This window comes from Microbacterium sp. NPDC055988, assembly GCF_042269505.1.
Lineage (GTDB): Bacteria > Actinomycetota > Actinomycetes > Actinomycetales > Microbacteriaceae > Microbacterium.
In genome coordinates, this window is the sequence record NZ_JBHJXY010000001.1 from 2151486 (window position 1) to 2209156 (window position 57671).

52 protein-coding genes (2 of these 52 cut by a window edge) are annotated in these 57671 nt (G+C 69.0%); 39 read left to right on the forward strand and 13 right to left on the reverse strand.

All coding sequences use genetic code 11. The features are described from left to right. The 6 genes in view from tsaB to ACFC14_RS10380 are tightly spaced (at most 4 nt apart) and all read left to right on the forward strand, a layout consistent with a single transcriptional unit that may run on beyond the window. A protein-coding gene (gene tsaB, locus ACFC14_RS10355; RefSeq protein ID WP_136042780.1) for a tRNA (adenosine(37)-N6)-threonylcarbamoyltransferase complex dimerization subunit type 1 TsaB crosses the window boundary here: on the forward strand, positions 1-403 show its 3' portion. Its footprint begins 215 nt before the window's first position; 403 of the gene's 618 nt are visible here — the last part of the coding sequence; its start codon lies off the left edge, out of view; the stop codon is at positions 401-403. Next, on the forward strand, positions 400-888 hold the full coding sequence (rimI, locus tag ACFC14_RS10360; protein ID WP_376103833.1) for a ribosomal protein S18-alanine N-acetyltransferase: 489 nt from the start codon (positions 400-402) through the stop codon (positions 886-888). Before tsaB ends, rimI begins: the two co-directional genes overlap by 4 nt. Next, positions 885-1952, forward strand: a complete 1068-nt coding sequence (gene tsaD, locus ACFC14_RS10365) for a tRNA (adenosine(37)-N6)-threonylcarbamoyltransferase complex transferase subunit TsaD (RefSeq protein WP_136042778.1) — start codon at positions 885-887, stop codon at positions 1950-1952. Before rimI ends, tsaD begins: the two co-directional genes overlap by 4 nt. Beyond that, a complete protein-coding gene (locus tag ACFC14_RS10370) occupies positions 1949-2437 on the forward strand; it encodes a hypothetical protein (protein ID WP_376103836.1) in 489 nt (162 codons plus the stop codon). Before tsaD ends, ACFC14_RS10370 begins: the two co-directional genes overlap by 4 nt. A 4-nt stretch (positions 2438-2441) precedes the next feature. Then, the gene (locus ACFC14_RS10375) at positions 2442-3569 is read left to right on the forward strand and encodes a hypothetical protein (protein ID WP_376103839.1); all 1128 of its coding nucleotides are present in this window, start codon (positions 2442-2444) and stop codon (positions 3567-3569) included. Beyond that, positions 3553-4683, forward strand: a complete 1131-nt coding sequence (locus ACFC14_RS10380; RefSeq protein WP_376103842.1) for a hypothetical protein — start codon at positions 3553-3555, stop codon at positions 4681-4683. The genes ACFC14_RS10375 and ACFC14_RS10380 overlap by 17 nt, the downstream gene beginning before the upstream one ends. A 20-nt stretch (positions 4684-4703) precedes the next feature. On the opposite strand, the gene ACFC14_RS10385 is transcribed toward ACFC14_RS10380, so the two are convergent. Further along, on the reverse strand, positions 4704-5903 hold the full coding sequence (locus ACFC14_RS10385; protein ID WP_376107157.1) for an SAM-dependent methyltransferase: 1200 nt from the start codon (positions 5901-5903) through the stop codon (positions 4704-4706). Positions 5904-6066: 163 nt separating this feature from the next. Here ACFC14_RS10385 and groES point away from each other — a divergent pair, with 163 nt between their 5' ends. From groES to ACFC14_RS10400, 3 genes are all read left to right on the forward strand, one after another. Then, positions 6067-6363 (forward strand): co-chaperone GroES, encoded by a 297-nt coding sequence (gene groES, locus ACFC14_RS10390; RefSeq protein ID WP_028502311.1) that lies wholly within the window; start codon positions 6067-6069, stop codon positions 6361-6363. A gap of 177 nt (positions 6364-6540) precedes the next feature. Next, positions 6541-7473: an EamA family transporter RarD gene (gene rarD, locus ACFC14_RS10395; protein WP_376103845.1), complete on the forward strand. Its 933-nt coding sequence runs from the start codon at positions 6541-6543 to the stop codon at positions 7471-7473. Between the two features lie 144 nt (positions 7474-7617). Beyond that, entirely contained in the window at positions 7618-8871 is a 1254-nt protein-coding gene (locus ACFC14_RS10400; RefSeq protein ID WP_136042772.1) for an ABC transporter substrate-binding protein, read from the forward strand. A gap of 219 nt (positions 8872-9090) precedes the next feature. Here ACFC14_RS10400 and ACFC14_RS10405 read toward each other — a convergent pair whose 3' ends face one another. Genes ACFC14_RS10405 through ACFC14_RS10420 form a run of 4 tightly spaced genes read right to left on the reverse strand, consistent with a single transcriptional unit; the run spans position 9091 to position 13197 of the window. After that, the gene (locus ACFC14_RS10405) at positions 9091-9882 is read right to left on the reverse strand and encodes an ABC transporter ATP-binding protein (protein WP_240745119.1); all 792 of its coding nucleotides are present in this window, start codon (positions 9880-9882) and stop codon (positions 9091-9093) included. Next, complete coding sequence (locus ACFC14_RS10410) at positions 9879-10853, reverse strand: ABC transporter ATP-binding protein (RefSeq protein WP_376103849.1); 975 nt, start codon at positions 10851-10853, stop codon at positions 9879-9881. The genes ACFC14_RS10405 and ACFC14_RS10410 overlap by 4 nt, the downstream gene beginning before the upstream one ends. Before the next feature lie 10 nt (positions 10854-10863). Then, positions 10864-11841 carry a branched-chain amino acid ABC transporter permease gene (locus ACFC14_RS10415; protein ID WP_029262245.1) on the reverse strand — a complete coding sequence of 326 codons (978 nt, stop codon included), beginning with the start codon at positions 11839-11841 and terminating at the stop codon, positions 10864-10866. A gap of 3 nt (positions 11842-11844) precedes the next feature. After that, entirely contained in the window at positions 11845-13197 is a 1353-nt protein-coding gene (locus tag ACFC14_RS10420) for a branched-chain amino acid ABC transporter permease (protein WP_376103852.1), read from the reverse strand. A 249-nt stretch (positions 13198-13446) separates the two neighbouring features. Between ACFC14_RS10420 and guaB the strand changes: the two genes are divergently transcribed. Beyond that, positions 13447-14949, forward strand: coding sequence for an IMP dehydrogenase (gene guaB / locus ACFC14_RS10425; protein WP_376103855.1), 1503 nt, complete (start codon positions 13447-13449; stop codon positions 14947-14949). Positions 14950-15017: 68 nt separating this feature from the next. On the opposite strand, the gene ACFC14_RS10430 is transcribed toward guaB, so the two are convergent. Further along, positions 15018-15572, reverse strand: coding sequence for a DUF4190 domain-containing protein (locus ACFC14_RS10430; RefSeq protein ID WP_376103857.1), 555 nt, complete (start codon positions 15570-15572; stop codon positions 15018-15020). 150 nt (positions 15573-15722) lie between these two features. On the opposite strand from ACFC14_RS10430, the gene ACFC14_RS10435 reads away from it, so the two are divergent. The 12 genes from ACFC14_RS10435 to ACFC14_RS10490 all read left to right on the forward strand — a co-directional run bounded on the left by ACFC14_RS10435 (position 15723) and on the right by ACFC14_RS10490 (position 27691). Continuing rightward, positions 15723-16037: a DUF2277 domain-containing protein gene (locus ACFC14_RS10435; protein WP_376103860.1), complete on the forward strand. Its 315-nt coding sequence runs from the start codon at positions 15723-15725 to the stop codon at positions 16035-16037. Positions 16038-16253: 216 nt separating this feature from the next. Then, positions 16254-17297 (forward strand): response regulator, encoded by a 1044-nt coding sequence (locus ACFC14_RS10440; RefSeq protein WP_376103863.1) that lies wholly within the window; start codon positions 16254-16256, stop codon positions 17295-17297. After that, positions 17297-18286 (forward strand): ATP-grasp domain-containing protein, encoded by a 990-nt coding sequence (locus ACFC14_RS10445; RefSeq protein WP_376103866.1) that lies wholly within the window; start codon positions 17297-17299, stop codon positions 18284-18286. The genes ACFC14_RS10440 and ACFC14_RS10445 overlap by 1 nt, the downstream gene beginning before the upstream one ends. Then, positions 18283-18996 carry a PHP domain-containing protein gene (locus ACFC14_RS10450; protein WP_376103869.1) on the forward strand — a complete coding sequence of 238 codons (714 nt, stop codon included), beginning with the start codon at positions 18283-18285 and terminating at the stop codon, positions 18994-18996. The genes ACFC14_RS10445 and ACFC14_RS10450 overlap by 4 nt, the downstream gene beginning before the upstream one ends. Then, positions 18996-20483 (forward strand): glycosyltransferase, encoded by a 1488-nt coding sequence (locus ACFC14_RS10455; protein ID WP_376103871.1) that lies wholly within the window; start codon positions 18996-18998, stop codon positions 20481-20483. The genes ACFC14_RS10450 and ACFC14_RS10455 overlap by 1 nt, the downstream gene beginning before the upstream one ends. Next, positions 20480-20623: a hypothetical protein gene (locus tag ACFC14_RS10460; protein WP_376103874.1), complete on the forward strand. Its 144-nt coding sequence runs from the start codon at positions 20480-20482 to the stop codon at positions 20621-20623. Before ACFC14_RS10455 ends, ACFC14_RS10460 begins: the two co-directional genes overlap by 4 nt. Then, a complete protein-coding gene (locus ACFC14_RS10465) occupies positions 20620-20967 on the forward strand; it encodes a response regulator (protein WP_376103877.1) in 348 nt (115 codons plus the stop codon). Before ACFC14_RS10460 ends, ACFC14_RS10465 begins: the two co-directional genes overlap by 4 nt. Further along, entirely contained in the window at positions 20964-22769 is a 1806-nt protein-coding gene (locus tag ACFC14_RS10470) for a sensor histidine kinase (RefSeq protein ID WP_376103880.1), read from the forward strand. Before ACFC14_RS10465 ends, ACFC14_RS10470 begins: the two co-directional genes overlap by 4 nt. A gap of 37 nt (positions 22770-22806) precedes the next feature. Next, positions 22807-23055 (forward strand): AbrB/MazE/SpoVT family DNA-binding domain-containing protein, encoded by a 249-nt coding sequence (locus ACFC14_RS10475; RefSeq protein ID WP_136042760.1) that lies wholly within the window; start codon positions 22807-22809, stop codon positions 23053-23055. Further along, entirely contained in the window at positions 23052-23417 is a 366-nt protein-coding gene (locus tag ACFC14_RS10480; protein ID WP_376103884.1) for a type II toxin-antitoxin system VapC family toxin, read from the forward strand. Before ACFC14_RS10475 ends, ACFC14_RS10480 begins: the two co-directional genes overlap by 4 nt. Before the next feature lie 71 nt (positions 23418-23488). Continuing rightward, positions 23489-25177 carry an ABC-F family ATP-binding cassette domain-containing protein gene (locus ACFC14_RS10485; RefSeq protein WP_376103887.1) on the forward strand — a complete coding sequence of 563 codons (1689 nt, stop codon included), beginning with the start codon at positions 23489-23491 and terminating at the stop codon, positions 25175-25177. A 54-nt stretch (positions 25178-25231) separates the two neighbouring features. Continuing rightward, complete coding sequence (locus ACFC14_RS10490) at positions 25232-27691, forward strand: LuxR C-terminal-related transcriptional regulator (protein ID WP_376103890.1); 2460 nt, start codon at positions 25232-25234, stop codon at positions 27689-27691. Positions 27692-27753: 62 nt separating this feature from the next. On the opposite strand, the gene ACFC14_RS10495 is transcribed toward ACFC14_RS10490, so the two are convergent. Beyond that, the gene (locus tag ACFC14_RS10495) at positions 27754-28143 is read right to left on the reverse strand and encodes a PLDc N-terminal domain-containing protein (RefSeq protein WP_376103893.1); all 390 of its coding nucleotides are present in this window, start codon (positions 28141-28143) and stop codon (positions 27754-27756) included. Positions 28144-28345: 202 nt separating this feature from the next. On the opposite strand from ACFC14_RS10495, the gene ACFC14_RS10500 reads away from it, so the two are divergent. From ACFC14_RS10500 to ACFC14_RS10535, 8 genes are all read left to right on the forward strand, one after another. Continuing rightward, positions 28346-29461 (forward strand): GuaB3 family IMP dehydrogenase-related protein, encoded by a 1116-nt coding sequence (locus tag ACFC14_RS10500; protein ID WP_136042865.1) that lies wholly within the window; start codon positions 28346-28348, stop codon positions 29459-29461. Between the two features lie 58 nt (positions 29462-29519). After that, complete coding sequence (locus ACFC14_RS10505; RefSeq protein ID WP_376107160.1) at positions 29520-30278, forward strand: SURF1 family protein; 759 nt, start codon at positions 29520-29522, stop codon at positions 30276-30278. Between the two features lie 237 nt (positions 30279-30515). Further along, on the forward strand, positions 30516-35138 hold the full coding sequence (locus tag ACFC14_RS10510) for an ExeM/NucH family extracellular endonuclease (protein WP_376103896.1): 4623 nt from the start codon (positions 30516-30518) through the stop codon (positions 35136-35138). Between the two features lie 261 nt (positions 35139-35399). After that, entirely contained in the window at positions 35400-35912 is a 513-nt protein-coding gene (locus tag ACFC14_RS10515) for a DUF3817 domain-containing protein (protein WP_376103899.1), read from the forward strand. Further along, complete coding sequence (gene guaA, locus ACFC14_RS10520) at positions 35909-37495, forward strand: glutamine-hydrolyzing GMP synthase (RefSeq protein WP_376103902.1); 1587 nt, start codon at positions 35909-35911, stop codon at positions 37493-37495. Before ACFC14_RS10515 ends, guaA begins: the two co-directional genes overlap by 4 nt. An 8-nt stretch (positions 37496-37503) precedes the next feature. After that, positions 37504-38889, forward strand: a complete 1386-nt coding sequence (locus ACFC14_RS10525; protein WP_376103905.1) for a glycosyltransferase — start codon at positions 37504-37506, stop codon at positions 38887-38889. Positions 38890-39098: 209 nt separating this feature from the next. Next, the gene (locus ACFC14_RS10530; protein ID WP_376103908.1) at positions 39099-39524 is read left to right on the forward strand and encodes a YciI family protein; all 426 of its coding nucleotides are present in this window, start codon (positions 39099-39101) and stop codon (positions 39522-39524) included. Continuing rightward, positions 39524-40819, forward strand: a complete 1296-nt coding sequence (locus ACFC14_RS10535) for an RNA polymerase sigma factor (protein WP_376103911.1) — start codon at positions 39524-39526, stop codon at positions 40817-40819. The genes ACFC14_RS10530 and ACFC14_RS10535 overlap by 1 nt, the downstream gene beginning before the upstream one ends. Before the next feature lie 63 nt (positions 40820-40882). Here ACFC14_RS10535 and ACFC14_RS10540 read toward each other — a convergent pair whose 3' ends face one another. Next, the gene (locus ACFC14_RS10540) at positions 40883-41155 is read right to left on the reverse strand and encodes a GlsB/YeaQ/YmgE family stress response membrane protein (RefSeq protein ID WP_376103914.1); all 273 of its coding nucleotides are present in this window, start codon (positions 41153-41155) and stop codon (positions 40883-40885) included. A 162-nt stretch (positions 41156-41317) separates the two neighbouring features. Next, positions 41318-42244: a Bax inhibitor-1/YccA family protein gene (locus tag ACFC14_RS10545; RefSeq protein ID WP_376103917.1), complete on the reverse strand. Its 927-nt coding sequence runs from the start codon at positions 42242-42244 to the stop codon at positions 41318-41320. Positions 42245-42333: 89 nt separating this feature from the next. Between ACFC14_RS10545 and ACFC14_RS10550 the strand changes: the two genes are divergently transcribed. After that, a complete protein-coding gene (locus ACFC14_RS10550; RefSeq protein WP_376103920.1) occupies positions 42334-43320 on the forward strand; it encodes a glycerophosphodiester phosphodiesterase family protein in 987 nt (328 codons plus the stop codon). Between the two features lie 27 nt (positions 43321-43347). On the opposite strand, the gene ACFC14_RS10555 is transcribed toward ACFC14_RS10550, so the two are convergent. Continuing rightward, the gene (locus ACFC14_RS10555; RefSeq protein ID WP_376103922.1) at positions 43348-43809 is read right to left on the reverse strand and encodes a hemerythrin domain-containing protein; all 462 of its coding nucleotides are present in this window, start codon (positions 43807-43809) and stop codon (positions 43348-43350) included. Between the two features lie 25 nt (positions 43810-43834). Beyond that, entirely contained in the window at positions 43835-44233 is a 399-nt protein-coding gene (locus ACFC14_RS10560; RefSeq protein WP_136042745.1) for a YccF domain-containing protein, read from the reverse strand. An 89-nt stretch (positions 44234-44322) separates the two neighbouring features. Between ACFC14_RS10560 and ACFC14_RS10565 the strand changes: the two genes are divergently transcribed. The 8 genes from ACFC14_RS10565 (at position 44323) to ACFC14_RS10600 (ending at position 55192) form a co-directional block, all read left to right on the forward strand. Further along, entirely contained in the window at positions 44323-45369 is a 1047-nt protein-coding gene (locus ACFC14_RS10565; RefSeq protein ID WP_376103926.1) for an ABC transporter ATP-binding protein, read from the forward strand. Next, positions 45366-46385, forward strand: coding sequence for an ABC transporter permease (locus tag ACFC14_RS10570; RefSeq protein WP_376103929.1), 1020 nt, complete (start codon positions 45366-45368; stop codon positions 46383-46385). Before ACFC14_RS10565 ends, ACFC14_RS10570 begins: the two co-directional genes overlap by 4 nt. Positions 46386-46624: 239 nt before the next feature. Continuing rightward, complete coding sequence (locus tag ACFC14_RS10575; protein ID WP_376103932.1) at positions 46625-49723, forward strand: lamin tail domain-containing protein; 3099 nt, start codon at positions 46625-46627, stop codon at positions 49721-49723. Positions 49724-49827: 104 nt separating this feature from the next. Beyond that, positions 49828-52302, forward strand: a complete 2475-nt coding sequence (locus ACFC14_RS10580; RefSeq protein ID WP_376103935.1) for an ATP-dependent helicase — start codon at positions 49828-49830, stop codon at positions 52300-52302. 62 nt (positions 52303-52364) lie between these two features. Further along, entirely contained in the window at positions 52365-53519 is a 1155-nt protein-coding gene (locus ACFC14_RS10585; RefSeq protein WP_376103938.1) for an SseB family protein, read from the forward strand. Positions 53520-53581: 62 nt separating this feature from the next. Further along, complete coding sequence (gene ligD / locus ACFC14_RS10590) at positions 53582-54655, forward strand: non-homologous end-joining DNA ligase (RefSeq protein WP_376103941.1); 1074 nt, start codon at positions 53582-53584, stop codon at positions 54653-54655. Positions 54656-54692: 37 nt separating this feature from the next. Beyond that, the gene (locus ACFC14_RS10595; RefSeq protein WP_136042738.1) at positions 54693-54956 is read left to right on the forward strand and encodes a ribbon-helix-helix protein, CopG family; all 264 of its coding nucleotides are present in this window, start codon (positions 54693-54695) and stop codon (positions 54954-54956) included. Beyond that, a complete protein-coding gene (locus ACFC14_RS10600; RefSeq protein ID WP_136042737.1) occupies positions 54953-55192 on the forward strand; it encodes a toxin in 240 nt (79 codons plus the stop codon). Before ACFC14_RS10595 ends, ACFC14_RS10600 begins: the two co-directional genes overlap by 4 nt. Before the next feature lie 46 nt (positions 55193-55238). Here ACFC14_RS10600 and ACFC14_RS10605 read toward each other — a convergent pair whose 3' ends face one another. Then, a complete protein-coding gene (locus tag ACFC14_RS10605; RefSeq protein WP_376103944.1) occupies positions 55239-56282 on the reverse strand; it encodes an ATP-dependent DNA ligase in 1044 nt (347 codons plus the stop codon). Positions 56283-56338: 56 nt separating this feature from the next. Beyond that, positions 56339-57671: the 3' portion of a phytoene desaturase family protein gene (locus tag ACFC14_RS10610; RefSeq protein ID WP_376103946.1), read on the reverse strand. It continues 119 nt past the right edge of the window; only the last 1333 of its 1452 coding nucleotides appear in the window; its start codon lies off the right edge, out of view — the gene reads right to left on this strand; its stop codon occupies positions 56339-56341.

Here is a 57671-nt window from a genome sequence, read left to right on the forward strand (position 1 = left end):
CATCGCCGCGGCCCGCGCCTTCGCGCTCGGACGCGACATCCCGGTCGTCCCGGTTCCCAGCCACCTGGCTGCCGCGCTCACCGCGCTCGAGACCGAGACACAGCCGTTCGCGATCGTCACCGACGCCCGCCGTCGCGAGGTCGCGATCACGGTCTTCGACGGGCTGGATGCCGATGGGATCCCGCACGTGGTCGCCGAGACCGTCCTCGTGCGGGCGGCGGACGCCGACGCCCACCTCGAGGGTGTTCGCCGCGTCGACGTCGCGACGCTGTCGGCGGTGGACCTGGCGCGCGTCGGAGCACGCGCCCTCGCCGCCGGCCGAGTGCTCACGGGCGACGAGCCGCTGTACATGCGCCACCCGGACGTGACGGTGCCCGGCGCGCCGAAGAAGGTCGGCTCATGACCCTCCGCGACGCCACCGTGGACGACCTCGACGCGATCATGACGATCGAGGAGCGGTCCTTCCCGACCGACGCGTGGAGCCGCGAGACGATGGCCGCCGAACTCGCGAGCGTCCACGGCCGCTACCTGGTCGACGAGCACGACGACGCGATCATCGGCTACGGCGGCGTGCGCGCCTTGCGCGGCAGTGTCGACGCCGACATCCAGACCATCGCGCTCCTCGCCGAGCACCGCGGGCAGGGTCGGGGCCGTGCACTCCTGCGTGCCCTCCTCGCCGCCGCGGCCGAGCGCGGTGCTCGCGAGGTGTTCCTCGAGGTCAGGGCCGACAACCCCGCCGCAGAGGGTCTGTACCTCGCGGAGGGCTTCGAAGAGATCGGCCGCCGTCCCCGCTACTATCAGCCGGACGACGTGGACGCGATCGTGATGCGTCTGGAACTGCGCCGCCACCGGGCGTCGCACGACACTGCCGAGGAGGCGAAGGCATGAGCGAGCCGCTGGTCCTCGGCATCGAGACGAGCTGCGACGAGACGGGCATCGGCATCGTCCGCGGTCGCACCCTGCTCTCCAACACCATCGCGTCGAGCATGGACGAGCACGCCCGTTACGGCGGCGTCGTGCCCGAAGTCGCCGCCCGAGCCCACTTGGAGGCACTGCAGCCCGCAATCGATGCGGCGCTCGCCGAGGCGGGCGTGCGCCTCGATGACCTCGATGCCGTCGCCGTCACGAGCGGTCCCGGTCTCGCCGGCGCCCTGATGGTCGGAGTGGGAGCGGCGAAGGGCCTGGCCGTCTCGATCGACAAGCCGCTGTACGCCGTCAACCATCTCGTGGGACACATCGCCGCCGACATCCTCACGGCCGATTCCGCGCCGCTCGAGTACCCGACCATCGCGCTGCTGGTCTCCGGCGGCCACACGTCCCTGCTGCACGTCCGCGACCTCACCACCGACGTCGAACTGCTCGGGGAGACGATGGACGACGCTGCCGGCGAAGCCTTCGACAAGGTCGCCCGCCTGCTGTCGCTGCCGTACCCCGGCGGCCCCGAGATCGACCGAGCGGCGGCCGACGGCGACCCGGATGCGATCCGGTTCCCGCGCGGTCTCTCCCGCGCCTCCGATCTGGCGAAGCATCGGTACGACTTCTCGTTCTCGGGGCTGAAGACCGCCGTCGCGCGGTGGGTCGAGCGCTGCGAAGCCGACGGGGTCGAGGTGCCGGTGGCCGATGTGGCGGCGAGCTTCCGCGAGGCGGTCGTCGACGTGCTGGTGACCAAAGCACTCGCGGCCTGCGCCGACCTCGGCGTGCCGCGCCTGCTCCTGGGCGGCGGGGTGATCGCGAACCGTCGGCTGCGTGAGGTCGCGCTCCGACGCGCCGCGGAGGCCGGCGTCACGGTACGGATCCCCCCGTTGTCGCTGTGCACCGACAACGGCGCGATGATCGCCGCGCTGGCCGCCGAGCTGATCTCTTCGGGCCGCCGACCGTCGACACTGGCGTTCGGGGCGGACTCGACCCTCCCGGTCACCGAGATCCAGATCGCTGAAGCGGTGCCCGCATGAGCGATGTCTCGGGCTCGCCCGACGCGAAGACGCCCCAGGCGCCGCCGGCGCGCGTCGAACGCGCCAGTCACGAGGTCGAGCAGCATCCCGGGGCAGCGCCCCGGCTGCCGGGCGCCCGGCGCGACGGCTACACGAAACTCCCCACCGGGCCCGTCGGCATCGAGCCGGTGGTGGTGAGCGGACCCGACATCGATGCCCCGGGCGAGGCGGAGTGGGAGCCGACGACCGGTGCCATCCCCGTCGACGACACCCGGCTCGCGCCCTGGGCACTGCTCGCCGCGATCGTGGCCCTCGGGGCGTCGTTCTTCGTCGGCTGGGGTATCCCCGTCGCGGTGGTGGCTGTGATCGCAGCGATCATGTCGCTGCGTCGTCCGCTCGAGAGTCGTGCGATCGCGCTGTGGGCGCTCGTGCTCGGCCTCTGCGCGACGGTGTACAGCCTGGGCTGGTTGGTCTGGGCAGGCATGCAGTTCGAGAAGCTCGGCTGAGCGGATGCTCGAGCCGGAGGAGTCGGAGGAGCTGCGTTCCCTGCAGGCGCGGGCGTACGGGCGCGATTCCTCGCTGACGGCGGCCGAAGCCGAACGTCTTCGGAAGCTGGAGGACCGTCGACGCGCACCGGCAGCCGTGGCCGGACCGAATGCCGAGCACGTCGTCTCCGGGCAGCGCGAGTCGGATGAGGCGCCGGCCGTCGCCGACGCCGATGTCTCCGTCGGCGAGAGCGAGGCGGAGGACGCGGCTGTGGCGGCGTCCGCCGATGCAGCGAGCGACGACGCGGTCGAGGCATCCACGGCCGCATCGTCGTCCTGGCGCTCGCTGTTCTCCCTGCTGCGCACGCGCTGGCGGCCGGTCGCCCTCGCAGCCGTCGTGGTGCTCGCGATCGGGGTGGGTGTCGGCTGGCTCGCGTTCGGCCGATCCGGCGCCGCAGCGGTGGAGCTGACCACCGAGCAGCAGGCATGGCAGAACGAGCTCGTCGCGGCCGGTGTGTACGATCCCGGCTCGATCCGCGCGCTCGGCGTCGAGGAGGACGTGGTCATCTGGACGGCGACGAAGGACGCGAGGGAGCGCACCTGCCTGATCCTGGGCACGGGTGAGGCGACGGTTCCGTCCTGCGACCGTACCGAGATTCTCGCCGAGACCGGCATCTACGGTTCGATCTCGGTCAAGGGCGACGGTGCTCTGCAGCGAGAGGTCAGTGCGCAGATGCTGTTCACCGCGTCGGGCGAACCCGCAGTCGCGGTGAGCGCCTACGACTTCAACCCGAGCGACAGCGGCATCACCTACGCGAACGAGGCCGAATCGGAGACGGCGGCTCGACTCGCGGAGAACGGGTTCCAGGCCGGTTCGCTCTGGGTGGTCGGCTACGACGGCGACGTGCCGATCTGGACGGCGGTGCAGATCGAGTCGCAGAACCAGTGCCTCATCTACGACGGATCCACCGATGAGGCTCCGGTCACCTGCGCCGACCCGCAGACCATGCAGGAGCAGGCCTCGAGTCTCGTGCTCAACGTCGTCGACGCCGAGACCGGTGGCGTGACGAACTTCGAGATGAAGTCGAATCAGGGGCCCGGGTATCTGGTGATCACCCGGGAGGGAGGCACCTCCGGTGCCGGGGGAGACTGACACCGCGGAGCTCCGGGCGCTGCAGCGGAAGGCCTATGGGCGAGGCGGGCAGCTGACAGAGGCGGAATCCGAGCGCCTGCGCGCGCTCGAGGACGGGGTCACCGCGCAGCCGACCGCGGATGTGGCGGATGCTCCCGATCTGAGACAGCCCCACGGCGCACCGGAGGCGAAGGCGCAGGAGACGCAGGCGCAGGATGCGCAGGAGACGCAGGAGCCGCCGGCCCGCGGCGTCACGCGCCAGCGGGCGATCATGACGCTGATCGCCGCGACCGCCGCTGTCCTCGCCGTCGGGGTCGGCATCGGCGGGGCGCTCTTCGCGCCGCGAGACGCGAGCATCCCGCTGACGCCGGAGCAGCAGCAGCGCCGCGGAGAGCTGGCGACCGAGGCGTTCGACCCCGGTTCCGTCCGTGCGGTGGCGCAGAACGCCGACGCCCTGGTCTGGTACGCGACGCAGGATGGCGGATCGGTGGCCTGCCTGATCCTCGATGTCGATGAGCTGTCGCAGACGAACTGTCTCGCCGTGGAGGAGACGGAGCGCGGATTGTCGGCGGCGCTGTCGCTGCCCTCCGAAGCTTCGGGCGAGGCGGCAGTCTCCGACACCGTCTACGCCACGATGCTGATGTCGACGGCGGGGGAGCCGTTGGTCGCGATCCAACGGTGGGGCGGGGTGGATTCGCTCACGGCCCAGTTCCCCGAAGAGGTGCGCGACCGCGCGGAGTCGCTGCTCACGGATGGTTTCGAACTCGGTCTCTCGCTCGTCGGGACGTTCCGCAGCGCGCCGGTGTGGCTGGCGGATCGGCTCTCGGATGCGGGAGCGACGGAGCGATGCCTGATCGTGGATGCCGCCGGTCCCGTGGTGTGCAAGGGCTTCGAAACCGCGGTCGCGGAAGGGCTCGGCATGGAGCTCGTATCGGTCGACCAGGCGACGGGCGGCACGAAAGCGGTCACCGCGCTCGACCTGCGGTTCACGGGCCAGCAGACGCCGTATCTGACGGTTTCGGTCGAGGCTGAGGAACCCGAGGCTGTGGAGCTCGAGGCTGTGGACGACCCCTACATGATTCAGGTGTCGCCGGGTGAGCGGGTCGAGATCCCGAACCCGGGCGACGACGGCTGACCGCGTCCGAGCGCGGGCGGTCAGCTTGCGGCAGGGACCCGATCGGCGAGGATCGCCCGCCGCTGATCGCCGATGCGCGCGAGGATCAGCGTGGCCTCCTGATCGCCGCGCAGCACGAGCTTCTTCCGGAACGTCGCAGGGTCGATGTCGACGCCGCGCTTCTTGATCTCGATGCGACCGATGCCGTGCGCCTTGAGAGCGGCGCTGATCGCCTTGGGGTTGGCGGGCAGGGTCTCGCGTACGCGGAACGATTGCACGAACGGGCTCGTCAGGGCGGCATCCGAGGTGAGGTACGCGATGTGCTCGTCGAGCATCCCGGCGTCGAGGCTCCGGGCGACATCGCCGATCAGGCGGGCGCGGATCACCGCGCCGTCGGGCTCGTGCAGGAAGGCGCCGAGCTCGCGCACCGGTTCGTCGGCGACGTCCGCCGGTGCGGTCATCTCGTGCGAGCGGTCGCCCCGGATCACGAGTGCTGAGCGCCGCACGCCGTCGCGGGCGAGGGCGCCGCTCCATACGACCAGCTCGACGACGCTGCCGTCGGCGCTCACCCACTGCGCCTCGGCGTCGGCGGGAAGCGCGTCGCGGTCGTGCGCGGGGCCGAGCTTGATGCCCGTCGGCACGCGCGCGGCGACGTCGAACGCCCAGTCCAGCGAGGGAGAGTAGTCGTCGGCGGACACGCGACGGGTCTCGCTGTGCCCGGAGGTGCGCCGCGCGGGATCCATCCAGACCGCGCGCTCGGCCTCCGACCCCTCGAACGCGTCCTCCGCCGTGCTGTGCCGCACCACCGCGCCCTCTCCGAAGGGTGCGAGGTTGTAGGCCGCGATGGCGGCGGTGACCTCGTCGGCATCGACGGCGAGCACATCGAGCCCGGCTCCGGCGAAAGCGAGCGCGTCGCCGCCGATCCCGCACCCGAGGTCGGCCACGGCCGTGAAACCCGCGCTGCGGATCCGCTGTGCATGCCGTGCGGCCACACCGAGTCGCGTGGCCTGTTCGAGCCCGGCTCTGGTGAAGAGCATCCGCGCGGCGAAGGGGCCGAACTTCGCCGACGCCTTGGATCGCAGGTGCGCCTGGCCGACGACCGCCGAGACCAGCTCGGGGGAGTGCCCGGCGGCACGCAGCCGCGAGACGGCGCGCGCGACGTCGGCCGTCGACTCGACGGCCCCGGCCGCGTCGAGCAGTTCGAGACCGGCGGGGGTCAGCAGGGCACGCAGCTCGGACATCTCCACGCCCTCAGCCTAATTCCCGCCCGTGCCCGCGAATCCCGGGGTGCGCTGGCACTCGCATTGCATGAGTGCCAGCCCAGCGCATAGACTGGATTAGCACTCTCGGGTTGAGAGTGCGAACAAGTCTTTCGTGTCAGTGTCAAGAAAGAAGAGGTAGACCGTGTCGGTTTCCATCAAGCCGCTCGAAGACCGCATCGTCATCCAGCAGGTCGAGGCCGAGCAGACCACCGCGAGTGGCCTGGTCATCCCCGACACCGCCAAGGAGAAGCCCCAGGAGGGCGAGGTCGTGGCTGTCGGCCCCGGCCGCATCGACGACAACGGCAACCGCGTTCCGATCGACGTCGCCGTCGGCGACCGTGTCCTGTACAGCAAGTACGGTGGCACCGAGGTGAAGTTCGGCGCAGACGAGTACCTCGTCCTGTCCGCTCGCGACGTCCTGGCGGTCGTCGTCCGCTGATCTGCTGAACCCGGTTCCGTCCCTCTCGAAGGGGGCGGGCCAGGTCCCGAAGGGGCTCGGATGCGTGTGCGTCCGAGCCCCTTCTGCATCCGCCATCGGTCATCCGATTCCTGCCGATCTCTGCGGGGCGGCCGACCGGCGCTCTCGGAGCCTCCACCGCGGGAATAGGGTTGTGCGGTGACCCCCGAGACGACCCGCGCCACTCAGACCGCCGGAGTCGCGTACGCCGGATCCGCCTACCTCCTCTGGGGCGTGCTCCCGCTCTACTTCCTCCTCCTCGTTCCGACCGGTCCGTGGGAGGTCGTCGCGTGGCGGGTGCTCCTGTCGTTCGTCTTCTGCATTCTGCTGCTCACGGTCACGCGCGGCTGGGCGCCGTTCGGCGTGATCCTGAGGCAGCCGAAGCTGCTGGGGTGGACCGCGCTCGCCGGTCTGCTGATCTACGTCAACTGGCAGGTGTTCCTCATCGGAACCCTCAGCGACAACGTGGTCGAGACGAGCCTTGGCTACTTCATCAACCCGATCACGACCGTGCTGCTGGGTGTCTTCGTGTTGAAGGAGCGCATCCGCAAGCTGCAGTGGGCCGCGATCGCCATCGCCGCGATCGCGGTGGTCGTGATCGTCGTGGCCTACCGCGCCTTCCCGTGGATCGCGCTGTCGCTGACCGCGTCGTTCGGGGTGTACGGGCTCATCAAGAAGAAGATCGGCCCGGCGGTGGACGCCGTCAGCGGTCTGACCCTCGAGTCGTTCTGGCTGATCCCGATCGCCGTCGTGCAGCTCATCGTGGTCGCCTCGACCCCCGCAGGCCTCACGATGGGCGGGAACGGATGGGCCCACGCGGTGCTGCTGGCATTCGCCGGCGTCGCGACGGCGGTCCCTCTGCTGCTGTTCGCGGCGGGCACCCGGAGGATCAACCTCACGGTGATCGGGATGATCCAGTTCATCACCCCGGTGATGCAGTTCGTGATCGGCGTCGCGGTCCTGCACGAGCCCATGCCACCCGAGCGCTGGGCCGGGTTCATCATCGTCTGGATCGCGATCGGCGTCTTCGTCGTCGACCTGCTGATCGCCGCTCGCCGAGGGCGCAGGATCGCGCAGCCCGAACTGGTGTGAACCCGCGGTTCTCCGCCCCGGAATCCCGGTGTCGGATCGTTAACGCACCGAGATACTTGCACCCCCTGTGCGCGGGTCCCACGCCCTAGTGTTAGAGCACCCGCCCGTGGTCACAATCCACGTTCAGTTACGCAAGGGAGCATCATGAACGCATTGAAGGGCTCGCGCACCGCGAAGGTCTTCGCCGGGATCGCTTTGATCAGCGCATCCGCCATCGTCATCGCCGGCTGCAGCAGCACGCCGAACGCCGAGCCGAGCGAAGGCGGTGAGAAGCCGGCCGTCGATCTGACGCTCAAGCTCGGCTCGCTGCTTCCCGCGACCGGTTCGCTCGCGTTCCTCGGCGCACCGATGGAGGCCGGCGTCCAGCTGGCCGTCAACGAGATCAACGAGGCCGACGCCGGTGTGACCATCGACCTCACCACCGCCGACGAGGGCGACCTCGACAACAAGGCGTACGAGACGTCGATCACCAACCTCCAGAACGAGGGCATCACCGCGATGGTCGGCGCCGCATCGTCGAGCGTCACCAAGCTCATCCTCGACGGCAACGCCGGAGCGGGAATCCTCACCGTCTCGCCGTCGAACACCTCGCCGGACTTCTCGGGCATCAACCCGCTGTACTTCCGCACCGCACCGAGCGACAACCTGCAGGGTGAGGTCCTCGGCAACCAGATCGCCGAAGACGGTCACAAGACCCTCGGCATCATCTACCAGAACGACCCCTACGGCACGGGCCTGTTCGAAGCCATCAAGTCGACGTTCGAGGGCACCGGCGGCGAGGTCGTCGCCGATGCGTCCTTCAACCAGGGCGACGGACAGTTCAACGCTCAGGTCTCCGAGATCGCGGCTGCCAAGCCCGACGCGGTCGCCGTCGTCTCGTACGACCAGTTCGCGACCATCGCGCCGCTGCTCGGCAACGCGGGCGTCGACACGGGCTCGCTGTACCTCGTCGACGGCAACCTGAAGGACTGGGGCACTGACGTCTCGGTCAACCTCGAGGGCTCGAAGGGTACCCGCGCCGGCGCCGAGCTGCCGCAGGACTTCCTCGACCAGCTCAACGAGGTCTGGACCGCCGACGGCAACGACCCCATCGACGCCGTGACCTACTCGGCCGAGGCGTACGACGCCGTAATCCTCATGGCGCTGTCGGCTCTGGCCGCCGGCTCCGTCGAGGGCGCAGACATGGCTGAGCAGATGGCCACCGTGTCCGGCGGCGGCGACGAGGGCGAGAAGTGCACCACCTACGCGGAGTGCGCCGACATCATCAACGGCGGCGGCACGGCGGACTACGACGGCCTCTCCGGTGAGATCACGTTCGACGAGAACAACGACCCGAAGGGCGCCGCCATCGGCGTCTACGAGTTCGGCGCCGACAACACCACGACGCGCCTCAAGTAAGCGCGTAGACGAGGCCCCGGATGCTCGGCATCCGGGGCCTTCGTCGTCCCCGGGCTCGTTCCGTCCCGCCCCGGTTCATTCGTCGGGAGTTTTCACGGATGTCGGGAGAAACGCCGGGCGAGTACCCGACGGATGCGCGAACTCCCGACGGATGCTCACGCATCGGGGACACACGCTGAAGGGGGATGCCGCGTGGCATCCCCCTTCAGCGTGACGCGCTCAGGCGGCGTCGGTGCCGAGTGTGCCGAGGTACAGGCCGATGACCTTGGGGTCGTTCAGCAGTTCACGCCCCGAGCCCTCATAGGCGTCCTTGCCCTGATCGAGCACGTAGCCGCGGTCGCAGATCTGCAGGCAGCGCCGCGCGTTCTGCTCGACCATGATCGTCGTCACGCCCGCCTTGTTGATGTCGGAGACGCGGATGAACGCATCATCCTGACGCACGGGGGAGAGGCCGGCGGAGGGCTCGTCGAGCAGGAGAACAGATGGGTCCATCATCAGCGCCCGCGACATGGCGACCATCTGCCGCTCGCCGCCCGAGAGTGAACCTGCGCGCTGCTTGAGGCGCTTGCCCAGCTCGCCGAAGATGCTGCTGACGAACTCCAGGCGCTCGGCGAAGATCTTGGGGTTCTGGTACAGCCCCATCTCCAGGTTCTCCTGGATCGTGAGCGACGGGAACACGTTGTTCGTCTGCGGCACGAAGGCCACGCCACGGCGCACGAGCTTGTCGGCCTTGAGCCCGACGATGCTCTCGCCCTTCACCGTGACGTCGCCCGAGCGGATCTCGACCATGCCGAAGATCGCCTTGAGCAGCGTCGACTTGCCGGCGCCGTTCGGACCGATGATGCCGATCAGCTCGCCCTTGTGGGCCACGAGGTTGGCGCCGTTGAGGATGTTCACCCCTGGCAGGTACCCGGCATGCACATCGGTCAGCTCGACGATGACGTCGTCGTTCTTGATCTCATTGCGCTCGGCGGGTGCGGGCGCCGGAGTGGGCGCGGATGCGTCGGTCATGCCTTCTCCTCCTCGACGTCTTCGGCCTCGACCTCAGCCTCGACCTCGGTCTCGATCTGCTCCCGGATGCGGATCGCGTCCTCCTCCGAGATCACGGGGAGGCGGCCGGTGACGGCCCCGAGATCGACGTCCTGGTGCGCGCCCAGGTAGGCGTCGACCACGGCCGGATCCTCCATGACCTGGTCGGGCGGACCCTCGGCCACCACGCGGCCCTCGGCCATCACGACCACCCAGTCGGCGATGTGCCGCACCATGTGCATGTCGTGCTCGACGAACAGCACCGTCATCCCCAGATCCTTGAGGTCGAGGATGTGCTCCAGCAGCGACTGCGTGAGCGCGGGGTTCACGCCGGCCATCGGCTCGTCGAGCATCACCAGGGTCGGGTCGCTCATGAGCGCGCGGGCCATCTCGAGGAGCTTGCGCTGACCGCCCGAGAGCGATGCGGCGAAATCCTGCTCCTTGGCGTCGAGCTTGAAGCGGGTGAGAAGCTCGTGCGCACGCGCCTCGATCTCCTGATCCTGCTTGCGCCAGAGGAAGGGGAACAGGCCCGCCCAGAAACCCTCGCCGCGCTGATCCTTCGCGCCGAGCTTCATGTTCTCGAGCACGGTGAGCAGCGACAGGGACTTGGTCAGCTGGAACGTGCGGACCTGTCCCATCCGCGCGACCTTGAACGAGGGGATGCCCGACAGGTTGGTCCCGTCGAACGACCAGGTGCCGCTGTTGGGCTTGTCGAAGCCGCACAGCAGGTTGAACAGGGTCGTCTTGCCGGCGCCGTTCGGGCCGATCAGCGCGGTGATCGCGCCGCGCGGGATCTCCAGGTGGTCGACGTCGACCGCGGTGAGACCGCCGAAGCGGCGCTCCACCGCATCGACGATCAGGATCGGGTCGACCTTCTTGACGCCCGGCGCTGCAGGTCCAGCGGCGAGCCCCTGGGTCTTTGCGCGGGGCGTGCTCTTCGCGGGTGTGACCACCGCGTCGTCGCTATTTGACAAAGGTCATCTCCCTCTTGTTTCCGAGGATGCCCTGCGGGCGGAAAATGACGATCAGCATCAGCACGACGCCGATCACGATGTACCGCACGACGTCGGCCTGTGCGCCGGACATCGGCAGATATCCGGCGTTCGCCATCGCGGGGAGAAGCGCGCCGAGGAAGGCGAACACCACCCAGAACAGCACCGCGCCGAGGGTCGGTCCGAGCACGGTGGCCGCGCCGCCGAGCAGGAGGATCGTCCACAGGAAGAACGTCAGCGACGTCGAGTAGCTGCCGGGGATCACCGCCGACGGCAGGATGAAGACGATGCCGCCGACTGCGCCGATCACACCACCGACCACGAGCGCCTGCATCTTGTAGGCGAAGACGTTCTTGCCGAGCGAGCGCACCGCATCCTCGTCTTCGCGGATGCCCTTGAGCACGCGGCCCCACGGGCTGCGCATGAGCGCCCACACCACGAGCACGGCAATGACGAGCGCGATCAGTCCGACCACGCGCACCCACAGGTCGGTCGCGTTGTACGTCCACGGGCCGAAGCCGTAAGTCCCGGGAGGGAACGGGTTCGAGTCGCGGAAGCTCTGGTGGTACCCGGAGAGTCCGCCGGCGGAGTTCGTCCAGTCCTTGAAGAGCTCGGTCACGAACATGAGCCGCACCACCTCGGCAGCGGCGATCGTCGCGATGGCGAGATAGTCGGCACGCAGGCGCAGGGTCGGGATACCGAGGATGAGCGCGAACGCCGCGCCGCCGAGCATGCCGACGAGGACGCCTGCCCACCACGGGAACCCGAAGGTCAGGATCGAGATCGCGTAGCCGTAGCCGCCGATGGCCATGAACGCGGCCATACCGAAGTTGAGCAGGCCGGTGTAGCCGAAGTGCACCGCGAGGCCGGTGGCCGCCAGGGCGTAGGCGATCGTCGTCGGGCTGAAGAGATAGGAGGCGGTGTTGCCGAAGATGCTTCCGAAGTCCATGCGTCAGCCCAACCTTTCCTTGCGTCCGAGGATGCCTTGCGGCCGCACCAGCAGAATGATGATCAGGGCGACGAGTGCCGTGGCGTACTTGAGATCCGACGGCACACCCAGCAGGGTCGACACCTCGACGGCGAGACCGACGATGATCGAGCCGATCAGGGCGCCGATCGCCGATCCGAGGCCACCGAGTGTGATCGCGCAGAACATCAGCAGCAGCATCTGCATGCCCATGTCCCACTTCACGCCGGGGCGGAAGTACGCCCACAGGATGCCGGAGATCGCGGCGAGTGCGCCCGCGAGGATCCACACCGTGCGGATGACCTTGTCGACGTCGATGCCGGATGCCGCGGCCAGCTGCGGGTTGTCCGAGATCGCTCGGGTGGCCTTTCCGGTGCGGGTCCTGGTGAGGAAGAACGCGACGCCGAGGATCACGATGATGCTGGTCGCCATGGCGATCATGTCGATGTACGACAGCGAGATGGGTCCGAGGCGGATGGGCTCGGGGCTCGCGCCCGGCAGCTGGTAGGTGTTGCCGCCGATGAAGTACTGCATGCCGTAGCGGAGGGCGAGGGAGAGGCCGATGCTCACGATCATGAGCTGGACCACACCGAGGCCTTTTCGACGCAGGGGTTTCCAGATCCCGGCATCCAGCGCCCACCCGAGCGCGGCTCCGCCGATGACGGCGGCGATGATGCCGAGCCAGAGGGGGAGGTTCCAGAACGTCGTGCACAGCAGCGCGACCACGGCGCCCCACGTGACCATCTCGCCGTGGGCGAAGTTGGAGAGGCGGGTGGTGCCGTAGATGAGCGCGGCGCCCATCGAGGCGAGTCCGAGGAGGAGCCCGAAGTTCAAGCCGCCGACGATGCGCGACAGGAGCTGATCGAGGAACGACACGGTGACCCGCTCGCCCGCTCCGAGGAAGAAGTTGACGATCTTGGTGCCCGTGAGGCCGAATTCGAGTTCGAACGACGCGGTGGTCCCCGACACGGGCTGAATGCCCTCGGGAAGTTGCGTCGCGTCGACGATGACGCCCTTCGGCAGCGTGGATTCGTCCACCGTGAGGGTGTACGTCTCCATCTCCGGCACGTACAGGCGCCACTTGCCTTCGGCATCCGTCTCGGTCTCGGCTTCGAAGCCGTTGCCCTCGATGGACATGACGACGCCTTCTACCGGCTCATCCGCGTTGGTGACGACGCCGGCGAAGTAGAAGTCCGTGACCTCCTGCCCGTCGTCCGTCGTCTCGGCCGACGCCGATGAGGGGGGCAGGAAAAGGAACGCCATGAGCGCCATGAGGATACCGAGGCAGATGACGGCCCAGGGGCGCCTTCGCTGCACGGCGATTGTTGTGGGTCCCACGCAACCTCCACTGTGAGTGCTGTCACTGCGGCATCGGGTATGAACCGCAGCGATGGACGACGCATTTGAGCGTAGTGTGCGATCTGCGAATCACCTACCGCCGGGTCCAACGGTCCGGTAACGGCCGGCTCCGGGAATGTTCTCGGGCGCGTCGCGCTTAGAATCTTCATACGGGCCGCGGCCCCGCAAAGGCCGACGTCGACCGCCCCTCGCACTCGGACATGCGCGACTCGCGCAGAAGGAGAATCCATGGAACAGCACGATCCCTTCGGCTTCGTCGGACTGACGTACGACGACGTGCTGCTCCTGCCGGGGCACACCGACGTCATCCCCAGCGAGGCGGATACCTCGTCGCGGATCACCCGCCGGATCTCGGTCGCCACCCCGCTGCTGTCGAGCGCGATGGACACGGTCACCGAGTCCCGCATGGCGATCGCGATGGCGCGCGAGGGCGGCATCGGCATCCTGCACCGCAACCTCTCGATCGCCGACCAGGCCGCGCACGTCGACCGCGTCAAGCGCAGCGAGTCCGGCATGATCACCGACCCGATCACGACGACGCAGGACGCGACCGTCGAAGAGGTCGACAACCTGTGCGCGAAGTACCGCATCTCCGGGCTGCCGGTGGTCGACGACGAGGGCAAGCTGGTCGGCATCATCACGAACCGCGACATGCGTTTCGTGTCGGGTTTCGAGCGCCAGAGCACCTTCGTGAAAGACGTCATGACGAGCGAGAACCTCGTCACCGCCCCCGTCGGGGTGGCTGCCGGGGAGGTCATCGCGCTCTTCGCGAAGCACCGCGTCGAGAAGCTGCCGCTCATCGATGAAGACGGCAAGCTCGCGGGCCTCATCACCATCAAGGACTTCGACAAGAGCGAGAAGTACCCGCTCGCCACCAAGGACGACCAGGGTCGGCTGCGCGTCGGTGCCGCGATCGGCTTCTTCGGAGACGCGTGGGAGCGTGCCGAGGCGCTGCGCGACGCCGGTGTCGACGTGCTCGTCGTCGACACCGCCAACGGGCAGTCCCAGGGTGTCATCGACCTCGTCCGCCGCCTGAAGGCCGACGCGTCGTTCGAGCACATCGACATCGTCGGCGGCAACGTCGCCACCCGTGAGGGTGCCCAGGCTCTGGTCGACGCGGGCGTCGACGCCGTCAAGGTCGGCGTGGGTCCCGGCTCGATCTGCACCACGCGCGTCGTCGCGGGTGTCGGCGTGCCGCAGGTCACCGCCGTCTACGAGGCTTCTCTCGCCGCCCGTCCCGCCGGCGTGCCCGTGATCGCCGACGGTGGGCTGCAGTACTCCGGCGACATCGCGAAGGCGCTCGTCGCCGGCGCCGACGCCGTCATGCTCGGGTCGCTCCTGGCCGGAACCGACGAGTCCCCGGGTGAGATCGTCTTCCAGTCCGGCAAGCAGTTCAAGCAGTACCGCGGCATGGGCTCGCTGGGAGCGATGCAGACGCGCGGCAAGCAGACCTCGTATTCCAAGGACCGCTACTTCCAGGCCGACGTCCCCAGCGACGACAAGCTGATCCCCGAGGGCATCGAAGGGCAGGTCCCCTACCGCGGCCCGCTCGCCGCCGTCGCCTACCAGCTGGTCGGCGGACTCCGTCAGTCGATGTTCTACGTCGGAGCCCGCACGATCGAAGAGCTCAAGACGCGCGGCAAGTTCGTGCGCATCACCTCTGCGGGACTCAAGGAGTCGCACCCGCACGACGTGCAGATCGTCGTCGAGGCACCGAACTACAAGAAGTAGTCGTCACAGCGAGAGGGGCCGGATGCTGTGCGCATCCGGCCCCTCTCGCTGTGTGTCGTCGGTGCAAGTCAGCCGCATCGGTAGGTGATGCCGTCGACCTCCCACACTCCCGGCCCGAGGTCCGCGCACATGCCGATGAGCGCGGCGAAGGCGGTGAAGAGCACGATCAGGAGGATCACCCAGAAGATCGTGATGAGCGCGCCGACGATGATGCCGGCGATGGCGAAGCCCTTCGGCTGGCCGCTCTTGCCGAGCTTCACGGCGGCGACGATGCTGATGATCAGTCCGACCGGTGCCACCACGAACGCGAGCACGAATCCGACGATCGACAGGACTCGCCCCGGCGGCGCGGAGGTCGGTTGCCCGTAGACCGCGGCGCCGGGCGCCGGATAGTCGGCGGCCGGGGGAGCGGAGTACGCGGCGTCCGCGGGGGCCGGGTGATCGTCTGCGGGGGATCCGACCCCGGTGCCCGGGACTCCGTCCGGTGCGGTGTTCCAGTCCGGCGTGGGGGCCGAGGGGACATGTCCGGTCGTTGCGGGGGCGGCCGCGGCTGGCGGCGGCGGCGGTGTCTCGGGGACCGAGGAATCGGGGTTGGGCTGTTCGGGGAACGGAGGGTTCGTCATGTTCTGTCCTGTCAACGAGGGAACGAGAAACGTGCTGCGGTTCCGATTGCCCCGAGCGTAGCGAGGGCGGTACCGGTCGCACCATCCCCTCCCTGCTGCGGTGCCCGGGCTCCTCTTCCGTCTGTCCGGGACGCGGCGTAGCGTGCCGGTATGTGCCGAAACATCGTCCCGCTGAACAACCTCGAGCCTGCCGCGACCGATGACGAGTGCCACGACGCGGCCCTCCAGTTCGTCCGGAAGATCTCCGGAGCGAACGCGCCGTCGCGTGCCAATCGCGCCGTGTTCGACCGTGCGGTCGCCGAGATCGCACAGGCGACGCGCGCCCTCCTCGACGAGCTCGTCACGACCGCGCCGCCGAAGAACCGCGACGAGGAGGCGGCCAAGCGACGCGCGCGCTCGGCCGACCGCTACGAGGCCATCCGCGTCTTCCAGCAGGAGAAGCGCGCCGCGGCGGCCGGATCCTGAGACAGAGCCCGGCGCAGGAGGGGCACGATCGGCGGGTGCGACGAGGATCGATCTCGTCCATGAACGCATGCGGATGCGCCTCCCTCGGTGCGCGCGGGCCTATGCCAGAATCGACATACCCCGCTCGACTTTCCCAGCGGCCCCGGTGATGAAGGCGCCGAGGTCGCACGGCCGATCCCCATCGGTCAGGGAACCTCCCCAAGGAGAGCCGCACCTATGCCAGAGGATGCTCCTCGCGTACTCGTCGTCGACGACGACTCGGACGTCGCCCTGCTCGTGAAGACCGTGCTCGAGAGGCGGGCCGGCTGCATCGTCGACGTCGCCGACGACGGGAGGGCCGCTGTCGAACGCGTGGCGCAGGTGCGCCCTGACGTCGTCGTCACCGATATCGAGATGCCCGGACTCAACGGGCTCGAGCTTCTCGCCGAGCTCCGTCGCACGGTTCCCACCGTGCCCGTGGTGGTGATGACGGCCCATGTATCGGTGGAGTACGCGGTCTCGGCGCTGCGCGCACAGGCGGACGAGTTCCTCACCAAGCCTCTCGACAACGCCAAGCTCGTCGAGTCGGTCACGCGACTGGTCGAAGAAGGCCGCCGTCGCCGCGACGAAGCACGCCCGAAGGAACGCGTGCTCGCGATCGGCGCCCATCCCGACGACGTCGAGATCGGGGTCGGGGGCCTCCTCGCGGCGCACTCCCGGGCGCAGGACGAGATCACGATCCTCACTCTGTCCCGCGGAGCGCGCGGGGGCGATGCCGAGAGTCGGCAGGACGAGTCGCTGGCTGCTGCGGAGATGCTCGGTGCCCGGCTGTTCCTGAAAGATCTCGTGGACACCGAGATCTCGGGCGGCGGCTCGACGGTTCGCCTCATCGAGGAGGTCGTGCAGGAGATCCAGCCGACGATCGTCTACACGCACTCGAGCAACGACCGCCACCAGGATCACCGTGCCGTGAGCGAGGCCACGATCGTGGCGACCCGCCGAGTGGGAACGGTCGCCTGCTACCAGAGCCCCTCGTCGACGATCGACTTCCGTCCGACCCGGTTCGTGCGGATCGATCAGTATCTCGACGACAAGCTCCGGCTGCTGGAGCGCTTCGGCTCGCAGACGGCGAGCCGCGACTATCTGGCACCCGAGTTCGTCACCGCGACGGCGCGGTACTGGTCGCGGTTCGGGGGCGGTACCGCGGTGGAACCCTTGGAAGTGGTGCGCGAGACGGCCGAGTTCATCGGCGCCCATGAACTCAGCCGACGGGAGAGCTGATGACGAAGCGTGTGCTGGTGACCGGAGCAGGCGGACCGGCCGGAGTCGCCGTGATCCGATCCCTCCTCCGCCGATCCGATCTGACCGTGTTCGCCGCCGACATGGACGGCTGGGCGAGCGGTATCTACCTGGTGCCGGCGGAGCAGCGTCGCCTGGTCCCGCCGGGAAGGGATGACGATTTCGTGCCGGCGATCGCTCGGCTGGTCGAAGCCGATCAGCTCGACCTCGTGATCTCGACGGTCGATGTCGAGCTTATCGCCCTGGCTGACCGGCGGGAGGAACTCGCGCCCGCCGTGCTCGCCGCCCCGTCGGCGGACACGCTGAACACCGCGCTGGACAAGCTCGCGCTCGCCGAACGGTGCGCGCCGACCGGGCTCACCCCCCGCACGGTCCTCGCCGGCTCCGACGCGCAGGCAGTCGACTGGGAGTTCCCGGTCTTCGCCAAGCCGCGTCAGGGCGCCGGCAGCCGCGGCGTGCGCCTCGTGCCCGACCGGGCGGCACTCGAGGCGCTCCCGACGGACGAGGGTCTCATCGTGCAGGACTTCCTTCCGGGGGAGGAGTACTCGGTCGACGTCATCGCGGATGCGGCGGGTCACGTGGTCGCCGCGGTGCCCCGCACCCGCGCGAGGGTCGATTCCGGGGTCGCCATCGCCGGACGTACCGTGCAGGACCCGGAGCTCGAGGACGCGGCGGCAGCGATCGCCCGCGCCATCGGACTCGTCGGCGTCGCGAACGTGCAGCTGCGCCGGGATCGGGCCGGCCGGGCCGTGCTTCTCGAGGTCAACCCGCGCTTCCCCGGCGCACTGCCACTGACGATCGCGGCCGGTGTCGACATCCCGTCACTCGTGGCCGACCTGTTCCTCGGGCGCGAGCTGCCGGTGCGCGTCCCATTCCGCGAGGTCGCGTCGGTTCGCTTCCTGGAGGATGTGATCGTCGAGGTCGACGACGTGCTGGTCTCCGCCCACGCGGGCCATCAGGAGGAGCTGTGAGTCACGCCGTGCTGCGCGGTGACCATCACGTCCACTCGACCTTCTCGGACGATGCGGTGTCGACCCTCGCCGAGAACGTCGAGGCGGCGGCGGCCGCCGGGCTGACCACGCTGCGTCTCGTCGACCATGTGCGCCAGAGCACCACGTGGGTACCGGACTACCTGGCTGCCGTCCGCGAACTGCGGGTGCCCGAGGGACTGACCGTGCTCTCGGGCGTGGAGGCCAAGATCCTCGACGCCGCGGGGTCGCTCGACATCCCGGCTCTTCCGAACGGCATCGACCGGATCCTGATCGCCGATCACCAGTTCCCGGGCGTCGACGGCCCGCTCGGCCCCACAGCCGTGCGCGAACGGATGGCCGCGGGTTGGGCCGCCGATGACGTGCTCGACCAGTTGACCGATGCGCTCATCGCGACGATGCGTCGGCATCCCGGGAATCAGCTCGCCCACTGCTTCTCGATCCTCCCGAAGATCGGCCTGTCCGAGCTCGATCTCGGGCGGGAGCGCACGGAGGCGTGGGCGCGCACGGCGGCCGAGACCGACACTCTCGTCGAGGTCAATGAGAAGTGGGGGTGCCCCGGCGCCGACGCGCTGTCGGCTCTTCTCCGAGCCGGGGGAGAGATCGTCGCCTCCACCGACAGCCACGATGCCGCCGAAGTCGGCCGTTATTCGCGTGTCATCCCCCTGCTCGACGCGGTGGAGGCCTCCTGATGGCCGACCTGACCTGGCTGCAGACCGTGATCGTGGTCGTCCTCCTGCTGTGCGTCCTGGTGGGCACGCTGCCGGTGATCAACACGGGGCTGCAGTTCCTCATGCTGCCGCTCCACGCCTTCCGCAACCACTACGGCAAGGCGGCGCCGTACCATCCGAACGTCGCCGTCATCATCCCGGCGTGGAACGAGGGGGCGGTCATCGGCCCGGCGATCGAGCGGCTGCTCGAGTTGGAGTACCCCGCCGAGCGCTTGCGTGTGTTCGTCGTCGACGACGCGTCCACCGACGACACCCCCGCCATCGTCGCGGCGAAGGCCGATGCCCACCCGGGACGGGTCGTGCATCTGCGCCGCGAGAAGGGCGGCGAGGGCAAGGCGCACACGCTCAACCACGGACTGGACGTGGTGCTCGCCGATGCCTGGACCGAAGCCGTGCTCATCATGGATGCCGACGTGATCTTCGCGCGCGACTCGCTGCGAAAGCTCACCCGGCACCTCGCCGATGAGAAGGTCGGTGCGGTGACCGCCTACATCGCCGAGGGCAGCCGCGACCGGAACTACCTCACCCGGTTCATCGCGATCGAGTACGTGATCGGCCAGCTCTCCGCCCGCCGGGTGCAGAACGTGGGCGGTGCGATCGCCTGTCTCGCCGGCGGCGCTCAACTGCATTCGAGGGCCAACCTCGAGGCGATCGGCGGGCGGATCCCGACGGGGACTCTCGCTGAAGACACGATGACGACGTTCGAAGGACAGCTCAAGGGTCGCCGGATGGTCTTCGAGCCGCATGCCGTCGTGCTGGCCGAGGAGCCCCGGACGATCGACAGCCTCTGGAAGCAGCGACTGCGCTGGGCCCGTGGCAACGTGCAGCTCACCTCGATCTACCGCAAGCTGTGGTTCCGCCCGAGCCGGGAGCACAACCTGGGCAGCTTCTCGTTCGGGCTGGCCTGGTTCACCATCCTGCTGCTCCCCGCGTTCATGCTGCTCGCGGCGGCGGGAATGCTCGCCCTGCTCTTCCTGCACAGCGACATCGCGGAGTTCGTCTTCCGCTTCATGTGGATCTCGGCGGCCTGCATCTACCTGTTCTCGATGCTGTACTCGGTGCAGCTCGATCCGCGGACGGGCCGACACTCCTGGCGAGAGGCGATCATGTTCCCGGGGTTGGGTGCGCTCATCCTGATGGCGATCGCCCTGTTCCCCTGGGCGTTCGAGTCCCTCCTCGCCGCTGTGGGGCTGGGCCTCACGGATCAGTCCCGCATCGTCTGGGCCGTCGTGTTCTACCTGTGGGGTCCGATCTCGATGCTCGGGATCTGGCTGGCGCGCGCGGTGGAACCGCTTCCCGGCGGGCGATTCTTCGCAGGGCTCCTGCTCTACGTCTGCGGCTACGGCTCCCTGCTGTGCGCCATCACCGTGGATTCCTACATCAAAGAGTGGCGTCGCGCAGACGCCTCCTGGATCAAGACCGAGAAGATCGGACGCGTCGACTCATGACCGCTGCACCGTCACCCGAAGCCGAGCGGGAGGAGATCGTCGCGGATGCCCGACGCGAGCGACGACTGATCCCGCAGGCGGCCATCGCGCTCGCTGTCGTCATCGTCGTGGTCGTCGTGCGAGAGCTGTTCCTTCGATGACCGGGAGGCCGTTGGCCCTCGTCGTCGAGGACGCCCCCGATCAGGCGGCGCTGCTGCGCCGCTACCTCGACCGCGAGGGCTTCGACGTCTTCATCGCGCATGACGCCGAGTCGGCGATCGCGGCGTTCCCCGACATCGATCCTGTTGTCGCCGTGCTCGATCTGCTGCTTCCGGGGATCTCCGGCCAGGCATGCGCACGCCTGGTGCAGGAGCACTTCCCCGACTGCTTCCTGGTGATCAGCTCGGTGCTCGACGCCGCCGACTATCCGCCCGCGGATGCCGCACTGCCCAAGCCGATCACGGGTGCGGACCTGCATCGCATCGTGGCGCAGGTGAAGAGGTGAGGGCGACGGCCATCGACCGGGCCGAGAGCCGGTGGTACCGGATGTTCGACAACCCCAGTCCACTGGTCAAGCAGCTGCCGTCCGCCGCTGCCATCGTGATCGCGGCACTCCTCTCGTGGGGGAACGCGGACCTGCCGTTCACACATCTCGGCGTCGCCCTCCTGGGTCTCGGACTGGTCCTCGCCGCGACGGCGCAAGCCGTGGTGCTGAGCGCCCGCCATGTCTACGACGGCTGGGTCGTGCTGCTGGTCCCGATGATCGACATCATCGGGTTCGGGCTGTTCCGGGCCGGCACCGGCGGCGCCTCGTCGATCTTCGGCTCGCTGGTCATCCTCCCCGTGGTCTGGATCGCGGCGGCCCCGGGCATCCGCTGGGTCTTCGTCGTCGGTGGACTCACCTCGATCGCTCTGCTCATGCCGTATTTCGTCGACCCGCCGTCGACCTCGGTGGAATGGTTGCGCGGGGTCGTCGGTCCGTTGGTGTTCTCCGCGGTCGCCGCGGTCGTGAACGAACTGTCCCGACAGCAGCGCATGCGCGTGGAGCAGGCGGAGGAACTCGTCGTCGAGCGCACCAAGGCGCTGTCGGAGAACGTGGCGATGATCGTGCAGCTGCGCGATAAGGAGCGTCAGTACCGGGAACTGCTGGACTCCTTCGAGAGTCTGTGGTCGTCGATCACGGCGCAGGCGGTGATCGCGACGGACTGCAGCGGGAAGATCACCGCGTGGAACCCCGGAGCCGAGCGTCTGCTGGGGCTCTCGGCGGAGGAGGCGCGCGACGACGTGCGCATCGACCGGTTCTTCTCGACGGCGGTCCTGTCGATGCTGGCCGCCGACAACGCCGACCGCCCGCAGATGGGGCACGGGCTTCCACCCGGTCATGCGGATCTCTCGCCCGGAATCCAGGCGCTGTTCGCTCAGGCCGACGCCGGGCTCCCGGTCGACGGAGACATCGAGGTGACGACGGCGGGCGGCACGACGGTTCCCGCCCGGGTCACCGTCACCCCGCACAAGGACGGCGCCGGCGCGCAGCAGGGGTATCTGTTCGTCCTCACCGACGAGACCAGAGCGGTCGAGGTCGCACGCATGAAGGACGAGTTCGTCGGGATGATCTCCCACGAGCTCCGCACGCCGCTGAGCGCGATCATCGGTTTCCTCGATCTGCTGCAGAACGACCCCGGACAGCCGCTGACCGAGGACCAGCAGGAGTTCGTCGGCATCATCGAGCGCAACGCCAAGCGCCTGCTCAATCTCGTCGGCGACCTGCTGTTCACCGCCCAAGTCGAATCCGGGCGGTTCCCGCTCGAGCGTGACGAGGCCGACGTCGTCGAACTGGTGCGATCGGCTGTCGTCTCCGCAGGACCGCACGCGCAGCGCGAGGGCATCTCGATCGAAGCCGAGGTGGGGGCCGACGCGATCCCCCTCCTGATCGACTCCGGACGGATCGGTCAGGCGCTCGACAACCTGCTCTCCAACGCGATCAAGTTCACCCCGCGTGGCGGGCGCGTCAGTGCCCGCGTCCGGCTGGTCGACGGGGGAGTGGAGCTCGCCGTTCAGGACACGGGTGTCGGGATCCCGGAAGACGAGCAGGGGATGCTGTTCACCCGTTTCTTCCGTGCCTCGACCGCGACGCGCAACGCCGTGCCGGGTGTCGGCCTCGGTCTCACGATCACGCGGGCGATCGTGCTGGCCCACGGCGGGAGCATGGACGTGACCAGCCAGGAGGGCGTGGGCACCGAGTTCCGCTTCGTCCTGCCGTCCGCACCCCGCACCGAGGCGTTGACGAGTCTGGGCCGCGCGGACTGACCTCCCACCGCCTATTCGCGGGTGGTACCGTGGATTCATGGATACCACGTTCGTCGCACCGATGGGTGATCGCGGCCGTCTGGTCGTCCCCGCGGAGCTCCGCACCCGCCAGCATTGGGAGCAGGGCGTCCCGCTGTTGATGATCGAGACGGCGGGTGGGGTCATCCTCGTCACGCGCGAGCAGGCGAAGGCGCTCGTCAGGTCGCAGCTCGAAGGCAAGGACGCTCTGGAATCACTCCTCGCCGAACGCCGGGCGGCCGCGAACTCCGAGGACGCCGCTGCGTGATCGTTCTGGATGCGTCCGCACTCCTCGCATTCCTGCAGGGTGAACCCGGGGCTGATCGCGTCGAGGAGGTTCTCGACGAAGCCGTGGTCGGGGCGGCGAACTGGTCCGAGGTCGCCCAGAAGGTGCGGGCCTCCGGTGCCGACTGGGGCGTGGCATCCGGACTGCTGCTCAGCTATCGACTGCGCGTCGAGCCGGTGTCGCACCGTGACGCCGAGGAGGCAGCCCGCCTGTGGAAGCGCGGGAGTGGACTCTCGCTCGGCGATCGGCTGTGCCTCGCGGTGGCGGCCCGCCTCGACGCGGTCGCGCTCACGGCAGATCGCGCCTGGGGGGAGTCCGAACGCGTCGAGCAGCTTCGGCATTGACCTGACGGGAGCGCCCGCGCCTGATAGCCTGATCGGCTCGGCATGCGCGGGCGGAAGGACGGCCACGCACCGTGGGCTACATCGATGTCTCCAGTGTCTCTCTGACGCTCCCCGACGGCAGACCGCTTCTCGACGAGGCGACCTTCCGCGTCGGCGCAGGCTCCACCAGTGCCTTGATCGGCCCGAACGGGGCGGGCAAGACCACTCTGCTGCGCATCATCCGCGGTGACCAGTCCGCGGATGACGGTGTCGTCACGATCGACGGCGGTCTCGGCGTCATGGACCAGTTCGTCGGACACGGCGAGGCAGGCGAGACCGTGCACCAGCTGCTGGTGCGGGTCGCTCCCCGGCGCATCCGCGCGGCGGCCGAAGCCCTGGAGGCGGCAGAGAACGCGCTGATCGAACGCGACGAGCACGAAACGCAGATGGCGTACGCGTCGGCGATCGCCGAGTATGCGGATGCCGGCGGGTACGAGCACGAGACCGTCTGGGATCAGTGCACGGTGGCCGCGCTCGGTGTCCCGTTCGAGCGGGCGCGTTACCGCGAGCTCACCACGCTCTCCGGCGGCGAGCAGAAGCGGCTCGCGCTCGAAGCCCTGCTGCGCGGACCCGACGAGGTGCTGTTGCTCGACGAACCGGACAACTACCTCGATGTACCGACCAAGCGGTGGTTGGAGGAGCAGCTGCGTCAGACGCCGAAGACCGTGCTGCTGGTGTCGCACGATCGTGAGCTGCTCGCGCGCGCCGTCGACCGGCTGATCACGCTCGAGCCGGGCGGCGCCGGTGCCACGGCGTGGGTGCACGGCGGTGGCTTCTCGACGTATCAGCAGGCGCGGACCGACCGGATGGATCGGCTCGACGAGCTGCGTCGGCGCTGGGACGAGCAGCACGAGAAGCTGCGCACTCTCGTCGCGAACCTCAAGGTCAAGGCCTCGGCGAACGACGGCTTCGCTTCGCGCTATCAGGCGGCGCAGACCCGCCTGCGCAAGTTCGAGGAGGCGGGTCCGCCCGAGGAGCGCCCGCCGGCGCAGGACTTCGACATGCGCCTGCGCGGCGCACGCACCGGCAAGCGGGCCGTGGTCGCGCAGCGTCTCGAGCTGACGGGGCTCATGCGTCCCTTCGATGCAGAGGTCTGGTATGGCGACCGGGTCGCGGTGCTCGGATCCAACGGATCAGGCAAGTCGCACTTCCTGCGGCTGCTGGCTCGCGGCGGCAGCGACCCTGATGCGACTCTCGGTCATGTCACATCGAGCGGGGAGCAGCTGGGCGCGGTGGAGCACACCGGCACGGTGACGCTCGGTGCCCGCGTCGTGCCCGGGCTGTTCGCCCAGACGCATGCGCATCCGGAGTTCGTCGGGCGCACGCTCCTGGAGATCCTGCATCGGGGCGACGACCGCCGCGCCGGGATGCCGAGGGACGCCGCGAGTTCGGCGCTCGACCGGTACGGACTCGTGCGGCAGGCGCAGCAGACGTTCGACTCGCTCTCAGGCGGGCAGCAGGCGCGTTTCCAAGTGCTGCTGCTCGAGCTCTCCGGGGCGACGCTGCTGTTGCTGGACGAACCGACCGACAACCTCGACCTGGAGTCGGCGGAGGCGCTGGAGCAGGCGCTCGCGCGATTCGAGGGGACCGTGTTGGCCGTGACGCACGACCGGTGGTTCGCCAGGTCGTTCGATCGTTTCCTGGTCTTCGGGACGGACGGCGAGGTCTATGAGTCGGACGAGCCCGTGTGGGATGAGAAGCGGGTGGCCCGCGCACGGTGAGGGGTGGGACCACGCCGACGCGGACCCACCTGTAAAAGGTGAAACAATACCGATATGACAGATCTCGGGGACACTCACTCATGCGGCTCCGAGGCGGCTGCCTTCGTGCATCGCAGCGGCCTGGTCGACCGGCCTCGACTGCGGAAGATGTTCGACGCCTTCGAGCAGGGGTTCCGCATCGTGGGCATCTGGGCGCCTGCGGGCTCGGGAAAGTCCACTCTTCTCGAGCAGTGGACGGCGACGCTCGACGGCGCGGTGTGCGTCGCGGACGCCGGCGTCGAGGAACAGGTCCTCGACGCCATCGCGCGGAGCAGGGAATCGGGGGATCCCCGGGTCTACCTCGTCATCGACCAGCTGGATCGCGGGTCGTCGCGCGTGATGAACGCCATCGCGTCCGCGATCGACAGCGGCGACGCGCGCCTTCGGGTGGTCCTGGCCGGACGATTCGATGCGCTTCCCGCGTCGCCCGCGAGATGGGCGCGGACGCGCGAGATATCCGGAGCAGATCTCGCGTTCACCACCGAGGAGGCCGCCACACTGTTCGCCGGCGCGACGGATCCGGCCGGGAACACGCTGCGGGGACTCCTCGTACGCACCGGGGGGTGGGTGACGGCGCTCGTGTTCGCGCGCCGACTGCTGGAGACCGGCGACCGTGCGGCGATGGAACGCTTCGACGGCGACAGCCGCCCCGTCGCGGACTACCTCGTCACCGAGGTGCTGGCCCCGCTCACGTCCGCGCAGGAAGAGGTTCTGGTCTGGTCGGCTGTTGCGACGACCGTGTCGGCAGCGCTCGCGGTCGAGGTCACGGGGATCCCCGATGCTGGCCGTGTGCTCGACCGACTCGCGCGGATCACCATGCTCGTGGTGCGCACGACGGACGATTCCTTCCGTTTCCACCCGATCCTCTGGGCGTTCCTCGCAGCGGAGCAGCGTCGCCGGGACCTCCCACGCGCGAACAGCGCGCATGCCACGGCGGCCGAGTGGTTCTCGGCGAGAGGAGACCTGCGCCGTGCCCTCGATCAGGCTGTCCGCGCCTCCGACTCGACCGCTCTCGCCGCTTTCCTCGACCAACATGGCTACGAGCTGATCTTCCGCGGCGAGTCAGGTTCCGTGATGCGCGCCGTTCGCGCGGTCGCGCTGAAGGATCGCGAGCGGCTGGAGGCGGATATGGCCCTCCTCCTCGCGGTTCCGCACTTCGACGACCGCCGCGGCGCGGCGCAGCTGCTGCGTGTGCGCAGTCGCGCCACGCAGAGAAGGCCTCCGAGCGTGGTGGACGAGATCGTGGACGCTCTCTGGGCCCACGCGAACCGGCGGCAGGGCGGGACCCGCGACGTGGCGCCGTTGCCCGTCGCCGCACGCGTCTCGCGCGGAACCGCGCTCCTGCTCGAGTACGCGCAGGTGTGGACCGCGGGCGCGAGCGACGGCGAGATGGAGGAGAACAGGAGCGCGGCGCTCGTGCATCTCGGCTCGCCGACTGCAGACACCTCGGAACTGCGGTGGCTGCGGATGCTGATCCTGGAGAGTGCGCTGTCGATCCTCTCCCGGGCGCCGAGTCGAGTCGGCATGGAGCCCGTCCTCCTCCAGATCGAACGAAACCCGCTCAGCGGTGCCGACGAACGCGACGACGTGGCAGCGCGGGTCGTGTGCCTCCAGGCGACGCAGGCATACCATCGGGCCGATCCTCTCGCGGTGAGCGTACTGCGACGCTGGAGCCCTCGCGCCGGCGCGCGCGTCGATCATCTGACGCAGACGCTCCTCGCGCTCGACGAACTCACTCGCCGCGGTGGCACCGACGCGCTCGCGCACGTTGCAGCTCTGATCGAGAACGATCTCGCCGACTCGGTCTCCAGCCTCGCCTACGCCGTCATTCCCGCCATGGGCTCCGCCGTCCGTCAGGGCGACGGCCCCCTGGCCGACCGGCTGCTGGCGCGCAGCCGACGCGTCCTCGGCGAGTACAGCATCGAAACGGCGACCGCCGCGTTCCTCCGTCATCCGAATCGGGAGGGCGATCACGCCCTCCGGGAGGCGCTGGCACACGGTGCCCCGCGGTCCGCTCCGCTGACTCTCGCCTCCGCATGGGTGGCGCTCGCCGTGCACGCGGAGCGGCAGCGCCGCGACGCGTCCGCGACAGCGGCGATCCTGAACGCGCTGATGTGTGCGGCACCGCTGCGGGCGGTGCGGCCGTTCCTCCAGGAAGGGCAGGAACCGGCCGCCGTGCTGCGTGCACGCATCGAGCGGCTCGGCGCCTGGCGGCCGATGGCGGAGGCGATCCTCGCCCATCCGGACCTGGCGATGTCGGAGGAGACCGCACCCGTCGAGATCGCCAAGCTGACGGCGCGGGAACACGAGCTGCTGCGTGAGCTTCCCGCGTATCAGAGCATCGCCGAGATCGCAGGACGTCGGTACGTCAGCGCCAATACCGTCAAGTCCCAGCTGCGCAGCATCTACAGCAAGCTGCAGGTCAACGGACGCGCCGAGGCGGTCGAGGCCGCTCGACGCGTGGGTCTCCTCTGATCTCACCGATCGGGAAGGGGCTCGCCGCCATGAGAGACCACGAGCCCCTTCTTCGCATCTCGTCAGCCCGCGAGTACGCGCGTCTTGATCTGCTCGTACTCCGCAGCGTTGATCGTGCCGCCATCGAGGAGGGCTTTCGCCTTCGCGATCTCGTCGCTCGGGCTGCTGCCGGCGACCGACCTGACATAGTCGGCGGCTGCTGCTTGCGTCGCCTGCGCGTCACGAGCGCCACGCTCTGCCATTCCTCCTCCACGGGCGATCAGGTAGATCAGGGCGGTAAGGAACGGAACGAAGACCAGGAAGATCAGCCAGGCCGCCTTCGCCCATCCGTTCAGCTTGTGATCGCGGAACAGGTCCGTGATGATCGCGAACAGCGCGAACAGGTACGCGAACAGGACGAACACCGCCAGGAACCACCAGACGATGTCCCAGAAACCGGCCCAAAGGGTCATGAAGTCACCTCTCATAGAGAACGGGACCCACTCGGATCCCGCAGTTTCAGACTCGCTCCAGCCGACGAGGAGCGTCATCCCCTCATCGGGGTGAAAGGCGGCAGGCCCGTTTCCCGATGCCATCGAGGACCTTCGCCGTTCCGCACTGTCGCGAGCTCTGCCCGAGGCGACGGCCCCGCCCGGGTAGGCTGGTCGGGTGACCATGGAGATCGAGCTCGGCCGAGGAAAGCGCGCACGTCGCGCGTACACGTTCGATGACATCGCGGTGGTGCCTTCCCGGCGCACGCGCAACCCGGAGGATGTGTCCACCGCCTGGACCATCGACGCCTTCGGTTTCGGCATCCCGGTGCTCGGCGCGCCCATGGATTCGGTCGTCAGCCCGCAGACGGCGATCATGCTGGGCCAGCTGGGCGGACTGGGTGTGCTCGACCTCGAGGGACTGTGGACTCGGTACGAGAACCCGGAGCCGCTACTCGCCGAGATCGCCGGCCTCGACGAGGGCACGGCCACGGTCCGCATGCAGGAGCTGTACGCCGAGCCGATCAAACCCGAGCTCATCACGAGCCGCCTCGCTGAGATCCGCGAGGCCGGCGTCACGGTGGCGGGATCACTGACGCCGCAGCGCACCCAGGAGTTCTATGACACCGTGGCCCGCGCCGGCGTCGACCTGTTCGTCATCCGCGGCACCACGGTCTCGGCCGAGCACGTGTCGAGCGTCGCCGAGCCGCTGAACCTCAAGAAGTTCATCTACGACCTCGATGTCCCCGTCATCGTCGGCGGGGCCGCCACCTACACCGCGGCCCTGCACCTCATGCGCACCGGAGCAGCCGGAGTGCTCGTCGGCTTCGGCGGGGGAGCAGCGTCCACGACGCGCGCGACCCTCGGCATCCACGCGCCGATGGCGACCGCGGTGTCCGACGTCGCCGCCGCGCGACGCGACTACCTCGACGAGTCCGGTGGCCGCTACGTGCACGTGATCGCCGACGGCGGTGTGGGCACCTCCGGCGACATCGTCAAGGCGCTCGCCATGGGTGCGGATGCGGTCATGCTCGGCGTCGCGCTGGCTCGTGCCACCGACGCCCCCGGCCGCGGATTCCACTGGGGCCCGGAAGCCCACCACCCGAAGCTCCCGCGCGGCCGTCGGGTAGAGGTCGGCGGGATCGGCACGCTCGAGGAGATCCTCTACGGTCCCGCTCCGGTCGCCGACGGCACCGCGAACCTGATCGGCGCGCTGCGCAAGTCGATGGCGACCACCGGGTACTCCGACCTCAAGGAGTTCCAGCGGGTCGAGGTCGTGCTCGCACCGTACGAGGCCTGAGGTTCAGCGCACCACCGTGACCACGCCCGCACTGTTCCCCCCGACCCTTCGTGAGGTCATGCTCCGGGGACGCTGGATCGGCATGCTGCTGCTGTGCCTCCTCGTCGCCGGCGTGTTCGCCTGGCTCGGGCAGTGGCAGCTCGAGCGTGCGATCGAGACGGATCCGCCCGAGCCCGGTGCGACCGAGCAGGTGCAGCAGCTCACCGAGGTCCTCGAGCCGGGGGAGTACCTCCCCGAGCCGCTGGTGGGACAGCGTGTGGAGACGTCCGGGGCCTGGGTCCCCGAGGACTTCATCGTCGTGTCGAGCCGGTTCAACGACGACGTCGAGGGTTATTGGGTTACCGGTCAGCTGCGCGTCGACGAACGGACATCGATCGCGGTCGCGATCGGATGGGCTCCGGATCGCGCGGCGGCCGATGCGGCAGTGAACGAACTCGAGGCCAGTGCCGACGGATCGGTCGTCGAGATCTCGGGGCGCATCATCTCCGACGAGGGCCCCACGGTTCCCCCGCACTCCGATCCGGAGCGGTTGGATCGGATGTCGCCGGCTGCTCTCCTCAGCCGCTGGCACGACATCGAGCAGCTCGACGTCTACCGCCCCTACCTCGCCTCGACGTCGGCGACGGCGGGACTCGTCGACATCTCCTCTCCTGCGCCCGATGAGATGTCGCCGGTGAACTGGCTCAACGTCTTCTATGCGGTGGAGTGGGCCATCTTCGCGGGCTTCGCGTTCTACCTCTGGTACCGCCTGGCGAAGGATGCCTGGGAGCGCGAGGTCGAGGAGTTCGAAGACGCGGCTGCGGCGAAGACAGCCTGATCATCGCGCGCATCCGCGCGCGAATCGATGCGCAATTGCGTGCCGTCTCTCCGCGATAGCGACCTTCGTCAGGGGTCGTCGAGGCCATCCGGTGAGCGCTCGATGACGAATCGGAAAACTCCGTTGAGGATGTCCGGACCGCTACGTATGCTCGCACCATGTGAGCACGCTGGGAGTTCTCCCTGTGCGCCGTGACAGTCCTGAGAAGTGTCGAACCCGACCGAGGAGACAGCACCGATGATGTCCGCTTCAGACGACGAGAACCGCAGGGTTCCCGTCTCGCACCCTAGAAGTCGGGGGCGCATCGGCGCTCTCGCCGTGACCTGCGTCGCCGCGCTCGGCCTCGGCACGCTGGCCGCTGTGCCTGCCACAGCCGACACCACGGGGACGGGGGTGGTGATCAATGAGGCGTACCTCTCCGGCGGCAGCGCGGGGGCGGCGTTCAAGAACAAGTTCGTCGAGCTCTACAACCCGACCTCGGCGCCGATCACGCTCGACGGCATGTCGCTGCAGTACCGGTCGGCGACCGGCACCGGCGCCTCCAATGGCGTGGCGCCGCTCACCGGCGTCATCCCGGCCGGCGGCCACTACCTCGTGCAGGGCAACAGCAACGGCGCGAACGGTGCGGAACTGCCAGCTCCGGATGCCACGAGCACCCTGACTCCGAGCGGCACGAACGGCACGCTCGCTCTCGTCGAGGGCACGGCCGCAGTGACTCTCACGCCCGGCTCGGTCGTGGGCGTCGACGGCGTTATCGACGTCTTGGGCTACGGCACGTCCAACACGTTCGAGACCAAGGCGGCGACCCCGCCTGCCGGCAACACCGATGTGAAGTCGCTGAACCGCGCCGACGGCGTCGACACCGACGACAACAGTGCTGACTTCACGCTCTCGGCCACCATCACCCCGCAGAACTCCGGCGACACCGACCCGGGCACCGACCCCGGCGGCGAGCCGACCGAGGCGACGATCGCCGAGGTGCAGGGCACGACCGACGTGTCGCCGCTGAGCGGCAAGACCGTGCAGGTCGAGGGCGTCGTCACGGCCGACTACCGCACCGGCGGCTACAAGGGCATCGTCATCCAGACGCAGGGCTCCGGGGGCGCGACAGACGCGACGCCCGGCGCCTCGGACGGCGTGTTCGTCTTCCTGAACGCACTGGCTCCGAGCCTCGAGATCGGAGACCTCGTCTCGGTCACCGGCTCCGTGAGCGAGTACTTCGGGCAGACGCAGCTGAACCCCGCTGCGGCCGCCGACATCGAGGTGCTGACTGCCGGCGTCGGCGTTCCCGCCGTCACGCCGCTGCCCGCCACGGTGCAGGGTGCGGATCGCGAGCAGTACGAGAACATGTACGTGGCTCCCGAGGGCAGCTACCGTCTCGCCTCCAGCCACCAGCTCTTCAACTTCGGCACGCTGTGGCTGAATGCGGGTGCCGATCTGGCCGTGAAGAGCACCGAGGCCACGCGTCCCGGCGCTGAGGCGGCGGTCATCGCCGCGGCCAACCGCGCCAACCGCATCCTTCTCGACGACGGCTGGTCCATCCAGGTGTCCAACAGCGGGCACCCCGGCGAGCAGCCGTACTTCTCGAAGGACACGGTAGTCCGAAACGGCGACACCGTCGACTTCGGCGACAACGGCTACGTGCTCCAGTGGGGCTTCAACGACTGGCGTCTGCAGCCGGTCGTGCCGATCGACGACTCCTCATCCGCCGACCTGAAGGTCGGGTTCGAGGCGACGAACCCGCGCGCCGTCTCCGCGCCTGAGGTGGGCGGCGACGTGCAGGTCGCGTCCTTCAACGTCTACAACTACTTCACGACGCTGAAGAGCGAGAACTCCAACGCCCGCGGGGCCGCGAACGCGGCGCAGTTCGCGATCCAGAAGTCCAAGATCGTCGCGGCGATCAACGGACTCGACGCCGAGATCGTCTCCCTCATGGAGATCGAGAACTCGGTCAAGCTGGGCAAGCCCGTCGACACGGCCCTCAAGGACCTGGTCGCCGGCCTCAACGCCGACGCCGGCAGCGATGTGTGGGACTACGTGCCCACGCCCGCCGCGCTGAACGACGCGGCGACGACCGACTTCATCACCAATGCGATCATCTACAAGAAGGACGCCGTCGAGACCGTGGGCGACAGCGCCACGGTCACCGACGAGACCGTGTGGGGCAACGCGCGCGAGCCGATCGCGCAGGCGTTCGACATCGACGGCCGCGTCGTCACGGTGGTGGCGAACCACCTGAAGTCGAAGTCGCCGCCCGAGGGCGCAGGTGCGGAGCCGGCCGACGGTCAGGGCTTCTTCAACGCCGACCGCGTGAAGCAGGCGAACGCGATCCTGGCCTTCACCGCCGAGCTCGAGGAGACCACCGGCAGCAGCGACATGCTGCTGATCGGCGACTTCAACGCCTACGGCAAGGAAGACCCGATCGACGTGTTCACCTCGAAGGGGTGGAGCGACCTCGTCGCCGACAAGACCGATGGCCAGTACACGTACACGTTCGACGGCGAGCTCGGTTCGCTCGACCACGTGATCGCGTCGCCGTCGCTCGCCTCGTCCATCACGGGCGCAGGCGTGTGGGGCATCAACTCGCCGGAGTGGAGCGACCGCGGCTACGCGTTCGGCGCCACCGAGACGGGCACGCCCTACCGGTCCAGCGACCACGACCCGATCATCGTCGGCGTCTCTTCGGAGATCCCGCCGGTGAGCATCGACGTCGTCACGGTCAACGACTTCCACGGTCGGATCGAGGCCGACGGTGCCGCCGCCGGTGCCGCCGTGCTGGCGGGAGCCGTGAAGCAGTTCCGCGACGCGAACCCGAACACGATCTTCGCCGGTGCCGGTGACCTGATCGGCGCGTCGACGTTCACCTCGTTCATCAACGACGACAACCCGACGATCGACGCGCTGAACGCGGCCGGTCTCGATGTCAGCGCCGCGGGCAACCACGAGTTCGACCAGGGCTGGGAAGACCTGCGCGATCGCGTGCAGGAGCGTGCGGACTGGGAGTACATCTCGTCGAACGTCTTCGTCACCGAGACGGGTGAGCCCGCGCTCGCACCGGCCTGGGTGAAGGAACTCGACGGCGTGAAGGTCGGCTTCGTCGGTGCTGTCACCGAAGACCTCGACTCGCTCGTCTCGCCCGAGGGCATCAAGGATCTCGAGGTCCGCAGCATCGCCGACTCCGTGAACGCGGTCGCCGATGATCTGAGCGACGGCGACGAGTCCAACGGCGAGGCAGATGTCGTCATCCTGCTCGTGCACGAGGGCGCCTCCAGCGTCGAGCTGTCGAGCATCACTCCGGATTCGCCGCTCGGCGAGATCGTCTACGGCGTCGACGACGACGTGGACGCGATCGTGTCGGCACACACCCACCTCGCCTACAACCACGTGATCGACGGCCGCCCGGTCGTCTCCGCGGGGCAGTACGGCGAGAACCTGGGCCTGATGAACATCAAGGTCGACCCGAAGACGAAGGAACTGATCTCGATCACCAACGAGATCAAGCCCCTCACCGCAGCGGGCAAGCCGCTGTATCCGGCGGTTCCCGAGGTGCAGGCGATCGTCGACAAGGCCAAGGCCGAGGCCGACGTCCTGGGAGCGATCAAGGTCGGCGACATCACCGCCGACTTCAACCGGGCGCGCCAGAGCGACGGCAAGACGGAGAACCGCGGTGGCGAGTCCACCATCGGCAACTTCGTCGCCGACGTGCAGCAGTGGTCCACGGGCGCCGACCTGGCGCTCATGAACCCCGGCGGCATCCGCGCGAACCTCACCTACGCCTCGTCCAACGCGAACGATCCCGCAGGCAACGTCACCTATCGTGAGGCGGCGACGGTACAGCCGTTCGCCAACACGCTGGTGACGTTGACGCTCACCGGTGCGCAGCTCAAGGGCGTGCTCGAGGAGCAGTGGCAGCCGGCGGGTTCGGCGCGTCCGTTCCTGAAACTCGGAGTCTCGGAGGGGCTGGTCTACACCTACGACCGGGCCGCTGCGCAGGGCTCACGTATCACGTCGATCACGCTCAACGGCACACCGGTCGACCCGGCGGCGAACTACACGGTCGCCGCCAACTCGTTCCTCGCCGCGGGTGGAGACAACTTCTTCACCTTCAAGGAGGGCGCAGGCAAGCGCGACACCGGCAAGATCGACCTGCAGTCCATGGTCGACTGGTTCGACGCGAACAAGACCGCGAGCCCCGACTACGCCCAGCGCGCGGTCGGAGTGGCGGTCAGCTCCGCCGATGCCGACGGATACAGCGCCGGCGACCAGGTGACCGTGTCGCTCTCCTCGCTCGCCTTCAGCGCGGGCGAGCCGGCACCGGGCGAGGTGACGCTCTCGCTGGGTGACGCCGTGCTCGCCACCGGAGTCGTCGATCCCGCGGTCGTCGACACCACCGACGAGGGCGGGCGCGCGAGCCTCACCTTCACGGTGCCGTCGGGAGTCTTCGGGGAGCAGTCGCTCACCGTCGCCGTCGCTGGGACCGGGACGACCGTGCAAGTACCGTTCACGATCGCCGGTGAAGAGGAATTCGCCGGCACGATCGCCCTCGGCTCGTCGAAGGTGACCGCGGGCAAGAACCTCAAGGTCACCGGTGAGGGCTACATGCCCGGTGAGACGGTGAGCATCGAGCTGCGACCGAAGAAGGGCAAGCCGGTCCCGGTCGGCACCGTCCAGGTGGGTGCCGACGGCACGTTCAGCACCCAGGTCACTGTGCCGAAGAGCGCGCCGTCGGGCAAGTACACCGTCGCCGCGTCGCAGGCCGACGGGGATGCGGCGACTGCGACGGTCACGGTCAACCGTGCCGGCGGGATCATCGGGGCGATCCTCGACTGGCTCTGGGAACTGCTCACGCGGTGGTTCTGATCTGGACGAGTGGTTCTGATCCGGTAGTCGGATGACACAGGCGAAGGCCGTCGGGAGTGATCCCGGCGGCCTTCGTCGCGCCCGCCGTCTCCGCCCCCCGCCGCTCCTCGGCACAACTTCGGAGTCCGAGGCAGACACGCCGGGTGGAACTCCGGAGGATCGGCGTGTGGCTTCCGATCTCCGAAGTTGTGCTGTTGCGGTGGGGAGCGCGACCGTCTGAGGGCGGATTCGACGCGAATTCGCGGCGGCTAGACTGGACGCATGCCCGAACCGAAAGTCGCCAGCTTTCCGGCGATCCGCGGTGCGCTGAGGTTCTACCAGATCGCGTCGATCATCACAGGAGTCATGCTGCTCCTGCTGCTGACCGAGATGGTGCTGAAGTACACGCCGATCCACCTCGAGCTCTTCATGGGAGGCTCCGGAGGACCGCTCTGGTTCGCCGGCGTGCTCGCCGGGCCCGACTGCCAGTGGTGGTCGCTGTTCGCCCCGATGACCAACTCCTGCGAGATGACCTCGCTGGGCGACGGGTTCAACCTCTCGCTGTTCATCCTCGTGGCGCACGGCTGGTTCTACGTCGTGTACCTCTTCGCGTGCTTCCGCATGTGGAGCCTGATGCGCTGGCGCTTCCCGCGCTTCATCCTGCTCGCGCTCGGCGGCGTCGTGCCGCTGCTGTCGTTCTTCATGGAGGCCGTCGTCGCCCGTGAAGTCAAGACCTATCTCGCCACCAGGGAGGCCGCCGAGGCCTCCGCCCCCGCCCCGGAAGGTGTCCGTTGACCGAACAGTCCGAGACCCAGCAGCGTCCTGCGCTCGTCGTCGACTTCGGCGCGCAGTACGCGCAGCTGATCGCCCGTCGCGTGCGCGAGGCCGGCGTCTACAGCGAGATCGTGCCGCACACGGCCACAGCAGAGGAGATCGCCGCCAAGAACCCGGTCGCGATCATCCTCTCCGGCGGTCCCTCGTCGGTTTACGAAGAGGGCGCGCCGAAGCTCGACCCGGCGGTCTTCGACCTCGGGATTCCGACCCTCGGCATCTGCTACGGCTTCCAGTACATGGCCCAGACGCTCGGCGGCGAGGTCGCGCACACCGGACTGCGCGAGTACGGCGCGACGGACGCCGTCATCTCGGGGGACGGCGGCACGCTGCTCGGCGGTCAGCCGGCGGAGCAGAACGTGTGGATGAGCCACGGTGACCAGGTGGCCACAGCACCCGAGGGCTTCGACGTGCTCGCCACGACCGAAGCGACCAAGGTCGCGGCGTTCGCGAACGAGGAGCGCGGGTTGTACGGCGTGCAGTGGCACCCCGAGGTCAAGCACTCCGACCACGGCCAGCGGGTGCTCGAGAACTTCCTGCACAAGGGTGCGGGCCTCGCCTCCGACTGGAACAGCGGCAACGTGATCGCCGAGCAGATCGAGCGCATCCGCGAGCAGGTGGGTGACGCCCGCGTCATCTCCGCGCTCTCCGGCGGCGTCGACTCTGCGGTCTCCACGGCCCTCGTGCACAAGGCGATCGGCGACCAGCTCACGGCGGTCTTCGTCGACCACGGCCTTCTCCGCAAGGGCGAGCGCGAGCAGGTCGAGAACGACTACGTCGAGTCCACCGGCGTGCGTCTCATCACCGTCGACGCGGCGGACACCTTCCTCGGCCACCTCCAGGGTGTGACCGACCCCGAGGAGAAGCGCAAGATCATCGGTCGCGAGTTCATCCGCGCGTTCGAGAAGGTGCAGCTCGACCTCGTCGCCGAGGCGAAGGCTTCGGGCGGCGCTCCCGTCAAGTTCCTCGTGCAGGGAACGCTCTACCCCGACGTGGTGGAGTCCGGCGGCGGTGCGGGCACCGCGAACATCAAGTCGCACCACAACGTGGGCGGTCTTCCTGACGACCTCGACTTCGAGCTGATCGAGCCGCTGCGAGCCCTCTTCAAGGACGAGGTCCGTGCGATCGGTCGTGAGCTCGGCATCCCCGAGGCGATCGTCGGACGCCAGCCGTTTCCGGGGCCCGGTCTCGGCATCCGGATCATCGGTGAGGTCACCGCTGACCGTCTCGAGATTCTGCGTGAGGCCGACGCCATCGCCCGCGAAGAGCTGACCAAGGCAGGGCTCGACCAGGAGATCTGGCAGTGCCCGGTCGTGCTGTTGGCCGACGTGCGCTCGGTGGGCGTGCAGGGCGACGGCCGCACCTACGGTCACCCGATCGTGCTGCGTCCGGTGTCGAGCGAAGACGCCATGACCGCCGACTGGACGCGTCTGCCCTACGACGTGCTGTCGAAGATCTCCAACCGCATCACGAATGGTGTGCGTGACGTGAACCGCGTCGTGCTCGACGTCACCTCGAAGCCGCCGGGGACCATCGAGTGGGAGTAGGGAGCGCGTTGCTCCCCGATGCGGCGCCGGTCCTCCCCGACGCCGAGTACCTGGTGCTGTCCAGCCGGCTGATCCCGGGCCTGGACGGCGGGTACACGATCGCGACGCTCGCGCGTGCCCGGCAGCTCGCCGGAGCGGGCGTCGCCGACGGAGCCGGTCCGCAGCTGCTCACGTTCGATCCGGGAACCGCGGCCGAACATGCCGTGCACCGGAGGACGTTCGCGGAGCAGGGTGCGCTCACGGACCCGTCGCGGATGCGCAACCTCTTCGATGAAGCGGTCGCGCCCGACGGGGGAGCGGCCGACTGGCTTCGTGATGCGGCGGATGCTGCCGTCACCGCCGACCCGGATGTCGAGTATCGCGTGCTGACCGATGCCGAAGGGCGCCCGTTCGCGGCGCTGCCCGTCATCCCGGGCAACCCCGACTGGCACCTCACCGAAGAGCCGGTCCTCGTGTACGACGAGTCCGGCGAGGTCGCCGGAGCGCTGCACGGATTTCGTGGCCTCTACCGCGCCTGGCTGGAGCACGTGACGGCCGCGTTCGGCGACCGGCGCATCATCGTGATCTGCGAGTCCCGCCAGCTGGGCGAGCTCATCGCGGACTGGTCGGATCCGCGGGTGCGCATCGTCCACACGATCCACACCATGCACGTGGAGGCGCCCTACACGCCGGACGCGCCCATGAACACGCTCTGGACGCGCTGGTTCCGCCTGGCCGACCGCTTCGACGCCGTGATCTGGCCGACCGCCACGCAGCGGGATGACGTGCTCGCCCGGTTCGGGGATTCTGCTCTGCACGCCGTCGTGCCGAACCCGATCGCTCCTGTCGAGCGTCGAGATGACCTGCGCGAAGAGGGCCTCGTCGTCGTGCTGGGCCGCCTCGCACCCGGCAAGCGCATCGATCATGCGATCCGTGCCTTCCTGGCGGCCGACGTCCCCGGCGCCCGGATGGAGATCTGGGGCGGCGGTCCGGAGCAGGAGCGCCTGCAGGCCCTGATCGAGGAGCTCGACGCTGGGGACCGCATCGTGCTCGCCGGATACACCGATTCGCCTGCGACCGTCCTGGATCGCGCCGCGCTCGTCGTCACGTCGACCGCTTTCGAGGGGCAGCCGCTCGGCGTTGTCGAGGCGCTTCTGCACGGCGCGCCCGTGGTGGCGTACGACGCCCGCTACGGTATCCGCGACGTGCTGCAGCATGGCGGTGGCGTGCTGGTGCCGAGCGGAGATGTCGACGCGCTGGGCGAAGCGATCCGTTCCCTCCTGACCGACCCCGACCGGCTCGCGTCTCTGAGCGCAGAGGCGCCGTCGGTCGCCGCGGCGTGGAGTCCGCAGCGCTCCCTCGACGCCCTCACGGCAGTGATCGCTGAAGCAGCCTCCGCACCTCCGCGCCGCTGAGCCGTCCGGTTCCGTCACCTCCCTTCCGCTCCGGTCGCTGCCGGACGCTCCGGTCGCAGTTTCTGTCGCTTTACCGCGCTGAAACCGACAGAAAGTGCGACCGGAGCATCGTCCAGAAAAAAGTTCTCGCCGATGTCGATCCGTGGCATTCCCGTTCGACGTCTGTAGTGAGAGGGTCGAGAGACGGCCCTTCGAACAAGGAGAACATCATGAAGTTCATGCTCATCATGCGCGCAGACGACAGCGGTGTCGAGGCATACAAGGAGATGCCTTTCGAGCAGGTCATCGAGGCCATGGGGAAGTACAACGAGTCGATGATCAAGGCCGGCGTGCTGGTCGCCGGCGAGGGCCTGACCGACGCGGCCGAGGGCCTCGTCGTCGACTTCAGCGCCGAGAAGCCGCTCATCACCGACGGCCCCTACGGCGAGACCAAGGAACTCTTCAACGGCTTCTGGATCCTCGAGGTCTCCTCGCGCGAAGAGGCGGCTGAGTGGGCGAGCCGTGCCCCCCTCGGCCCCGGATCCTTCCTCGAGGTGCGTCGTGTGACCGGTGTCGAGGACTTCCCGGCCGACAACGAGTGGATCGAGAAGGAAGCCGGTTGGCGCGAAGAGCAGGCCCAGCGCGCACAGCAGTGATGGACGCTTCCGCACACAGCGAGACCGTGCGTTCCGCCCCCGATGACGGGTCGGCGGAGCGCGCGGTCGCCGCGGTGTGGCGCATCGAATCGGCCCGCATCGTGGGCGCGCTGACCCGCATGGTCGGCGACTTCGGTCTCGCGGAGGACCTCGCCCAGGAGGCACTCGTCGATGCGCTTCGGCAATGGCCGGTCGAGGGAGTGCCGCGCAACGCCGGGGCCTGGCTCACGGCGGTGGCGAAGCGCAAGGCGATCGACGGATGGCGACGCGCGGAGCGACTGGATGCCCGGGTCGCCGCTCTCGCCCACGACCTGGAGCGCGAACAGGCCGAGTCTCCGGACATGCTGTGGGACCCGGATGCCGTCGATGACGACGTGCTGCGCCTGATCTTCATCGCGTGCCACCCGGTGCTGTCGAAGGAGGCGCAGGTCGCTCTGACCCTCCGGGTGGTCGGTGGCCTGTCGAGCGAGGAGATCGCCCGCGCCTTCCTCGTACCGACAGCGACCGTGCAGCAACGGATCGTGCGGGCGAAGAAGACCCTCGCCGCGGCGAACGCCCCCTTCGAGGTGCCGCCTCGCGAGGAGCACGCCGCTCGTCTGGGCGCGATCCTGGGAGTGCTGTACCTGATCTTCAACGAGGCGCATGCGGCGAGCAGCGGCCCGGAGTGGATGAGACCCGAGCTGAGCGACGAGGCCATTCGGCTCGGCAGGGTGCTCGCGGCGCTGATGCCGCGCGAGCCGGAGGTGCACGGCCTACTCGCGTTGATGGAGCTCACCGCGGCCCGGTTCGCCGCGCGTGTGGATCGGAACGGCGACCCCGTGCTGCTCGCCGATCAAGACCGCGGACGGTGGGACCGCGCGCGCATCACGCGCGGTCGCGCGGCGTTGGCGACGGCCGACGCGCTCGGTCGCGGCCGCGGTGCGTACTGCCTGCAGGCCGCGATCGCGGAGTGCCATGCGGTGGCGGCATCCGTCGACGACACCGACTGGGACCGCATCGTCCTGCTCTACGAGGCTCTCGGACGGATCTCGCCGTCGCCGGTCGTGGAACTGAACCGTGCGGCCGCCGTCGCGATGGCGACGGGCCCGGCGTCGGCGTTGCGCATCATCGATCAGCTGTCGAGCTCCGGTGCCCTGCGCGGCTACCACCTGCTGCCGGCCACGCGGGGCGAGTTGCTGCGGCGACTCGGTCGCGAGGAGGAGGCACGGAGTGAGTTCGCCGTGGCTGCGGGCCTCGCGGGCAATGATCGCGAGCGCTCCCTGCTCGAGCGGAAGGCTGCCGGGGCAGAGAAATAACCCGCCCCCTTCGGATGCACGAGGCAGCCGTTGGGGACGGGCGTGTGGGATTTCGGGGAAGCGTCAGTCGTTGACCTTCTGACCGCGATTCGCGACCAGGCCGTAGATCAGCAGCACGACGATCGAGCCGGCGATGGCGAGGAGCCAGGTGCCCAGATCCCAGAATTCGGTCAGCGGCCGGTTGAGGATCAGGCTGCCGAGCCAGCCGCCGAGCAGGGCGCCGACGACACCGAGAAGCAGGGTGATGAACCACCCGCCGCCCTGCTTGCCGGGCAGGATCAGTTTGGCGATGGCCCCGGCGATGAGGCCGAGGAGAAGAAAGCCGAGAAAACTCATGATCAGCTCCTATGTGTCAGGAGCCCCGCGGGTGGCAGGGCTTCGTGAGCACAACAATGCCGGTCTTCGGAGTCGCACGACAACCCCTTGCGCACACGTCCCCGGATATGCCAAAAGGCCCGCCTCCTCGGGGGAGACGGGCCTCTCGAACGGTGATTCGCGTCAGTTGTTGCCGCGCACGATCGCGATGATGCGCAGGATCTCGACGTAGAGCCATACGACCGTGACCATGATGCCGAAGGCGCCGAGCCAGCCGTACTGGCGGGGCGCGCCGTTGCGGACACCCTGCTGGATCTGGTCGAAGTCGAGCACCAGGGAGTATGCGGCCATGATCACGACGAGGACGCCGATGATGACGCCGAGCGGGATGCCCATGATGTTGGCGCTGAGGAGGCCGAACTCCTGGCCCTGGGGCAGCACACCGGTCCACATGAGCACGAGGTTCAGCAGCGAGAAGACGAGGTAGCCGATCATCGCGATCATGAAGACCTTGGTCGCCTTCTTCGACGCGCGAATCTTGCCGCTCGCGAAGAGCGCCAGGGTCACACCGACGACCGAGACGGTCGCGAGGGTCGCCTGGAAGACGATGCCGGGGTAGATGACCTCGAAGAACGCCGAGATGCCACCGATGAAGAGGCCCTCGAGCGCGGCGTAGCCGAAGATGAGCGCGGGGCGCACCTTCTTGCGCGAGGTGAAGGTGATGACCATCGCGAGCACGAAACCGCCGAGCGCGCCGATGATCCACGGCAGCATGTTGACGGGCGCCGGGTTCTCGGGGTTGTACGGCGGAGCATCGACGCCGCCGAGCGTCCACACCCAGCCGATCGCCGCGGTGACGAGAAGGATGGCGAACAGGCCGGCGGTCTTCCAGACGGTGTCCTCGACGGACATCCGGTCGGTCTCGATGGCGCCTGCCGGCGGGGCCGCGTACATGCCCTCGAGCTGTGCGTTGGCCGCGGCATCCATCGCCCCGTGCTGGAGCGAGGCGTTCTGCGCGCCCTGAGCAGCCTGCGGTCCGCCCGGGTAGGTCGCGACGTTGCGCGGGTCCTGCTGCTGGAAAGCAGGGTTGTTGAAAGCGAAGTTGCTCATTGGTGGGCCTCACTCCAAAGGGGGTTGTAGGTCTCTTTCCTCCACGATACTCGGGTGGTGCCGCTCCGGGCGTGTTCTACGCTGAGAGCGTGCCCAGGAAATCTCCCCTCGTCATCGGGCACCGCGGTGCGCCCGGCTACCGCCCGGAGCACAGCCGCTCCTCCTACGAACTGGCGCTCGCCATGGGCGTGGATGCCGTGGAGCCCGACGTCGTCGCCACCAAGGACGGCGTCCTCATCGTGCGGCACGAGAACGAGATCTCGGGCACGACCGACGTCGCCCTGCATCCGGAGTTCGCCGACCGCAAGACGACCAAGCGTGTGGACGGGCAGGCACTGACCGGCTGGTTCACCGAGGACTTCACCTGGGCGGAGCTGTCGACCCTGCGCGGGCGCGAGCGACTGCCCGAGGTGCGGGTCTCGAGCGCGAGCTTCGACGACTCGCAGGCCATCCTCCGCCTGCGGGACGTGCTCGACATCGTGCGCGACGGCTCGGCCGAGCACGGTCGGGAGATCGGCGTGGTGCTCGAGGTCAAGCACGCCACCTACTTCGCCAGCATCGGCCTCGACCTGGCTCGACTGATCGAGCGTGAGCTGCGAGATGCCGGCTGGGCCGAGGGAGAGCTGCCGCTGGTGATCGAGTGCTTCGAGTCGACGGTGCTCGGGCAGCTGCGAGAGCGCGGCGTCGCCGCGTCGTACATCTACCTCATCGAGGCGAAGGGACGCCCCTACGACCGGCTGGTGGCCGAGGGCAAGCAGGCGCTCACGTACAAGGCGACGGTCACGCCCCAGGGGCTCGACGGGCTGGTCGGCCGCGTCGACGGCATCAGCGTGAACAAGAAGATGCTGCTCGCCCGAGGCAACACGATCGTGGACGATGCGCATGCCCGCGGTCTGCAGGTCTTCACCTGGACGTGCCGGCCGGAGAACGCGTTCCTGTCGCCGGAGTTCCGGGGTTCGGGCGGACGCTCCGAGTTCGGGGACTACGAATCCGAGTGGGGCGTCATCGCGCGCCAGGGCGTCGACGGTGTCTTCGTCGACCACCCCGATCTGGGCGTCGCGTTCTTCCGCGACTGAGCGGAGGCATCGGTGGACGGCCGCGCCTCAGAGGGGGCCGAGAACGCGCTTCACATCGTCGTCGAGTGCGAGGGCCCGCAGCGGTTCGAGGATCTCACGCTCCTCGAAGCGGAAATGCGACTCCATGATCGCGGCGATGCCGTCGAGGTGACCGGCGATGGTGGGCGCATCGTCACCGCGCTCCGCCGCGACGCGCAGCGAGCCGAGCAGGTGCGCGAGCATCGAGTGGTCCTGCATGAGCTTGTCGATGACGCCGCCGAGCTCGGGATGCTCTGCGCGCAGCGCCGGGAACAGCGCGCGATCCTCGGCGCCGTGGTGCCCGTCGAGCGCTGCGCAGAAGCCGATGCAGTAGAGCACGAGTTCGGAGGTCGCAGCGGGGGCTGCGTCGCCGCGGTCCAGCGCGTCACGGGTCGCGGCGAGTGCGGCACGGAGGCGGGAGTGGGCGGAGCGGAGTTCCTGATCCCAGGCGATCAGGCGGGCGGCATCCATCGCCCCAGTGTAGGGAGTCTCGAGGTCAGAGCGTGCGGTCGAAGGCGCCGCGGCGGGTCGAGACGATCTCCTTGCCGAGCGGCATGAGCGAGATCGGGACCATCTTGAAGTCGGCGATGCCCATGGGGATGCCGATGATCGTGATGCACAGCAGGATGCCGGAGACGATGTGCCCGATCGCGAGCCACCAGCCGGCCAGGATCACCCAGAGGACGTTGCCGAGGAACGAGCCGACGCCCGCCGTCGGCTTGCTGACGACCTCGCGCCCGAACGGCCAGATCGCGTAGGCGGCGATGCGGAACGAGGCGATCGCCCAGGGGATCGTGATGATCGGGATGCACAGCAGGATGCCGGCCAGGACGTACCCGAGGAACAGGGCCCATCCGGCCAGGATGACCCAGATGATGTTGAGGATCGTGCGCATGGGGAGATTGTGTCACCCGCGTGACTCGCTGTCTGAGCATCCGCCCCGAGGTCCCCGGCCTCCGGTGCTCCCGATGCCAGACTGACCGCATGACCGGAATCGTGGTGCAAGACGTCAGTAGAGCGTTCGGGACGGTGCAGGCGGTGAGAGGGGCCACCCTGCGAGCCGAGCCGGGCCGCGTGACCGGACTGGTCGGGCCGAACGGCGCGGGCAAGACGACCCTGCTCCTGATGCTCGCCTCCCTCCTCGCGCCCGATTCCGGCTCGATCAGCATCGGCGGAGTCGACCCGTCGGTCGACCCGCTCGCCGCACGGCGCCTGCTCGGATGGATGCCGGATGCGCTCGGCGCCTGGCCCTCGCTCACGGCGAGGGAGACCATCGTCACGACGGCCCGCCTGTACGGCATCGAGAAGCCGGATGCGGACGCTCGGGCGCAGCACCTGCTCACCCTCGTCGGGCTCGCGGAGCTCGCGGACTCGCCAGCGAAGGTGCTGTCCCGTGGGCAGAAGCAGAAGCTCGGCCTCGCCCGCGCGCTCGTGCACGACCCGCAGGTGCTGCTCCTCGACGAGCCGGCATCCGGACTCGACCCCGAGGCGCGGGTCCAGCTCCGCGTGCTGCTGCGCCGACTGGCCGCCGAGGGGCGGACGGTCTTGATCTCGAGCCACATCCTCTCCGAGCTCGAAGAAGTCGTCGACGACTCCGTCTTCCTGGTCGCCGGCGCCGTGGTGGATGCCGCGCCCGCGCAGACCTCGGTTCGCGCCTGGCGAGTGCGCCTGGCGGGCGCGACCCCGGAACGCCTGAACGCCGACACGTGGCAGGTGGCGTCGAACCTCGGCCTCGCACCGGAGTCGCTCGCCACCGACCGTGGCGGCGTCCTGGTCGGATTCGCCGGTGACGACGCGGCGGCGCAGTCGCTGCGCCGGCTCGTCGAGGCGGGGCTGCCCGTCGCGGAATTCGCCCCGGCGCAGAGCGACCTGGAGCACACGTTCCTCAACCTGCCGCAGGCGCCGGTGCCTCAGGCCGCCGCCGCCGCCCCGCAGCATCCGGCGCCGCCGGCGGCATCAGCGCCATCAGCGCCACCGGCACCGCCCGCTGCGCCACCCGCGGCACCGACCGGAACGGAGGCGGGAGCATGAGCCTCGCGAACATCGGGATCATCGCCCGACTCGAACTCACCCAGCGGCTGCGGAGCGTCGGCTGGTACGTCCTGCTGGGCGTGTTCGCCCTCATCCTGCTCGGGGTCACCGCACTCGCGTTCGCGGTGTACTCCTGGGGCGACTTCGTCGGCGCCGGCGTCTACTCGATCGTCGTCAACATCGTGCTGCTGCTGGTCGTGCTGGTCTCGCCGACCCTCAGCGGCAACGCGATCAACGGCGACCGCGATGCTGCGACCCTCGCCGCGGTCCAGGTGACAGCGGCTTCGACCGGTGACATCATGCTCGGAAAGCTCCTCGCCGCCGTCGCGACCGGAGGAGCGTTCCTCCTCGTCGCTGTGCCGTTCCTCGCGGTTTCGCTTCTGGGCGGGGGAGCGGACGCGCTCGTGCTGCTGGTCTCGCTGCTCGTGCTCGCCGTCGAGATCATCGTTGTCGCGGCGATCGGCGTCGGCCTGAGCGGACTCATCGCCCGCCCGCTGTTCTCGGTCGCAGCGACGTACCTCGTGGTCGCCGGCCTGGTGTTCGGCACGCTCATCGCCTTCGGGCTGGGCGGCATGGCCGTGCGCAGCGAGGCGACCACGTACTCCCGCCCCTACGACGCGAACGGTGCCCCCATCTGCGACGAGTGGGAGGTCGGCACCACCTACGAGGTGCCGCGGTTCGACTACGTCTGGTGGGCGCTGTCGGCAAACCCGTTCGTCGTGCTCGCCGATGCCACGCCGACGGAGTTCTCGCCGGAGGGCTACCCGGTCGATCTGTTCGGTCAGATCAAGCTCGGCGTGCGCAGCGCGCAGCAATCGCCGCTCGAGCAGCGCTGGGACGAGTGCGACCCGGACGGCGGCTACCGTACGCCGGAAGAGATCATGGAGTCCTCGGTTCCCAGCTGGTTCGTCGGACTCGGCGTGCAGGTCGTCATCGCCGGCTCGCTGTTCGCCGGGGCATGGGCTCGCACGCGGACACCCGCGCGCCGCCTGCCTCCGGGAACCCGCATCGCCTGATCCGCCCCCGAGTGTTCCGGTCGCACTTTCTGCCGCTCTGATCCCGTTCAGGCGGCACAAAGTGCGACCGGAACGGGCGAGGAGTGACGGGGCACCCGGAAGTCGCCACTTCCCGTTCACCTTCCGTGCACCGGGCGGACTCCCGGCGGCCACGCGGGATCGGTGGTCTGGGCTGGTACCCGACTGAGTCCGGTCGGGCCCCGCGCGGGCCCGCCGGCCGAGCCCACCAGGAGTCCTCCATGCCCCGCCTGCAATCCGCAGCCGCGGTCGCGGCGGTGTGCGCACTGAGCGCCGCCGCCCTGCTCGCCACTCCCACCGCCGCCATCGGCGCCGATCCCGGCATCCGCCCGGCGGAGACGGTCTCGGCCGCCCCGAGCCTCGTGCTGAACGAGATCGTCTACGACGACGCGGCGACCGGCCTCGCCGACCAGATCGAGATCTACAACACCGGCAGCGAGACGGTCGACCTCGCGGGCTGGAAGGTCGCCGATGAGAAGCGCGACAGCTTCGGCACGGCCCCCGCGGGCACGTCGCTGGCGCCCGGCGAGTTCCTCGTGCTCGTCAAGGACATCGACTTCCCGTTCGGTCTCGGCAAGGGTGACGAGGTCGTGCTCTTCGACCCGAGCGGCACCGAGGTCGACTCGTATGCGTACGAGAACACCGCACCGCTGTCGGTGTGGGCGCGCTGCGCCGACGGCACGGGCGAGTGGGCGCATGCCACTGCGGCGACCCCTGGTGCGGCCAACGACTGTTCGGTCGCTCCCGTATCGGGATCCATCGTGATCAACGAGGTCGACTCGCAGCCCGCCGACTGGGTCGAGTTCTACAACTCCGGTACCGAGGCGCTCGACATCTCGGGCTACGAGATCCGCGACAACTCCGACGATCACCGCTGGCAGTTCCTGGCCGGCACGAAGATCGAGGCGGGCGGGTTCCTCGTGGTCGACGAGGGCACGATCGGTCTCGTCGGAGGCGCCGAGGCGGCGTTCCGCGACCCGATCGGCATCGGCAGCGCCGACCGCATCCGCCTCTTCGACGCAGCGGGTACGCAGATCGACGACACCCTCCCGTGGGAGGGGCACGCCGCGATCGACGGCGACTTCACCGCAGCCACTCTCGCGCGCTGCCCGGACGGCGTCGGCGCGTTCGTGCTCGCCCATTCGACGCCCGGAGCAGCCAACTCGTGCGTCATGCCCGACGTCGTGATCAACGAGATCGAGTCGAACGGCGACACCACCGACTGGGTCGAGGTCACGAACACCGGTAGCACGGCTGTCGACCTCTCCGGCTGGACCGTCATGGACAGCGACCCCACCGGTCACGCGGCCGAGACGACACCGCTGCCAGCCGGCACGACGCTGCAGCCGGGCGCCTACTTCGTCTTCGACCAGCCCGCGAACTTCGTCTTCGGTCTCGGCAACGGCGACACCGTGACGATCCGCGATGCGAACGGCAACACGGTCGACGAGCACGTGTACACCGCGCACGCCGCGGGCGTCCTGGCGCGATGCGCCGACGGCTCCGGTGACTTCGCCGATGTCGCGGTCTCGACCAAGGGGCTGCGCAACGCCTGCGGCAACCCGGTGCGCCTCAACGAGGTCGAGTCCGACGGCGGGTCGCCCGACGACTGGGTGGAGCTCGTGAACCCGACCGACGCGGCCCTCGACGTCTCGGGCATCGTAGTGAAGGACGACGACGACACCCACGCGTACTCGATCCCGTCCGGCACCACCATCGGCGCGGGGGAGTACCTCGTGATCGAGCGCGAGCAACTCGGCTTCGGCCTGGGTGGCGGCGACGCGGTTCGACTGTTCGACGGCGAGCTGCTCGTCGACGAGACGACTTGGGGCGAGGGCCACGCGCCCGTCACCTGGGGCCGCTGCCCGGACACGACGGGTGCCTTCGCCGCGACGACCGAGTCGACGAAGGGTGCCGCGAACGTCTGCGCCGGCGAGGTAGCGGTCTCGCCGTGGCCCGGTTCGGCGGAGGTCCGCGTGCTCGACGGCGTCCCGACCTTCCTCGAGGACAGCTCGGGGCTGGATGTGCAGGAGACCGCGGACGGCGCGTTCCTCTGGGCCGTGGACAACGGCGAGGGCCGCATCTGGAAGCTCGAGGCGCACGCCGACGGCTCAGTCGAGAAGGTCGACGGCTGGGATGCGGGCAAGCGCGTCCGCTTCCAGAAGGACGCCGCGGATGCGGGCGCCGCAGGTCCGGACACCGAGGGCATCACGGTCGACGGCGACGGCTTCGTCTACGTGGCGTCCGAGCGGGACAACAGCGCCAAGGGCGTGAACCAGAACAAGGTCCTGAAGGTCGACCCCGAGTCCTCGAACGGTGACCTCGTCGCCCAGCAGGAGTGGGACCTCACCGCGCTGCTGCCGTCCGTCGGGGCGAACCTCGGTATGGAGGCCGTGCAGTGGGTGCCGGATGCCGCGCTCGCCGGAAAGCTCTTCGACGACAACACCGGCGCGGCCTACAAGCCCGCGGACTACGCCGGCCACAGTGGCGGACTGTTCTTCGTCGCGGTCGAGGACAACGGCCACGTGTACGCCTTCGCGCTCGGCGGTGAAGGCTCGGCGACGCTCGTGTCGGAGATCGCCCCCGGACTCGCGGGTGTGATGGCCCTCGACTACGACAGCGTGCGGGGCACCCTCTGGGCAGTCTGCGACGACGGCTGCCAGGGACGTTCGGCCGAGATCACCCTCAACGGCACTGCCAAGCCGGGCATCGCCCAGTACGACCGTCCGGCCGGCATGCCCGACATCAACAACGAGGGCTTCGCGACCTCGCCGGCATCGCTGTCGGTCGACGGCAAGCGTCCGGTGTGGTGGTTCGCCGACGGCTTCGCGTCCGAAGCGCTGCGCACCGGAACGCTTCCGGGCGTCGACGGCGAGAACCCCGGTGGCGAGAACCCCGGAGGCGAGAACCCGCCGCTGCCCGGTACGGATCTGATCGACGGCAACCGCAACGGCGTGACGGTCGATCCCTCGGTCGCCACCCGCGGTCAGAAGGTCACGGTCACCGTCGGAGCGGACGCGGCGGGCGAGGACATCGCGGTGTGGATGTACTCCGACCCGGTGCAGCTCGCGACCGGCACGCTGTCTGCGGCGGGCGCGATCACCGTGACGGTGCCGACGGATGCCGCACTGGGTGCGCATCGGATCGCGGTGTACGACGCCGACGGCGCACTGCTCGGCTGGGCCGACATCCGCATCGCCGGCGGTGCGGGCGGGCTCGCGGCGACCGGTGCCGAGCTCCCGGTCGCGGCGATCGCGCTGGCGCTGATGCTGCTGGTCGCGGGAGGCGTGGCGGTCCGACGCCGCGCACGCACCGCCTGAGGTCGGTGGGGTGCGTGGGTCGTCCGGCGCACCCCACCGCAGTCGTCTCGGATGCCGCATCCTCGTGCCGCAGTGTCGGTGCCGACGCCTAGACTCATAAGGCCATGACCGAAGCTCCTCTCATCGTCCCCGGATCCGTCGGCCCCCGCTCCTCCGGGGCCCCGGGGCAGGACGATCTCCTCGCCGGCCTGAACCCGCAGCAGCTCGAGGCCGTCACCTATCGCGGCCCCGCGCTGCTCATCGTCGCGGGTGCCGGATCGGGCAAGACGAGCGTGCTCACCCGCCGCATCGCCTCGCTGCTCCGCGGGCGCGAGGCCTGGCCGAGTCAGATCCTCGCGATCACCTTCACGAACAAGGCGGCCGGCGAGATGCGCGAGCGTGTCGAGGGGCTGATCGGCGACGCCGCCCGCGGCATGTGGATCTCGACGTTCCACTCCGCCTGCGTCCGCATCCTGCGCCGCGAGGCCCAGCAGTTCGGCTACACGAAGTCGTTCACGATCTACGACTCCGGCGACTCGCGCGCCTTGCTGAAGCGCCTGGTCAAGGAGCACGAGGCCGACGCCTACGGGCTCACCCCGGCAGCCGTGCAGTCGCGCATCTCCAAGCTGAAGAACGAGCTGTCCGACGCCGAGTCGTATGCGCGTCAAGCCAACATGACCGATCCGGCCGAGCGGGTCTTCGTCGAGGTCTTCGCCGACTATCAGCGGCAGCTGCAGAAGGCCAACGCCTTCGACTTCGACGACCTCATCGGACAGACCGTCTACCTGTTCCGGGCTTTCCCGCAGGTCGCCGACACCTACCGCCGCCGGTTCCGGCACATCCTGGTCGATGAGTACCAGGACACGAACCACGCGCAGTACTCGCTGATCCACGAGCTCACGCGCCCGGTCTCCGGTGCCGCGGGCTCGGCTCCCGACCCGTATGCCTCGAACGGCATGATGATCTTCGAGCCCGATCCCGAGCCCACGGCGGACGCCGGAGAACCCGGCGCCTCGCTCACTGTGGTCGGCGACTCCGACCAGTCGATCTACGCCTTCCGCGGCGCCGACATCCGCAACATCAGCGAGTTCGAACGCGACTTCCCCGGCGCCCGCGTGGTGCTGCTCGAGCAGAACTACCGCTCGACGCAGAACATCCTCTCCGCGGCGAACGCCGTGATCGGCAACAACTTCGATCGCAAGGACAAGAAGCTCTGGAGCGACAAGGGCGATGGCGACGCCATCATCGGCTTCACCGGCTACTCGCAGCACGACGAGGCGCAGTTCGTCGCCGATGAGGTCGAGGCGCTGCACCGCGCCGGAATGCCCTACTCCGAGATGGCGGTGTTCTACCGCACGAACTCCCAGTCCCGTGCGCTGGAAGAGATCTTCATCCGTTCGGCCGTGCCCTACAAGATCATGGGCGGCACGAAGTTCTACGACCGCGCCGAGATCAAGGACGCGCTGGCCTACTTGGTGGCGGTCGCGAACCCGGCCGACGAGATGTCGGTGCGCCGCATCCTGAACAAGCCGCGGCGCGGCATCGGAGATGTGACCGAGACGGCCATCGCCCGTTTCGCCGAAGACCACGGCATCAGCTTCCGCGACGCGCTGTCGATGCCGGGTCAGCTCGGGGTCGGACCGAAGATCCAGGCGGCGATCGGGCAGCTCGACGCCGTGCTCACCGAAGCCGCCGCGATCCTGACCCCCGCCACGGGCGAGGTGCCGCCACCCACGAGCGTGGCCGACGGCCTGGGCGTGCTGCTCGGCAAGAGCGGCTACCTCGATGCGCTGCGCGCGAGCCGCGACCCGCAAGACGAGGCCCGTGTCGAGAACCTCGACGAGTTCGTGGCCGTCGCCCGCGACTTCGCCCGCAACAACCCCGAGGGCACGATCGTGGACTTCCTCACCGAGGTCGCGCTGGTGTCCGACGCCGACGACCTCGACGACGAGTCCGGCTCGGTGTCGCTCATGACCATGCACACGGCGAAGGGCCTCGAATACGACGCCGTCTTCGTCACGGGTGTCGAGGAAGACCTGATCCCGCACCGTATCTCGGCCGGTGAGCCCGGCGGACCGCAGGAAGAGCGGCGACTCTTCTACGTCGGCATCACGCGTGCCCGCAAGCGGCTGCACCTGTCGCTTGCGATGACGAGGGCGCAGTTCGGCGAGGTCACCGTCGCCATGCCCAGTCGCTTCCTGCAGGAGATCCCGGCGAACCTCATCGACTGGCGGCAGTCGCCGGGAGACGTGAACTCCCGCGGGGGTATGCAGTCGCGGGCTCTGAACGCCCGTCGCCAGGGCGGGTTCGGCGGTTCGGGATCCGGTGACCGGTTCGCCGTCAAGGCGCTGCCCGGTCGCGATTCCCTGAAGCCGCTGTCGACTGCGATGGACAAGTTCCCCAACCGGGTCACGGCCAAGATGCGCGACAACGGCGACCTCGAGCTCACCGCGGGCGACCGCATCCGTCACGTCGATTTCGGCGACGGGCGAGTGGATGCCGTGACCGGCGAGGGTGCGAAGCGCATCGCCCACGTGCGGTTCGACTCGGCGGGGCAGAAGAAGCTGCTCATCAAGGTCGCGCCCATCGAGAAGATCTGACCGGCGCCGCGCCTCCGTCGACGGCGGAGCGCACAGGGGAATGCCGGTTAGGCTGGCTGATTATGGCCCTCTTCTCCCGCCGCAAGAAGTCCGCAGACGATGCCGTCGCTCCCGCCGCTGAGACGGAGGAGACGGTGGCCGGGTCGGATGCCGTGAACACCGATCAGGGCGCGACCGAGGTCGAGCAGCCCGTCGAGGCACCCTCGATCGGCATCTCGGTGCAGGCGTTCCGCGGTGTCGGCGCCGAGGCCGGGCCGGAGGTCGCGCTGCCGACCTCCGATGCGCCCTCCGCGACGGCGTCACCTGCTCCGCGTCCGGCGCAGTCCGCTCCTGCACAGCCCGCGGCCTCCGTTCAGCCCGCCGTCGCTGAGGCACGACGCCTTCCGCTCGCCTCGCCCCTGCCGCCCGAGCAGACCGAGACCGTCGCGGGAATGAAGGACAACGTCCTGCTCCGCGAGGCGCTCACCGAGATCGAGGCGGGCGCGTCCAACGACCAGCTCCTCGGGGTGATGCGCCAGGCGCTCCAGGGCCACCTCTACATCCGTGTGAACGGCGACGCGCGTGCGCAGATCAGCGAAGGCAAGCCGCTGTCGGTCGCCGTCGTGCGCGACAACGACGACCGGCAGTTCATGCTGGCGTTCAGCTCGGCGCGTGCCGTACGCGACTCGGTGCAGCTCGAGGCCGATCCCGCCGCGACCTCCGCCGTCGCGCAGCCGGTGACCTCGGTGCTGCAGCAGGTCGTCTCCGGTGACTTCGCGGGCCTCATCGTCGACAACGCCTCCGCTCCGCACCGTGTGGTCTTCCCGACCGATCTGCTGCAGAAGACGCTCGAGCAGGCAGATGCCGAGATGACGGTCAAGAACATCCTCGCCGCTCCCCGAGAGCAGGACTCCGGTCTCAAGGTCGGTGAAGCGCTCGCGGTGAAGCGGATGTGGGTCGCCGTGAACGAAGGGGACGGCAGCGGCCAGGCCGGCATCGCCGAGGCGCAGACCACCGACGGTCGCCGTTTCCTGCAGCTCTTCTCCCATCCCCTCGAGGTCATCGCGCTGGGCCGTGGCGACCGACCGCTCCCGTTCGAGCCGGAGCAGCTGGCGAAGGTCCTGTCGAGCCATTCGGACATGGCCGGAGTGATCGTCGACTCCGCGGGGCCGTCGATCATCGTCGAGCGGGATGCGCTCACCCCGGTGCTCGCGCTGGCCGTCGCCCTCGGCGACTGACGGAGCGCGCCGGGGCAAGCGCGGGGGTTCCTTCCGTCGGAGCCTCGCTCTAGGGTCGGAGCATGGCCTCAGAACGCGTGACTCTGACCGTCGCCGACTCCGATGGGGAACGCGAGGTCGCGCTGTCGAGCCCGAACCGCGTGGTTTGGCCCGACCTCGGCATCACGAAGGCCGAGTTGGCCGAGTACGCGCAGCTCGTCGCGGAACCCTTCCTCGCGGCCAACGGCAACCGTCCGGTGTCGCTCGAGCGTTTCCGTGACGGTGTCGGCGCATCCGGGGGGCCGCGCGCCGAGGGCTTCTTCTCAAAGAACCCGCCCAAGGGGACACCCGACTTCGTCGATGCCGTGACCGTCACGTACAACAGCGGACGCCAGCATCCGCAGATCGTGCTGAACAGGGCGAGCGCGATCGTCTGGGCCGTGCAGATGAACACGATCGTCTTCCACCCCTGGGCTTCTCTGGCCACCGACGCCGACAACCCCGTCGAGCTGCGCATCGACCTCGATCCGCAGCCGGGCACGGATTTCGCGGATGCCGTGACTGCCGCGCACACGCTGCGCGAGGTGCTGCGCGAGGCCGGGCTGGAGGCGTTCGCCAAGACCAGCGGCAACCGCGGCCTGCATGTCTTCGCACCGATCGAACCGACGCACGAGTTCCTGAACGTGCGGCATGGCGTGATCGCAGCCGGGCGCGAGTTGGAGCGACGGATGCCGGAGCAGGTCACCACGAACTGGTGGAAGGAGGAGCGCGGGGAGCGGATCTTCGTCGACTTCAACCAGGCCAACCGCGACCGCACGATGGCCGGTGCTTACAGCCCGCGCGCGCTGCCGGGGGCGACGGTGTCCACTCCCGTCGAGTGGGACGAGCTCGACGGCCTGGACCCGCGCACGTTCACGGTGCGCAGCATCCCGAAGCGCCTCGAGGAGGTCGGCGATCCCTGGGCGACGATGCAGGCCGCTCCCGGCCGCATCGACACCCTGCTGCAGTGGTGGGAGCGCGACAAAGAGAACGGGCTGGGGGAGCTGCCGTTCCCGCCGGAGTTCCCGAAGATGCCGGGGGAGCCCCCTCGGGTGCAGCCGAGCAAGAAGGTCGCCGCCAACTGGGACGAAGACGGCACTCCCGCCGAGAAGGACTGAACTTGCGGGCTGAGCATTTTCGTATAACAATATTTCTATGATCTCGCGCGAAACCATCGACGGCAGTCCGGTCACCGAGGAGCAGATCGCTGAATGGTCTGCAGAAGCGGAAGCCGGATACGACGCTGACGTTCTCAAGAAGCGTGGTCGCGGGCGGCCGGGACGTGGGGCGATGCCCTCACAAGTCGTGGCGCTGCGGCTGACTCTCGATGAGATCGCCGCGCTCGACGCCCGCGCGGAACGCGAAGGAAAAACTCGATCTGAGGTAATCCGCGAGGCGTTGTCGGCTGCAGCCGCGTGAAAGTCCATGCTGCCGCACTCAAGCACGGAGTCGAGCCTGACGACATTGTGCAGGCCGCAACCTGGGCCCTGTGGATAGAGGATCTGGACGATGACAGCCCTGCGCGTCAGCTGCGACTCGGATTCGATACGCGAGGGCGTCTGTTGGAAACCGTTGTTCTCGTGTTCGACAGCGGTCACGAACTCGTCATCCACGCGATGCCGGCGAGGCCTCAGATGATCGCTCTGCTCCCGTGAACGGCGGAGGGCACGAGATATGTCGGGGGCTTCTCCGACGACCCCGTCAGCGGAGCACGTCCGCGAGGTCGTAGCCCGCGACCGTGTCGAGCTGGTCGTAGGTGCAGGAGCGGGCGTCGCGGTCGGGGCGCCAGCGCTCGAACTGCACCGTGTGGCGGAAGCGCGCGCCTTCGAGCCGGTCGTATCGCACCTCGAGCACCCGTTCGGGGCGCAGCCGCACGAACGAGACGTCTTTGCTGCCGCTGAACCGGGAGCGCTCGCCCTCGGCGGTGACCGCCTCGCCGCTGTCGTCGCGCTCGACCAGGGGTGCGAGCTCGTCGACGAGCTCCTGACGCCGGGCATCGCTCCAGGCTGCGACCCCGCCGACCTGCCGCAGCACGCCGTCGTCGCCGTGCAGACCGACCAGGAGCGACCCGACGCCGGATCCGGACTTGTGGATGCGGTAGCCGAGCGCCACCACATCGGCCGTGCGGGCGTGCTTGATCTTGAACAGCGTCCGCTTCCCCGGCGCATACGGCTGGTCGAGGGGTTTGGCGACGACGCCGTCGAGTCCCGCCCCTTCGAACTCGGCGAGCCAGCGGACCGCCGCCTCACGGTCCCGGGTCGTCCGGGTGATGTGCAGCGGATGCTCGACGCCCTCCATCAGCGTCTCGAGGCGGTCTCGCCGGGTCTCGAAGGGCTGCGTCAGCAGATCGTCGTCGCCGTCGGCGAGCAGATCGAAGGCGATGAACATCGCCGGTGTCTCCACGGCGAGCTTCGCGACGCGCGAGGCCGCCGGGTGGATGCGCTGGCTCAGCGCCTCCCAGTCCAGACGCTGCGAGCCGAGCGGTCCCGTGGCGACGACGATCTCTCCGTCGAGCAGACACGGTCCGGGCAGCAGCTCGGGGATCGCCTCGACCAGCTCGGGGAAGTACCGCGTGAGCGGCTTCGCGCCGCGGGAGCCGATCTCGACCGACTCGCCGTCCCAGGCGATCAGGCCGCGGAAGCCGTCCCACTTGGGTTCGAACAGGAGCCCGCCGGGGGTCTTCGCCGGGTCGGGAACCGCCGGAACGGCCTTGGCGAGCATCGGCGCGGGGATCTCGTAGCGCATGGTCCCATCCTGGCCGCGGGCTTTCGATTCCGGTACCCCGGTGTCGCCGACCGGGGTCAGCCGAACAGCTCGTCGAGCCCGGCCGGCGTCCCGGCGTCGTGGAGCACCGTGCGGGCGGCGTGCCATCCGGCCATCCCGTTCACGGCAGGACCGGGCGGAGTCGACGCCGACGCCAGGTACACGCCCCGCATCGGGGTGCGCCACGGGGTGGGGGACAGCACCGGACGCCGGAGCGCCTGTCGCATGTCGAACACGCCACCGGAGATGTCCCCGCCGATCTCCGCAGGGTTGATGGCCTCCCGAGAGGAAGCGGGAACCGCGTGATGCGCCAGGATCAGGTCCCGGAAGCCGGGCGCGAAGCGCTCGACCTGCGCCGTGATGAGCTCGGTGGGGTCGAGGTCGGAGCCGTTCGGCACATGGATGTATGCCCACAGGACGGCTTTGCCCTCGGGGGCGCGTGTCGGGTCGAAGACCGAGGGCTGCACGGCGAGCACATACGGCTTCTCGCCCACACGCCCCACGGCCACGGCGTTCTCGCTCGCCCACACCTCTTCGTGGGTGCCGCCGAGGTGCACGGTCACGGCGTTTCGCACCTCCGGGTTCGACCAGGGGATGGGGCCGTCGAGTGCGAAGTCGACCTTGGCGGCTGCGGCGCCGTAGCGGTAGCCGCGCAGTGCCCTGGCATAGCCCGCCGGCACGTCGGGATGGGTGAGTGCGAGCCGGGGCGAGGCATTCAGCAGGAGCACGTCTCCGCGTGAGGGGTCGCCGGCGTCGAGGGTGCGCAGGTCGTTCACGCGCGCACCGGTCTCGACCGCTCCGCCGTGCGCTTCGAGGTCGGCGACCAGAGCATCGGCGATGGTCTGCGAACCGCCGCGAGGGTAGGGCCAGCCTCCTGCATGCGCGAGAGCGGCGAGGAGGAGCCCTGCTGCGGCACCGGCGAGGGTCGGCTGCGGGGAGTTCGCGTGCGCGACGACTCCGGACATGAGGGCGGCAGCCTCCTCTGTCCGGAACGAGGTGCGGGCCAGGGGTGTGCCCTGGTCGAGCATCCGGATCGCGTAGCGCACAGCGGTGAGGGGCTCGGCGGGTATGCGGAGAAGCTGGTTGCCCGTGAAGTCGGTGACCCCGTCGATGTGGGTGGTGAGGGGCCGCAGGCGGGTGAGCCAGGCGTCGCGGTCGACTCCGAGGGCGGCGGCAGTGCGTTCGATGTCGCGCCAGGCGACGGCCGCAGCGCCACCGTCGAGCGGATGGGCGAAGGAGATCTCGGGGCGGATCCACTCGATGCGTTCTTCCAGCCGGAATGCGCGGAAGAAAGGCGAGGAGACCGCCGCCGGATGTACGGCGGAGCACACATCGTGGCGGAAACCGGGAAGCGTGCCTTCCCCGGTGCGC

Coding starts and splice junctions, on each gene's coding strand:
- rimI (WP_376103833.1), top strand. CDS start 400: ATGACCCTCCGCGACGCCACCGTGGACGACCTCGACGCGATCATGACG.
- tsaD (WP_136042778.1), top strand. CDS start 885: ATGAGCGAGCCGCTGGTCCTCGGCATCGAGACGAGCTGCGACGAGACG.
- ACFC14_RS10370 (WP_376103836.1), top strand. CDS start 1,949: ATGAGCGATGTCTCGGGCTCGCCCGACGCGAAGACGCCCCAGGCGCCG.
- ACFC14_RS10375 (WP_376103839.1), top strand. CDS start 2,442: ATGCTCGAGCCGGAGGAGTCGGAGGAGCTGCGTTCCCTGCAGGCGCGG.
- ACFC14_RS10385 (WP_376107157.1), bottom strand. CDS start 5,903: ATGTCCGAGCTGCGTGCCCTGCTGACCCCCGCCGGTCTCGAACTGCTC.
- ACFC14_RS10400 (WP_136042772.1), top strand. CDS start 7,618: ATGAACGCATTGAAGGGCTCGCGCACCGCGAAGGTCTTCGCCGGGATC.
- ACFC14_RS10405 (WP_240745119.1), bottom strand. CDS start 9,882: ATGACCGACGCATCCGCGCCCACTCCGGCGCCCGCACCCGCCGAGCGC.
- ACFC14_RS10415 (WP_029262245.1), bottom strand. CDS start 11,841: ATGGACTTCGGAAGCATCTTCGGCAACACCGCCTCCTATCTCTTCAGC.
- guaB (WP_376103855.1), top strand. CDS start 13,447: ATGGAACAGCACGATCCCTTCGGCTTCGTCGGACTGACGTACGACGAC.
- ACFC14_RS10430 (WP_376103857.1), bottom strand. CDS start 15,572: ATGACGAACCCTCCGTTCCCCGAACAGCCCAACCCCGATTCCTCGGTC.
- ACFC14_RS10435 (WP_376103860.1), top strand. CDS start 15,723: ATGTGCCGAAACATCGTCCCGCTGAACAACCTCGAGCCTGCCGCGACC.
- ACFC14_RS10440 (WP_376103863.1), top strand. CDS start 16,254: ATGCCAGAGGATGCTCCTCGCGTACTCGTCGTCGACGACGACTCGGAC.
- ACFC14_RS10445 (WP_376103866.1), top strand. CDS start 17,297: ATGACGAAGCGTGTGCTGGTGACCGGAGCAGGCGGACCGGCCGGAGTC.
- ACFC14_RS10455 (WP_376103871.1), top strand. CDS start 18,996: ATGGCCGACCTGACCTGGCTGCAGACCGTGATCGTGGTCGTCCTCCTG.
- ACFC14_RS10460 (WP_376103874.1), top strand. CDS start 20,480: ATGACCGCTGCACCGTCACCCGAAGCCGAGCGGGAGGAGATCGTCGCG.
- ACFC14_RS10465 (WP_376103877.1), top strand. CDS start 20,620: ATGACCGGGAGGCCGTTGGCCCTCGTCGTCGAGGACGCCCCCGATCAG.
- ACFC14_RS10475 (WP_136042760.1), top strand. CDS start 22,807: ATGGATACCACGTTCGTCGCACCGATGGGTGATCGCGGCCGTCTGGTC.
- ACFC14_RS10490 (WP_376103890.1), top strand. CDS start 25,232: ATGACAGATCTCGGGGACACTCACTCATGCGGCTCCGAGGCGGCTGCC.
- ACFC14_RS10495 (WP_376103893.1), bottom strand. CDS start 28,143: ATGACCCTTTGGGCCGGTTTCTGGGACATCGTCTGGTGGTTCCTGGCG.
- ACFC14_RS10500 (WP_136042865.1), top strand. CDS start 28,346: ATGGAGATCGAGCTCGGCCGAGGAAAGCGCGCACGTCGCGCGTACACG.
- ACFC14_RS10505 (WP_376107160.1), top strand. CDS start 29,520: ATGCTCCGGGGACGCTGGATCGGCATGCTGCTGCTGTGCCTCCTCGTC.
- ACFC14_RS10510 (WP_376103896.1), top strand. CDS start 30,516: ATGATGTCCGCTTCAGACGACGAGAACCGCAGGGTTCCCGTCTCGCAC.
- ACFC14_RS10515 (WP_376103899.1), top strand. CDS start 35,400: ATGCCCGAACCGAAAGTCGCCAGCTTTCCGGCGATCCGCGGTGCGCTG.
- ACFC14_RS10530 (WP_376103908.1), top strand. CDS start 39,099: ATGAAGTTCATGCTCATCATGCGCGCAGACGACAGCGGTGTCGAGGCA.
- ACFC14_RS10535 (WP_376103911.1), top strand. CDS start 39,524: ATGGACGCTTCCGCACACAGCGAGACCGTGCGTTCCGCCCCCGATGAC.
- ACFC14_RS10540 (WP_376103914.1), bottom strand. CDS start 41,155: ATGAGTTTTCTCGGCTTTCTTCTCCTCGGCCTCATCGCCGGGGCCATC.
- ACFC14_RS10545 (WP_376103917.1), bottom strand. CDS start 42,244: ATGAGCAACTTCGCTTTCAACAACCCTGCTTTCCAGCAGCAGGACCCG.
- ACFC14_RS10555 (WP_376103922.1), bottom strand. CDS start 43,809: ATGGATGCCGCCCGCCTGATCGCCTGGGATCAGGAACTCCGCTCCGCC.
- ACFC14_RS10560 (WP_136042745.1), bottom strand. CDS start 44,233: ATGCGCACGATCCTCAACATCATCTGGGTCATCCTGGCCGGATGGGCC.
- ACFC14_RS10565 (WP_376103926.1), top strand. CDS start 44,323: ATGACCGGAATCGTGGTGCAAGACGTCAGTAGAGCGTTCGGGACGGTG.
- ACFC14_RS10570 (WP_376103929.1), top strand. CDS start 45,366: ATGAGCCTCGCGAACATCGGGATCATCGCCCGACTCGAACTCACCCAG.
- ACFC14_RS10575 (WP_376103932.1), top strand. CDS start 46,625: ATGCCCCGCCTGCAATCCGCAGCCGCGGTCGCGGCGGTGTGCGCACTG.
- ACFC14_RS10580 (WP_376103935.1), top strand. CDS start 49,828: ATGACCGAAGCTCCTCTCATCGTCCCCGGATCCGTCGGCCCCCGCTCC.
- ACFC14_RS10585 (WP_376103938.1), top strand. CDS start 52,365: ATGGCCCTCTTCTCCCGCCGCAAGAAGTCCGCAGACGATGCCGTCGCT.
- ligD (WP_376103941.1), top strand. CDS start 53,582: ATGGCCTCAGAACGCGTGACTCTGACCGTCGCCGACTCCGATGGGGAA.
- ACFC14_RS10595 (WP_136042738.1), top strand. CDS start 54,693: ATGATCTCGCGCGAAACCATCGACGGCAGTCCGGTCACCGAGGAGCAG.
- ACFC14_RS10605 (WP_376103944.1), bottom strand. CDS start 56,282: ATGCGCTACGAGATCCCCGCGCCGATGCTCGCCAAGGCCGTTCCGGCG.